Consider the following 57,434-nt stretch of genomic DNA (forward strand, 5'->3'; position numbering starts at 1 on the left):
CGCTTGGTTTTTCAAGCTCAAAAACGCTCTTTCTTGTAAACATAAAGCTAAGGCTGCCACTTGGTAAAATTTCTCCACCATTTTTGCTAAATATCGCTTTAACATTGGCAACCGTTCTTGTTGGATTGTCGGTCGCACACTCAACGATGATTTGCACGCCGTGAGCTGCTTTGCCGTCATAAAAAATAGTCTTAATATCGGCGCTATCTTTGCCATTTGCTCTTTTTATAGCTGCATCGATGTTATCTTTTGGCATATTTTCAGCTTTTGCCGCTGCGATAGCTGCGCGAAGTTTAGGGTTCATATCCGGATCACATCCGCCATCTTTTGCCGCTACTGTTATAGCCTTTGCAAGTTTTGGAAATACCTTGCTCATCTTATCCCATCTAGCTTCTTTTGCCGCTCTTCGGTACTCAAATGCTCGTCCCATAAATATCCTTAAATAAATTTTTTACGGATTATAACTAAAAAAATTTTATACTTTTTTAAAACATTTTTAGTTTGCCAGCCAAAGCGCCTAACTTTGTAAATTTAAAAAAATATTTGGTAAAAATTTAAGCTAAAGGCATATAATCATGCCATGATAAAAAATGCTCAAAAACAAGATGCAAAAATCTGCATAAAACTACTAAATTTAGCGATGGAGGACATCGCCTACAAGCTAAGTGGCTACGATGATCCTATTAAAAGTGATGAAATTTTAGAAATTTTTTTCAAAAGTGAGACAAATAGACTAAGCTATAAAAATGTCTTTGTTTATAAGCATAACGAGGAAATTATAGCTGCTATGTGTGCTTACTTTGGTGGCGACGCGGAGCAGCTTGATAGAGAAATTTCACAGCATTTAATGGCTCTTGGCAAAGATGACAAGGTAGAAAAAGAGTGTTTTGACGATGAGTTTTATATAGATAGTATCGCTGTTGATGAAAATTTTAGAGGCCAAGGGCTTGCAAAAGAGCTCATAAGGCATTCGTTTGTCAAGGCAAAAGAGCTAGGGCATAAAAAGGTTTCATTAATAGTAGATACAAATAAGCCAAAAGTTCGTAAATTTTACGAGAGTTTGGGCTTTAAATTTAATGTCAAGAAAATTGTAAATTTACATGAATACGACCATATGATAAAGGAGATAATATGAAAACATTTGAAGCAAACAATATCCACTGCCAAAACTGCGCAAACACTATAAAAAACGCACTTGAAGATGACTTTGGCAAGATAGAAGTTGATCTTAGCAAAGAGCCAAGACAAGTTAGGGTTGATCTTAAAGATAGTGAAGTTGAAAAATTTAAATCTGAAATGGCTGATCTTGGATTTGACGTTATAAAGGAGCTTTGATATGCCTTTAAAAGTCAAGCTAAATATAGCGGGAATGAGCTGCGTAAATTGCTCAAACGCTATCGAGAAAGTTTCTAAAAAGATAGATGGGGTGCTTGAAGCAAATGTAAATTTTGCAAATGCAAGCGGCGAATTTGTCCTAAAAGACGCTAGCGTGCGTGAAGTTTTAGAGCAAAAGATAAAAAAGCTTGGCTACTTTGTGGCGACAAATATTGATGAATTCGAAGCCAAAAGAGACGAGCATATAACTGCGATCAGAAATAAATTTATATTTGCATTTCTAGCGAGCATGGTCATCATGGCGCTTGAGATGTTTGTAAGGCCTAGCGTGATTGTAAATTTAGCCATTTTAGCGCTTGGCTTTTTGGTGCTAGCTTTTAGTGGCAAAGACTTCTTTGCTCACGCCATAGAGGCTGTTAAAAACAAAAACTACGATATGAACGTGCTTGTAGCTCTTGGAAGCGGCAGTGCATTTTTATACTCGCTTTTTGTTGTGATCTTTTCAGATTTCATCCCAGATGATCTAAAAAATGTCTATGTCTCGGGCGCAGCGATGATAATAGCCTTTGTTTTGATAGGTAAGTATCTTGAAGAGCGCTCAAAGGCAAAGGCAGGCGACTACCTAAAGACGCTACTTAAAATTTCGCCAAAGACCGCCTTTTTGGTCATGCCAGATGGACATAGTAAAGAGGTAAATGTAAATGAGCTAAAAGTAGGCGACATCGTCATCGTAAAAAATGGCTACAACATCCCAAGTGATGGCGTGATAGTTCAAGGTGGCGCTGAGATAGATGCTTCTATGCTTACAGGAGAGAGCTTGCCAGTTTATAAAGAGGTGGGAGATGGCGTATTTGCCGGCACTCTAAACACAAATGGCTACATAAGCGTCAAGGTGACAAAGAGTTCTTTTGAAAGCTTGCTATCTCAAATTTTAAGCTTATTAAGCGACGCTAGCTCTAAAAAGATGCCTATCGGACGGCTGGCTGACAAGATAGCAAACATCTTTGTGCCAAGTGTGGTGGCGATCTCAGTTCTTACATTTTTTATATGGATAATTTTTAGTGGAAATTTCGCCTATGCGATCTCTAGCGCGATCTGCGTGCTTATCATCTCATGCCCATGCGCACTAGGACTTGCCACGCCAATAGCAATCGTAAGCTCGCTTGCACGTGGTGCAAAAGCTGGAATTTTAGTAAAAAATCCAGAAGTTTTAGAGCTAATAAAAGATGCTAAATTCGTAGCATTTGACAAAACAGGCACACTTAGTAAAGGGCAAATCAGCGTCAAAAGCTCAAATTTAAGCGAGCAAGATTTAGCTCTTATCGCTTCTGCTGAAAATTTAAGTGAGCATCTCATCTCAAAAGCTATAGTTAGATATGCAAAGCAAAAATGTATAGATTTACAAAAGCTAAATGGAAAATTTCAAAATGTTGTCGGGCAAGGCATCATCTATGAGGATGAGAATAATCAGATAATAATCGGAAACGAAAAGCTGCTTTTGGCAAATGAAGTAAGTTTAAATCCGGATGAAAGTAACGCTATAAAAGAGGCTACAAACGATGGAAGCGGCGTCATACTTTGTGCTATAAATAAAAAATTTGTTGGTTTTTTAACGCTTAGTGATGAGCTAAAAGATGAGGCAAGCGATATTATAAACGAGCTTACAAGTCTAAATTTACAAAGCGTGATCCTCTCAGGCGATGACGAGAAAGTAGTTGCAAGCATCGCTAAAAAGCTAAATGTGAGTAAATATCATGCAAATATGCTGCCTGAAGATAAATTTAATGAGATAAAAGAGCTTACAAATCATGGTGGCGTTATCTTTGTTGGAGATGGCGTAAACGACTCACCATCACTTAAAGAAGCAAGTGTTGGTATCGCTATGAACTCGGGCTCAGATATAGCAAAAGGTGCTGGAGATATCGTGCTTATTAAAAATGATTTGCGTGGAGTGACTGGACTAGTTAGATTAGCAAATGCTACTATGGCAAACATAAAAGAAAATTTATTTTGGGCGTTTATGTATAACGTGATTTGTATCCCGGTGGCTGCAGGCGTGCTCTACCCTGTCTTTGGGCTACTTTTAAGCCCAGTTTATGGCTCAATGGCGATGTGTCTTAGCTCTGTTACTGTCGTTTTAAACGCACTTAGACTTAGATATCTACGACTTAAGGATTAAAATTTGAAACTTGGAGAACTTTATAGCGTTGTAGCGGCTGCGCTTGCTGCAAATTTTAGTGGCATTTTGGATGTTTCATCTTTTATGCGTATCAAAAAGACAAATGCGTGGATAACGCAGACTAATAGCGAAGCAAATAAAAAAGGCAATGAGCTTTATACCAAATTTATCAAAGATGAAAGTAGTGCTGCTTTATGTGACGATTTTGTCATTTTAAAGTCAAAATTTGAGGCAAGTTACTATTTTTCGTCTGCAAAAGATGATCTAGCTCAATTTTATAAGGCTATAAATTTTCAGCCAAAGATGGGCGAGGTTGATAGCATCTCAAATCAGCTAATTTTAATAGCAAATATTTTAAAAAGCGAAGCATCTAATGAGTCTATGAAACTTCTTGCAGCTTTTAGTGTCTCATTTTTCTTGCCTTATGCTAAACAGCTTTCAAGAGATATCCAAAAAGACGCAACTAGCAATTTTTATAAATCAATGGGATATTTTTTAGAGGATTTTTGCTTAGTTTTAGAAACTATTATTGGTAAGGCTTAGTTTTAAGCCTGTGCCATTTCTATCATTTGAGTTTTAATACTTAAAATGTTATTTTGAATGGCTGACTGCTCTAAATTTAAGTAATGAAGCATTTGCATAGAGTTACGATCTTTTAGGCTTTGGATACTTGAAATTTGATGTGAAATATCTAGCTTTTGCTCTTGTAATTTTTCTAAGTCTTTTTGTAACTGTACAGCACTTGCTTTATTAATAATTATAGGGGAAATTTTAGCATCCTCTCTTTGTTCTACATGTACTTCATTGCTTCTAACAATATCTTTTTTGTCATAGCCAGAAGATACTAGCATACTTGTTTTTGAGCTATTTGAAGAGATAGATGTATAGCCATCATGATAGAAAATATTTGAGTTCATATTCGCATCTATTTGCATATCATCTTTCCTCTTATAGATTATTTTTATTTTAAACTATCTCAATAGAAAATTAAAATAGTTTTTAAAAAGTTATATTTTGAATTATATTTCTATATCCTTAAAGATAAATTATATTTATAACTTTTTTGCAACTTTATAGTTAAAATACCCAGTTAAGTGCTATTTTGTTAAAATCACGCAAAACTAATCAAAGGTAAAGCTATGAAAGAAGAGAAAAACGCACTCAAAAAGATGTGGGAGGGAAGATTTAGCGAAGCTAGTTCGAAGTTGCTTGAGGAATTTAACGCTTCTATAAATTTTGATAAAAATCTTTTTGAAGAGGATATCGCTGGCAGTAAGGCACATGCTAAAATGCTAGGAATTTGCGGAATTTTGAAAAAAGATGAGTCAGAGGCGATCATAAAGGGGCTTGATGAGGTTTTATCTGAGATAAGAGCAGGTAAATTTGAGTTTAAGCTAGAAGATGAAGATATACACATGGCAGTTGAGAAGCGACTTAGCCAGATCATCGGCGCCGAGCTTGGAGGCAGACTGCACACAGCTAGAAGTAGAAATGACCAAGTCGCGCTTGATTTTAAATTTTACGTATTGAAGAAAAATTTAGAAATTTCTTCATGTATAAAAGAGCTCATCGCCACGCTTACAAATTTGGCAAAAAACCACAAAGATACGCTAATGCCAGGCTACACACACCTTCAACACGCTCAGCCAGTAAGCCTTAGCTATCACTTGCTAGCATATGCATTTATGTTTAAAAGAGATTTCGAGCGTTTTATTAGCTCATATGAGCGAAACAACCTAAGCCCACTTGGTTCAGCAGCCCTTGCAGGCACGCCGCACAATATAGATAGAACTATCGTTGCAAGTGAGCTTGGCTTTGCAGGTTGCACGCAAAATGCGATGGATAGTGTGAGTGACCGTGATTTTGCGCTGGAAATTTTATTTAACATTAGCGTTTTTATGACGCACGCTTCTAGGCTTTGTGAGGAGCTCATACTTTGGAGCTCACAAGAATTTGGCTTTGTAAGCATCAGTGACGCTTATAGCACGGGCAGCTCCATAATGCCACAGAAGAAAAATCCAGACGTTGCCGAGCTCATACGCGGCAAAACTGGGCGTGTAAATGGAAATTTAGTAGCACTACTAACTACGATGAAAGGTCTGCCACTTGCTTATAATAAAGATATGCAAGAAGATAAAGAGGGCGTGTTTGACAGCGTCTCAACCGTTTTAAGCTCAGCCACCATCCTAAATGAGATGATAAAAACAGCTAAATTTGACGAAAAAAACATGCTAAAAGCGACAAAAAATGGGCATCTAAGTGCGACTGATTTGGCAGATTATCTAGTGCGTGAAAAAAATATTCCATTTAGAACAGCACATTTTATTACAGGTAAAGCTGTTGCAAAGGCTGAAAGCTTGGGACTTGATTTAAGTGAATTAAACGAAGAGCAGCTAAAAAGTGTGGATGAAAATTTAGATGCAAATGCTATTAAATTTTTAGATCTTCACGCTTCAAAAGAGGCACGTTGTTCGCAGGGCGGCACGGCAAATAAAAGTGTGGAGGAGCAGATAGAAATTTTAGAGGCTTGGCTTAAAAATTAAGGAGTAATGAGATGATTGTTGGAATTTTATTAAAGAACTATAAAATATATGGAGGAGTTAAATATATACCAGTTACTACTAGTCATAATTTTACAGCATATATAGGTGATAATGGTGCAGGAAAAAGTTCAATTTTGGAGGCACTTGATACTTATTTTAATGACAGGGAATGGAATTTAACAAAAGGAGCAAGTACTACCGATGCAAACACACCATATATAGTAGTTATTCATCTATTAAAAAAAGATATAGTTAATAAAATTATTAAAAATTATGATAAAAATGATAATGAGCTAGCAGATAAAGTTAAAAAAATTAGTGAATATTTATGGAATTTTGAGCAGGTTGAGAATGATTTTAGAAGCAATAAAAGTCAAGAGCCTAAAAACTTAGTTAATGATTTAAAAAAAATTGATATTTTATATCGTGAAAGTCATTATTTAATTATTTCTGGTAATGCTCATAAGGATGATTATAGTGCATATTTTGGTTCTTTTGATAGTATTATTTCAAAATTATTTGAAATTAAATTTAATAGCCAAAAGGAAAGCGAAAATAAAGATTTTAGGGAACGCTTTAAGTATTTAAATCATATTGTTTGGGATTGTTATTCATATATTTATATGCCAGTAGAAGCTGGGATAGAGGAGTTTACAAAGCTTGAGACTGATAATATGCAAAAATTAATTGGTATGGATATTAGCACTAAAATAGAAAAAATAATTAAGACACCTTTGCAAAGTATAAATACAGATTTAAATGTATTTGTTAAAGAGTTGGAAAACGATCTTTTAAACCTTTATGCCTATAAGAGTCCTTCAAATAGAATTAATATTACGCCAAAGGAATTAATAGATAAAGTTATTGAGTTGTTTTTTTCAATAAGAGTTTTACATAAAATAGTTGATGGTAATAAAATAAAAGCTGACAGCTTAAGTTCTGGTGAGAAAAGGCAGGCACTTATAGATATAGCTGCGGCATTACTAGATAGTCAAACTATAGAACACAAAGAAATTATACTTGCCATAGATGAACCAGAGGCATCTTTAAATTTATCAAAAAATTTTGCTCAATTTGAAAAGTTAATAGAAATTTCGCAATATAAAGCACAAGTTATTGTGACTACTCATTGGTACGGTTTTCTCCCAGTTGCTATCAACGCAAATGCACACTTTCTGACAAAGAAAAACGCAAAAGATAGCCTTGAATTTAATTTTAACACATTTGATTTATATAATTATAGGGAGAAGTTGAAACAAATTAGAAATATGGACTATACTCAAATACCAAGCGATATTCAGCTTAAAAGTATTTATGATTTGGTTCAATCAATTGTTTCATCGGTAAGGCTTGATAAACCATATAATTGGTTGATTTGTGAGGGTAGCTCTGATAAAATTTATTTTGACTTCTATTTTAAAGATTTGGTGGAAAAGTATAATTTAAGAATATTGCCAGTTGGCGGGGCATCTGAAGTCATAAAAATTTATGATTATCTAAAATTGCCAATGTCAGAAAAAGATAACATAAAGGGTAAAATATATTGTTTAATAGATAGTGACGGTAAGAGAGAGCAACTTATTTGTGATAGTAAATGTAAAGACCATATGGTAGCGAAAAGAATTTTAAATAAACGTAATGATCAAAAAACGTCTTTGGTTGATGTAAGTAGCAATGATTATGAAATGAAAACGGAAATAGAGGACTGTTTGGATGGTGTCGTTTTTATTGAAACATTAAAAACATATACCGAAGACCAAAATATCGTCGCCATACTCGAAGATGAAAAGAATTTTAAAGACAAGTCTCTAAATTCGTATTTTTGTTTTAACTTAAAACCAAGTGATATAGAAGTATTAAAAAAATTCTTTGATCAAGATAGTGGACATAGAAAAATAGAATTTGCTGAAAGATATGTTGAAATAGCTAAAAATAATAATTCAAAATCCAAAAATCCAGATTGGATTGATGAAATTAAAAAGTGGTTTAAAGAGAAAAAAAATATAAAACAAAATTTAAAATTTACAAGCATCTAGTAAAAATTTAAATATAATTACGCAAAATCTACAAATTTTAAAGGATGAAAAATGTTTTTTGATGGCAAGAATAAAGAGCTTTCTAGTAAAAATGAAGCTTTAGAGAGAGAAAATGAAGCTTTAAAGGCTGAAATTTTAACACTTAAAGAGGAGCTAAAAAACGTTAAAACTTGTGAGCCAAAAGAGCAAGCTAAGGATAAGCAAGAGGCTGTAAATTTATTGCTTTCAAGTTATCAAGATGGTATAAATTTCTTGCAATTAACAATGGAAGAAAATCTAAAAATGCTTGAAAGTATAAATGGACTAAATGAAAAAACTTTCAAAGAGACGGGCGAACTCAAGTCCCAAACGGCTGAAATTTTAAACTCGATCGAGCAAGTAAGCCAGATGAGCAATGACCTTTCAAATGACGCTTCTTCGCTTAATGGAAGCGTAAATTCGATTGCTGAGATTATAAATTTAATTAAAGACATCTCAGATCAGACAAATTTGCTAGCTCTAAATGCTGCTATTGAGGCGGCTCGTGCTGGTGAGCATGGACGAGGTTTTGCAGTCGTGGCAGATGAGGTTAGAAAGCTAGCTGAACGTACCCAAAAAGCAACTCTTGAAGTAGAAGTAAATATAAATGGCCTTAAACAAAGTGCAAACACGATGATCGAAATGAGTGAGAATTTCTCAAAAATTTCTGCAAATGCTATGAAAATTTTAGGTGGATTTGAAGGAAATATCTCAAGCGTAAATGCAAATACGCAAAATATACTAAATCAGGCTCTAAATGTTACAAATGAAGTCTATGTAAGCAATGGAAAAATAGATCATATAAATATGAAGCTAAATGGATATAGAGGTGTACTTTTAAATGAATTTAACAAAATTCAAGATGTTCATGAGTGTAGATTTGGCAAATGGTATGAAAAAGATGTGAAAAATACTCTTGTAAAAGATGCCAAAATTCTCTCAAGTATCGCAGCTCATCATGAAAATGTTCATCATGGTCTAGAAAAAGCGATGGTTATTTTTGCTGATAAAGACAAAGGAAATCTACCTGGCGTTGAAATATTAAAAGATGTCGAAAACTCAAGTAAAGTAGGTTTTGAAGAGTTGCTTGAAGCTATTAAGGCTGCAAGAAAATAAAATCTTAGACTCATGCTTTGAGTCTAAGATTTATAAGTTATTAAAATGTGCTTTGTGGATCAGCTACGCCTTCGCTCCAGCCAAGCTTAGCTCCGCCAAGCAGGTGAAAATGTAGATGCATAACTTCTTGACCGCCGTTTTCACCGCAGTTTGTGATGAGGCGGTATCCGCTCTTATCAACGCCCATTAAGGTCGCTACTTCTTGGATAAATTTTGTCATCTCTCCCATTAAGACCGGATCCATCTCTTGGAAATTTTTATAGTGTTTTTTTGGGATGATTAGGATGTGGATCGGTGCTTTTGGATTTATGTCGTTAAAAGCTAGAAATTTCTCGCTTTCAAGCACTTTGTTGCAAGGGATTTCACCAGCTACGATCTTTTCAAATATGGTCATTTTAGCTCCTTTGAAATTTTGCAAAATTATATCAAAGTGTGCTTAAATTTCGTGCTCTTTATCTTGATTTTAACTCTTTTTCTATAAAATCGACTCAAAAATTTATAAAGGTAAAAAATTGCAAGATTTCGTTAATAAAATCAAAAATGAAATTTCAACGCTTGATGATTTGGAAAAAGTCAGGGTAGAAATTTTTGGCAAAAAGGGCATCTTGGCGCAAGGCTTTGCAAAGCTAAAAGAGCTTAGCGAAGATGAGAAAAAGGAATTTGCAGCAAATTTAAACAAGCAAAGAGATGAGCTTGGTGCGCTAATAGAAGCTAAAAAGGCTGAGCTTAGCGAGCAAGAGATAGATAACAAGATGAAAAAAGAAGCTGCTGATATCACGCTATTTAATGAGCCTGTTGCTAGCGGAGCACTTCACCCTGTGATGGCCACGATGGATAAGATAATTGAGTATTTTTTAGCGCTAAATTTCTCACTTGAAACTGGACCACTGATAGAAGATGATTTTCACAACTTTGAAGCGCTAAATTTACCAAAATACCACCCAGCAAGGGATATGCAAGATACATTTTACCTAGATGATTTTAGACTTTTAAGGACGCATACGAGCCCAGTTCAGGTGCGAACTATGCTAAGCCAAAAGCCGCCTATTCGTATGATAGCGCCTGGCACGGTCTTTAGACGTGATATGGACTTAACGCATACACCGATGTTTCACCAGGTCGAGGGCCTTGTGGTGGAGGATGCCGAGAAAGTTAGCTTTGCAAATTTAAAATCAATGTTAGAGGGCTTTTTAAAGCACATGTTTGGCGACGTTGAAGTGCGTTTTCGCCCTAGCTTCTTCCCATTTACGGAGCCTAGCGCAGAGGTTGATATTAGTTGTATATTCTGCCACGGCAAGGGTTGCAGGGTGTGCAAGCAGACTACTTGGCTTGAGGTGCTTGGATGCGGAGTCGTTGACCCAAATGTATTTAAGGCAGTTGGCTATAAAAATGTAAGTGGATACGCTTTTGGTCTTGGCGTTGAGAGATTTGCGATGTTGCTTCATAGAGTGCCTGATCTAAGGTCGCTTTTTGAGGGAGATTTAAGATTGTTGGAGCAGTTTAAATGATAATTTCAAAGCATTGGTTAAACGAGTGGATCGACCTTAGCGACGTTAGTGGCGAGACACTTTCAAAGACATTAAATTCTATCGGGCTAGAGGTTGATAGCTATAAAGAGATAAATTTACCAAAGAGTATTGTGGTTGGCTACATAAAAAGTAGAGAGAAGCACCCAGATGCCGATAAACTAAGCGTTTGTCAAGTGGATGTTGGTGGAGAGACGCTTCAGATCGTGTGTGGAGCTAAAAATGTTGAAGCTGGTCAGTTTGTGCCAGTTGCACTTATTGGCACGACTATGCCAAATGGTCTTGAGATAAAAAAAGCAAAGCTAAGAGGTGTTGAGTCAAGTGGTATGATCTGCTCTTCAAGTGAGCTGGGACTTCCAAAGGTAAACGATGGAATTTTGCCACTTGATGAGAGTATCGGCAAGCTAAAACTTGGTACAAGTCTTAGCGAATTTGAGATATTTAAAGATACGATAATCGAAGTTGATGTCACAGCAAACAGGGGCGATTGTCAAAATTTACATGGGATCGCAAGAGAAATTTGTGCAGCGCTTGATCTAAATATGAAAGATAGCCACGAAGACGATGAAAGCGAAAATTTACTAGGTATTGGCAGAATAGCTTCTGTACGAGCAGAGGATAAAGTAAATGGGTCATTTTTATATAAGGCTTTTGAGCTAAAAGAAGGACTATATGAAAATTTAATAACTCGTATGCGTCTAGCATTAATAGAGTGTCAAAAGACGAATTTAGTTGAGAGACTGCTTGAATACGCGACATTTTGCACGGGCGTTTTATTTAGAGCTTATGATCATGCTAAACTTGCAAGTGAAGGCGAAAAGGCTGTTTTTGATATAAAAAATGGCGAAAATGGCGAATGTGTCGTTTATTGCGGGGATAAAAATTTAGGCATTGCTGGAATTTACCAAAGTGACGTAGCAAGAGTAGATGAGAAGTCAAAAGTGATCCTAGTAGAAGCTAGCTACGTAAAGCCAGATATTGTTTCAAAAGCTATTTTTGAAAATAAAAATTTACCAAAGGGTGATCAAATTTATCGCTCAAGTCGTGGTAGCGAGCCAAATTTAGCTTATGGAGCGGATTATTTATTTAAAAGACTTGCTAATTTTAAAGATGCTCTAAATCTCTTTGCTGGCTCACAGCAGTCGCTTTTAAACACCGAGCCTATAACACTAAGTATCTCTCTTTTTGAGCTTAAAAATATGATTGGTCAAGATATAGCTAGAAATGATGTCGTTAAAATTTTAAAGAAACTTGGCTTTGAGATCGCAGTAAATGTTGAGCAAGAAAGCTTTAACGTAAAAGTGCCGTTATTTCGCCATGATATCGTAAATTCGCATGATATCTGCGAGGAGATCGTAAGGATAATAGGTATAGATAATATCGCCTCAAAACCACTAAATTTCTCTGAGAAAAATAGGCTAAATAAGACATATTTTGACTATAAAAACGCCCTAAATTTAAGGCGTAGAGCAGCCGATAATGGCTTTTTTGAAAGCGTGCACTATGTCTTTGATAGTGAGGACGAGCTTAGTGAGCTAAATTTTAAACCATGCAAAGTTAAGATACTAAATCCTATAAACAACGAGTTAAACACGCTTAGACCGACACTTGTTAATCACCTTCTAAGTTCAAGCGAGAAAAATATTAAAAATTCTAAACGCTCAGTTAGACTTTTTGAGCTTGGAGAAATTTTTGATGAAAATGCAAATCAGGGCCTAAATTTAGGCTTTGTTGTGTCTGGACTTTTAAAAGAGCCGACTCTGATAAACGGTGCAAAGGGCGAGGAGGCAAATTTCTATGCTTTTGCTTTGATGGTGCAAAATGTCATAGGCAAATTTGAACTAAAACCTTGCCAGGGCATCTCATATCTTAGTCCATACGAACAAGCACACATCTATCAAAATGGCGAAAATATTGGCTATATCGGTAGAGTTGACGCAAGAGTTGAGGCAAAGAGAGATCTGCCAAGAACTTACGTCTGCGAGATTGATTTTACTAAGCTTAAATTTGAACCAATTTTGGCAGTGCCTTACTCAAAATTCCAAAGCACTACAAGGGATCTTAGCCTCATCGTGCCTGAAAATTTCGAGGCTGGACGAATTTATGAGTGTATAAGAGGGCTAAATTTAAAAGAGCTAAAAGAGTTCTTGCCGGTTGATATCTATAAAGATGCGAAACTAAATGGCTTGATCAGTCTTAGCCTTAAATTTACATTCCAAGATATGGAAAAAACGCTCGAAGATGACGATATAAACGCGCTTATGGATAAAATTTTAAGCGAGCTAAAAGAGAAACTAAATATTGGAATAAGATGAGAATTTATCCATTAGAAAAAAATCTAAATTTAACTATTGACGACATCGCAGCGGATAAATCCATCTCGCATAGATGCGCGATTTTTTCGCTTTTGAGTGATAAACCATCTCGCATTAGAAACTACCTAAGAGCTGGCGATACGCTAAATACCTTAAAAATAGTCCAGCTTTTAGGCGCAAAAGTTGAGGACAATGGCTCTGAAATAACGATCACACCGCCGCAAAAGATAAAAGAGCCAAATGAAATTTTAGAATGTGGCAACTCAGGCACAGCGATGAGACTTTTTATGGGATTACTAGCCGCACAGGATGGCTTTTTCGTACTAAGTGGCGATAGATATTTAAACTCACGTCCAATGGCTAGAATAGCAAAACCTCTAAGCGATATGGGTGCAAAGATAGATGGTGCAAATAACGCAAACAACGCTCCTCTTTGCATAAGAGGGACAAAATTTGAAAGATTTAGTTTTGAGAGCAAGATCGCCTCAGCTCAGGTAAAAAGTGCGCTTTTGCTGGCAGCTCTTTACTCAAATGGCTGCAAATTTAGTGAGCCAGAGCTAAGCAGAGACCACACTGAGCGTATGCTTGCTGGCATGGGAGCCGATATAAAGCGTGACGACTTAGAGATCACGCTAGAGCCGATGAAAGCCCCACTTGCGCCACTTGATATAGACGTACCAAATGATCCAAGCTCTGCATTTTTCTTTGCGGTCGCAGCACTTATCATTCCGGGTTCACATATTATTTTAAAAAATATCTTGCTAAATAAAACTCGCATCGAAGCTTATAAAATTCTAGAAAAAATGGGAGCTGAGATAAAATTTTACAAAATTTCAAGCAAATATGAAGATATCGGCGATATCGAGGTCAAGTACTCACCAAACTTAAAAGGTGTAGAAGTTAGCGAAAATATCTCGTGGCTCATTGACGAAGCTCCAGCTTTAGCCATCGCATTTGCCTGCGCTAAAGGCCAAAGTAAGCTGATAAATGCCAAAGAGCTTCGTGTAAAAGAGAGCGATAGGATAGCCGTCACGATAAATGCGTTAAAATCATGCGGTGTCGAGGCAAGTGAGCTTGAAGATGGTTTTATCATAAATGGCTCAGAGGCTAAATTTGCCACGATCGATAGTCACGGTGATCACAGGATTGCGATGAGCTTTGCTGTACTTGGACTAAAGTGCGGCATGCAGATAGAAAAGAGCGAATTTATCGCCACTTCGTTTCCAAATTTTGCTGAAATTTTAAAGAAAATGGGAGCTAGAGTTGAAGATTGAGCTTGCTAGTAGTTATGGATTTTGCTTTGGTGTAAAAAGGGCGATAAAGATTGCTGAAAATGCAGGAGATGCTGCGACCATTGGGCCACTCATCCATAATAACGAAGAGATAAACAGGCTTGAGAAAAACTATAATGTAAAAACGCTTGAGGGCATAGACGAGCTAAAAGATGAGAAAAAGGCGATCATCCGCACTCATGGCATTACTAAAAATGACCTTGCAGAGTTAAAAAAGACAGATATAAAAGTGATCGACGCAACTTGCCCATTTGTGACAAAGCCACAGCAAATTTGTGAAAAAATGAGCGAAGAGGGCTATGATGTGGTGATCTATGGTGACGTGCACCACCCTGAAGTAAAGGGCGTGAAGTCATATGCCAAGGGTAGTGTCTATGTCGTGCTTGAAGAGAGCGAGCTAGAGGGTATTAAATTTAAGCAAAAGGTCGCTCTTGTTAGCCAAACGACTAGAAAAGTCGAGAAATTTATGCAGATCGCAAACTACCTTATGCTTCACGTAAAAGAGGTGCGTGTTTTTAACACTATCTGCAACGCAACTTTTGAAAACCAAGAGGCTGCTAAAAATTTAGCAAAAAGGGCTGATGTGATGATAATAATCGGCGGAAAAAATAGCTCAAATACAAAACAACTCTATCTAATATCTAAAAATTTCTGCGAAGATAGCTACCTGATAGAAAGTGAAGAAGAGCTTGAAAAGTCATGGTTTGATGGCAAAAATTTGTGTGGCATAAGTGCGGGTGCTAGCACGCCTGACTGGATCATACAAAAAGTCGTTGACAGAATCAAAAAAGTATAAAATTTATCCTAGCTAAAGCCACAATTAACTATAATAAGCCAATTTGCCTCTACTGGCATAATAAAATTTAAAGGATCAAGATGGCTGTGAACAAAAGTGTTCAATTAGGAAAAGCAAAAGACGAAGATATTGAAGATATCGATTTTGCTGCGATGTTAGAGGAGTCTTTTAAAAAGACTGAAGAAGATAGTGACGCAAAAATCGTCAGTATCAATGGTGATGAGGTTTTAATCGACGTTGGCAAGAAGTCAGAAGGCATTTTAAATGTTTCTGAGATCACTGATGCAAACGGCAACCTGACGCATAAAGTTGGCGATACGATCAAAGTTGTAATAACTGGATCAAGAAATGGAAGACCTATAGTGTCGCACAAAAAAGCACTTAGAAAAGAGAAAGTTAAAGCTTTTATCGAAGCTTACGATCCTGAAAATTCTGGCGAAATCGACGTAAAAGTAGTTGGAAAAAATAAAGGTGGTTTTATAACTCAAGATGTAAATGGCGTGGAATTTTTCTTACCAAAAACTCACAGTGGCTTTAAAAATACTGAAGGCGTAATTGGTAAAACATATAAAGTAAGAGTTATAAAAATTGATAAAGAAGAAAATAGCATAGTTGTCTCTAGAAAGAAAATTTTAGATGACGACCGCAAAAAGCGCAAAGAAGCTCTATCAAGCATAGTAGAAAACGATAGCGTTATAGAGGGCACAGTTAAAAAAATCACAACTTATGGTATGTTTGTTGATGTCGGCGGAGTTGATGGGCTTGTGCATTATAGTGAGATAAGCTATAAGGGCCCAGTAAATCCTAGCTCACTATATAAAGAAGGTGATAAAGTTTTAGTTAAAGTTATCAGTTATGACAACGAAAAACGCCACTTGTCTTTATCTATCAAGGCAGCTACTCCAGATCCTTGGGAAGAGATCATAAATGATGGGCTAGAAGTTGGTGACACTATCAAAGTTACAGTTAGCAATATTGAGCCTTATGGCGCATTTGTTGATCTTGGAAATGATATTGAAGGATTTTTGCATATATCTGAAATTTCATGGGATAAAAATATCAAAAATCCAAAAGATCACATCAATGAAGGTCAAGAGATTGATGTTGAGGTTATCGAGATAGATGCAAAAGGACACCGCCTAAGAGTAAGCCTTAAAAATTTACTTCCAAAGCCATTTGATGAGTTTAAAGCTAAATTTAAAGAGGGTGACGTAGTAAAAGGCGTTGTGACAACTATCACAAATTTTGGTGCATTTGTTAGAGTGGGTTGCGTTGAAGGCTTATTGCACAATGAAGATGCATCTTGGGATAGAAACGATAAATGCAAAGACATGTTTAAAGCTGGCGACGAGCTTGAAGTAAAAATCATCAAAATTGATAGCGCTGAACAAAAAGTTTCACTCAGCCTAAAAGATCTAAAACAAAGTCCAGTTCAAGTATTTGCTGATAAATTTAATGTAGGCGATATCGTAAAAGGAACAATTCGCGACATTAAAGACTTTGGCGTGTTTGTAGAGCTTGGTGATAACGTTGATGCGTTGATCCGCAAAGAAGATTTAGGTAGTGTAGATGTTAGTACACTTAAGATCGGCGATGAGATCGAAGCAGCTATCGCATTTATCGATGAGAAGAAAAATAGAATTCGCCTAAGCATACGCCGTTTAGCAAAACAAAAAGAGCGTGAAGTGTTAAATGAGATCAATGATAACGATGATAAAGTAACACTTGGCGATATTATAAAAGAACAATTACTTTAGTTTAAATGGGCAGACGCGTACTTTTATTAGTAGTTGTCCTGCTATTTGTAATATTGGGTTTGGTTGGAATTTCTCTTGTTAAATTTGCAAGTGTAAATTTCAGTCAAATACCTGAAGAAAATATCACAAATGAGCAAAATTTAACCAAAAATACAACTAGCAATATTAACTGGATGAGTGAGCTAGCAACTATTAGAAAAAGAGATTATGTGCTGCCTGTAAATGAAATTTTTATAGAATACAACCGACCCAAAATAGAAAAACCAAAGATTACTGCATATGAGCTTTTGATAGATAAAAATGATATCTATTCAATGTTTTGTTTGATGCAGACTTTAAGAAAAAGTGAGGTCGATTTTACTGTTGTAAAAGATGGTGCAAAAAGCCAGATATTTTTAAATACTCAAGACTCTAAACTTCTACAAAATATCATTTTAGAACTAAGAGTTTATGATATCCACTCAAGTGTGAGAGAGGTAAAATTATGAAAACTATCATTGTTTGTGATGCGATACATCCAGTAGGTTTTGAACTTTTAAAAAAAGAGCAAGATATAAATGTAATAGACGCAGTTAATACTCCCAAAGATGAACTTTTAAAAATTTTAGGCGAGGCTGATGTTGCTATAACAAGAAGCTCAACTGAAGTAAACGAGGCCTTTTTAAACGCTGGTAAAAAACTAAAAGCTATTGTTAGAGCTGGTGTTGGTGTAGATAATGTCGATATAGAAGGATGCTCAAGGCGTGGCATAATAGCTATGAACGTTCCAACTGCAAACACTATTGCTGCAGTTGAGCTAACAATGGCGCATATGCTAGCTTCAGCTAGATCTCTTGAATACGCTCATAATGATCTAAAGCTAGATAGAATTTGGAAGCGTGAGAAATGGTATGGGGTTGAACTTTTTAAGAAAAAGCTTGGCGTGATCGGCTTTGGAAATATTGGCTCGAGAGTAGCCGTTCGTGCAAAAGCTTTTGGTATGGAGATCATCGCTTATGATCCATATATTGATCCATCTAAAGTTATCGATATGGGCGGTACTTATACTAAAAATTTTGATGATATTTTAGCATGTGATTTTATCACGATACATACGCCAAAAACTAAAGAGACGACCAATATGATAGGCGCTAAAGAGATCGCAAAAATGAAAGATGGCGTAAGACTTATAAACTGCGCTAGAGGTGGTCTTTATAACGAAGAAGCGCTTTATGAAGGACTAAAAAGTGGCAAGATAGCATTTGCCGGTATTGATGTTTTTACAAAAGAGCCAGCAACTGATCATCCACTTCTTGATCTAAACAATGTAAGTGTCACACCGCATCTTGGAGCAAATACACTTGAGTCACAGCGAAATATCGCAGTAGAGGCAGTCGAGCAAGCTATTTTAGCAGCTCGCGGTATAAGCTATCCAAATGCGTTAAATTTACCTATAAAAACAGAAGATCTACCGCCATTTGTTGAGCCTTATATCGATCTTACAAGCAAGATGGCATTTCTTGCTGCACAGATAAATAAAAGCGTTATCAAGGCCATTCGTATCGAGACTCACGGTCAGATTAGCGAATATGCAAATTCAATGCTAACTTTTGCAATCGTAGGTGCTTTAAAAGAGAGTCTTGGTGATGCGATAAATTACGTAAATGCTAAATTTTTATGCGATGAAAAAGGCATAGTGACTGAAACTAGCCTTGGTGGAGATAGTATTTTTAAAAATAAAATCACTGTTCGCTTAACTACTGAAAATGGTATTGTAACCGTAGGTGGAACGGTATTTGGTGAAAATCAGCAACGTATCGTAACGATAAATGGCTTTAAGACCGACTTTAAGCCAAAAGGCAAGATGATCATCTTTAAAAACCATGACGTGCCAGGCGTTATTGCTCAGATTAGTAAAATTTTAGCTGATGAAAAGATTAATATCGCAGACTTCCGCCTTGGTAGAGATGATCACAATATGGCACTTGCTGTTATCTTGGTTGATGAACATATAAAAGCAGAAACGTTAGAGAGGCTAAACGCACTTGAAGCTTGCGTTTGGGCTCAATACGCAGTTATATAAAATTTTGAAAGGATAAAAAATGGCTTCATATTCAATGGGCGATCTAAAAAAGGGACTAAAGATCGAGATCGACGGCGTTCCTTATAAAATCGTAGAATATCAACACGTTAAACCGGGTAAAGGTGCAGCTTTTGTTCGTGCAAAAATCAAATCTTTTATCGACGGAAAAGTGCTTGAAAAGACTTTTCACGCAGGCGATAAATGCGAACAACCACATCTTGAAGAAAAAGAGATGCAGTACCTTTATGACGATGGTGAATATTGTCAGTTTATGGATACGGTTACTTATGAACAAGTTGCTATTAGCGATGAGGATGTGGGTGATGTTAAAAAATGGATGATCGATGGCATGATGGTTGAAATTTTATTTCACAATGGCAATGCAATCGGCGTTGAAGTGCCACAAGTAGTTGAGCTAAAGATAGTTGAGACTCCACCAAATTTCAAGGGTGATACGCAAGGTGGTAAAAAGCCAGCTACTCTTGAGAGTGGTGCGGTAGTTCAGATACCATTTCACGTACTTGAGGGCGAGGTTATCCGTGTAGATACTGTTCGTGGCGAGTATATCGAGCGTGCGAATAAATAAAGCAGCTTAATCTTTCTTACTAAATTTACGTTTAGTAGGCCTAATGCTTAGCTAAAGTCACTATTTAAAAAGTATTGGCTTTAGCAAAAACTTCATTTCATACATTGTAAAATTTCAAGTAGCACTAGTATATAGAATGCATAAAATTTTTATGCTCGATAAAAATCAAATATGGCCAAACATCAGCTAGTAAAATCTTTAAGAATCAAAAAATATATAAAAAAATGAAAATTCTTAGCAAGATAGACTAATGTTTTAATTATAAAATTTTTATATCAAGATAGTAGAATTGCAAGTTAAAAATGGGAAAAAACGAGACGGTTTCCCGTCTCGGTAGCTAGCATTAAGCCGACTTTTCTTTGAGATATTTGTTTATAAGAGTTGTGATCTCTTCACCGTGAGGAAATCTCGCTTCATCATTTCCGATGCGATCTTTCTTAGAAAATATAACATCTCCATCAACCTCGACGATGAAATTTCCACCATCACCTATAACCTTTTCGACTCTTGCATCACTAAAGTTCGCTTTTATTTCATCTTCTACACGAGAAGCTACCGGACGATAGTTTCAAGAGTTGCAGTAAATAATTTTTACTTGCATGCTCTGTCCTTTCTTGTGAAATAAGCCAATATTATATAAAATTTTACTTAACAAATAAAACATATTATTGTAAAGGATAAATTTATGAAAAAAGTTGCTGTGATTTTAGCTGATGGATTTGAGGAGATAGAAGCACTAACTTCTGTTGATGTTTTACGTAGAGCTGGAGCGATAGCTTCTATTGTTGGGCTAAATGACGTAAACATCAAAGGATGTCACAATATAAGTGTAAAGGCTGATGTGACACTTCGCGAGATGAAGGAGCTAGACTACGATGCGATCGTCCTTCCTGGGGGACTTCCAGGAGCTAGCAATCTAGCAAACGATACAAGGCTCAAAGCAATCTTGCAAAATTTTGATAAAAGCAATAAGCTTATTTGTGCCATTTGTGCTGCTCCTATGGTGCTTGAGAGTGCTGGTGTGCTAAAAGATCATTTTGTTTGTTATCCAGGATTTGAAGAAAATGTAAGAAGTGATAAAAGGGGCTATGATAACGGCAAGAGTGTATTGAAAGATCAAAATATTATTACAGCAAAAGGTCCTACATTTTCAATAGAATTTGCACTTTTTATAGTTAAAAATTTACTTGGCGATGAAGCCTATCTTCAAGTAAAGAATGATTTACTTTATAAATAGCTTATAAAGATAAAATAATTTTTTATTTAATTATTTTTTTTAAACTTAAGGTTAGATTTTGTTTAGTGATAGTTATAGAAGCTCTATATATACGAGTTTGTGGCTTTTAAGAATATTTTTTAAAAAAATATAATAAATTTTTGATTTTTTACATCTTTTTGACGAAAATTAGCTATTATCACACTAACCGAATAAATCGGTAATTTTTTTAAGGAACACTCCTGTGAATATTTATGTAGGAAATTTGTCGTATAGAACGACAGAGGCAGAATTAAAGGAAGCCTTTGCACAATTTGGTGAAGTAAGGCGAGCAAAAATAGTAAAAGATAGAGAAACTGATCGCTCAAAAGGCTTTGGCTTTGTTGAAATGGACGATGCAAATGAGGGACAAAAAGCTATAGACGCACTAAATGAAAAAGAACTAGGCGGACGTACTTTAAGGGTAAATGAGGCTAGACCAAGGGATTAATGACTATTTGCCACCAAATGGTGGCATAGCATCCCGCATAGCTCCTACTCCTAGTGGTTTTTTGCATGCTGGCAATGCTTATAACTTCATCCTAACTTATCTTTTGACACGTTCGGTAAATGGCATTTTGCACTTACGTATTGATGACTATGACCTTAGTAGATACCGGTGTGAGTTCGTTCAAAATATCTTTGATGTTTTAGAATTTTTGGGGCTTGAATACGATAAAGGTCCAATTAACGTAAGTGACTTTGAGCGTAATTTTAGCTTCAAAATAAGAGCTAAAAGATACGAAGATGTACTTGAAAAACTAGATGAAATTTATATCTGCGAATGTTCTAGAGCTACAAAGAATGCCTATAAAAACGGCATTTACACTAAAATTTGTAAAAATAAAAATCTAAAATTTATAAAAGACAATACTGCCATTAGACTAAGCGTAGATGAGGGCGACCCTCTTGGTAAGCTTGTGGCAGAGCAAATGGGCGATTTTGTGATTTACAAAAAAGATTTTACTCCTGCTTACAACTTTGCAAGCGTGATAGATGACGAGGATATGGGTATAAATTTGGTTGTTAGAGGCGAGGATCTAAAGGCTTGCACGCTAGCTCAAAGATACCTTGCAAAAAGGCTAAATTTTAACTTTTATAATGCTAATTTTATTCATCATAAGCTACTTTTAAAAGATGGCAAAAAGCTCTCAAAAAGCTCAAAATCGCCACCAATTAATCTAAAAGATAGCCCGCAAATTTATTACAAAATTTTAGCAAATGATCTTGGTTTGGATATAAAATCAACGGACAAAATCCAAAACCTACTTTATGAGTTTAAGCTAAAAAATATAGCCAAAAATTTTTTGCAAAGTAAGAGCTAAATTTATACTATATATGCAGTCTGTCCCCGCCCTGATCTTTTGCTTTGATTAGCCATGTGTTGCTTTGATTATCTAAGCTTTGTTTCGAAAAATGCACTAAAAAGCGAGTTTATGCCCTGCTTTGTAAATTTCTCCATTATCTTTTCGATCTGCGGTTTTTCTTGCCAGACTGGCTCATCTACGAGGCTCATTTTTGCTAGCTTATTTTGAGCGTCTATGTAGCTACCAAGGCTGTCAATTAGCCCCATTTTTAGGGCATTGTGAGCCAAAAAGACCCTTGCGTTTGCCCACTCGTCTTTTTTGTTGATGTCTAAATTTCTAGCCTCTGCCACGTCACTTACAAAGAGCATGTAAGCGTCATTTACGAGCCCTTGCAAGCTCTCACGCTCCTGCTTGCTCCAGCTCCTCATAAAGGTGCCAGCCTCTTTAAACTCGCCAGCCTTCACCACCTGCTCGCTCACGCCTAAGTTTTTGGCTAAATTTTCGATGTTTGCCCCTTGCATGATGACGCCGATCGAGCCTATGAAAGCACCTGGATTTGCTACGATAGTGTCGGCATTTACGCCAGCGTAGTAGCTGCCACTCGCCATGTTGCCAGCTGCGTATGCGAGCACTTTTTTGCTCTCTTTTAGCCTCTTGACCGCCATGGCTAGCTCCACGCTAGGACTTAGTGCACCGCCTGGACTGTCGATGTAAAGCAGCACACCTTTGATGTTGCTATCAAGCCTTGCTTTTTCGAGTGCATCTAAAATTTCACTAGTATCCATTATCGTGTCCGTGATGTCGATGCGGGCTAAATTTGGCTCTTTCATCTTGCTATCTGGCGCGAAAATAAAAAATAAGATGAGCAAAAATATGAGCGCCTTAAAGTAGTTATTTATAAATTTAAAAATTCCCAAAATTCCTCTAAAAATAAGCCTTAAAATTTGCAAATTTTGCCTCCGATATATAGTTTTTTAGCCTCGTTTGTATGAAGTATTAGCTGAAGTATTAGCTCGCTATCATCGCACTTTAGGTCGTTATAGACCGCAAGATCAGCCGCACGTCCTGCTTTTATCTCACCGTTATTTGTCCTAAGTGCTTTTGCGCCCCCGTGCGTTGCAGCGACAAAAAGCCTGGTGGCAAGTTCATTTAGATTAAGGCTAGCGTGGGTAAATAGGGCAGCTCTTAGTTCATGCCAGAAATTTAGGCTGATATTTGAGCTAAGGCCGTCTGTGCCGATATTTAAGCTGACATCATTTTTAAAAATTTCTTTTAAATTTAGCGCCTTTTTGCCAAGTAGCCTATTTGAAACGGCACAGTGTGTCACGCTGTGATGAGGCCTAAATTTAGCAAAATCGCTCACATAAACGCAGTGCGTGAAAAGTGTATTTATCTCACGAAACATCGCAAAATAGCCATTTGTGTCATACATCGGCTTTGGATCAGGGTTAAATCTTAAAAGATGCTTTTTAAAGCCACCACTGCCGTGCTCTAGCCACTGCTTTTCAGCCTTGCTTTCTAAAAAGTGCGTGCTAACAAGAAGATCGTCTTTTTTAGCTATCTCAAGGGCGGCTTTAGCAAGCTTTAGGTGCACAGAGTAGGGCGAGTGCAGCGAGATAGCTGGGGTGAAATTTTGGCTTTTATAGCTCTTTGTTTTTTCAAATTTAGCTAAGAAATTTTGCAAATTTTGCTCACTCATCCGCTCGCTCGAGCCTAAAATTTCACTAAAAAGCACTACTTTTAGCGGACTAGCGGCTAAAATTTCAAGCTCAGAGCCAAAGCTAGAGATCTCGCCAATGGCGCAAACTCCGCTTTTTAGCATCGAATTTATAGCTTTATTCATAGCCTTTTTAACGTCCATTTTGGCTAGCTCGCCGCCTTTATCGACGATAGAGCCAAGCCACTTTATAAAGTCGCCATATTTTAGCGTGCTAACATTTGAGCTAAACTCCAAATGAACGTGCGTATTTACGAACGCTGGGGCGATCACACTCTCACCAAAGTCGTAAATTTTTGCATCTTTAAATTTTTTTTGCGCCTCTTTTTCGCTTGTAATTTCTAAAATTTTATCATTTTCAATAACAACACAAGAATTTCTTAAAATTTTTGGATTTTCTCCGCCAGTGATTATTTTTTTTGCTTTTAAAATTTCCACATTTGAGCCTTAAATTTTTGTTATTGTAGCGAAAATTTAGGAACGAAAATGTATAATTTGGGCTATTTAATCAAAAAGGAGTGACATGGATAAGAAGCTAAAAATAATGGTCATCCAAGGCCCAAATATTAACATGCTTGGCGCTAGAGAGCCAGGAATTTATGGCGTTATGAAGATGGAAGATATCCACTCTCAAATGAAGATCGTTGCCGATCAAAATGACGTTGAGATCGAGTTTTTTCAAAGCAACCTTGAGGGCGAGCTAGTCGATAAGATCCAAGAGTGCTTGGGCGATGCTGACGGCATCATCATAAACCCAGCCGCTTACACTCACACATCTATAGCTATCCGTGACGCGCTAAGTGCGGTTGCGCTGCCAGTTATCGAGGTGCATATCAGCAACGTTTATAGAAGAGAAGAGTTCCGCCACAAAAGCCTTATCGCGCCAGTTGCAGCAGGTCAGATCGTGGGCTTTGGACCAGTCGGCTATCATTTAGCGATGATAGGCATGCTTCAAATTTTTGAACAAATCAAAGCAGTAAGAGCAAATCAAAAAGCACAATGAATTTCATCTTAAAGGACGAAAACGCCGTATTTTACGAGTGCGGATATAGCTGTGACAATGAGTTTTTGCTATGCGTTGATGGCGTGAAATACTTTTTCACGGACGCGAGGTATTATTTCGAGGCAAAAAGCTGCGTAAATGCAGGCGTGGTCGTTCTTTTAGCACAGAGAAATTTAATAAGCGAGGTCAGGGCATTTTTAAGAAAGATAAAGCCAAGTAGCCTCGTTTTTAACCCAGATGAGCTAAGCCTAAGTGAGTTTAATGCGCTTAGCAAGGGTTTTAAGATAAATTTCAAGCCAAAGGCAAATTTCTCCAGGCTAAAGAGAATTTGCAAAAGCGAAGATGAGATAAAAATTTTAAAAAAGGCTAGCGAATTTGGAGCTAAATGCTTTAATGAATTTGCTAAATTTGTGCGTGAAAATGGCGAAGGGATGAGCGAAAAAGAGCTTCATTTTAACGCCTCGCTTATCTTTAGACAAAAAAACGAGTTAGGTCTTAGCTTTGATCCGATCGTAGCGATAAACGAAAATGCCGCAAAAGCACACGCGTTGCCTGGAGATAAAATTTTAAAAAAAGGCGATTTGCTGCTACTTGACGCTGGGGTGAAATTTAAGCGTTACTGCTCTGATCGTACCAGGACTGCTTGCTTTGATGAAAATTTTAACTTCTCAAAGGAGCAAAAATTTAAAAACGCAAAGATGCAAGAAATTTATGAGATCGTAAAAGAGGCTCAGGCTGCTGCGATAAAGGTCGCAAGAGCTGGAGTTAGGGCGTGCGAGATAGACCTTGCAGCAAGAAGCGTGATAGCAAGGGCTGGATATGAAAAGGCTTTTTTTCACTCGACAGGACACGGCGTGGGTGTCGATATACACGAGCTTCCAGTCATCTCAGCAAGGAGCGAAACGCTCATAAAAGAGGGCATGGTCTTTAGCGTGGAGCCTGGAATTTATCTAGAAAATGAATTTGGCGTGCGTATCGAAGACGTAGTGGTCGCAAGAGAAGGTGGGTGCGAAATTTTATGAGGCTAGCTGGAGCAAGAAAGATCGTAAAAAGCCGTTTTTGCCCTAGTTTTTTTCATAAAAGAGATGAGTTTAAGTATGAGGCGCTAGTTGGCATGGGTGGCAACATCGGCGATAGCGCAAAGAGGTTTGATAAATTTATAAGAGCGATTACAAGTGATAGCAGGTTTCATGTAGTTGAAGTCTCGCCGATCCTTATAAATGCGGCGTTTGGCTACGAAGCGCAGGATGACTTTAGTAACGCTGTTATAAATTTACAAACATCTATGAGCCCTAGAGAAACTCTAAAAATTTTGGGGCACTATGAGAGTAAATTTAAGCGCGTGAGGACATTTAAAAATGCACCACGTACGCTTGATTTGGACATTTTGTATTTTAGTAAAAAAGTCTATAAGACGCCGCGCCTTATCGTCCCGCACCCAGGAGCCGATAAGAGGCTTAGCGTGATCGTGCCACTAGGGATTATGAGAGGTTAAAAGGATATAAATGGCTACAAAATTTCATACTTTTACAGGCGAGAGTACCATCGAGGCTTTGAAAAAGGCTCAAGAAGCGTGCGGCGAGAAGGCCATACTCGTCACTACAAAACAAATTCAAGCCAAAACGATAAATAAAAAACCGATTTATGAAATTTTAGTAAGCGTCGAAGAAGACGACGTAAAGCAGCCTCCAAAACCAAATACAAAAGCTATAAACTATGAAAATGCCTACTCTAAATTTAATAAAAACTATGAGCCTGCTAAGCCAAAATTTGAGATAAAAGAGGAGCCTGCTAAATTTGAGGCAAAGACAACCTCGCCTGAGCCTTATGACCCAAATGAGAGCGTGCTTTTAAATATCTCAGACGTCGCAAAAGAGATAAGTGCGATCGCAAATGTCGATATGAACGAGATCAAAGAGCCAAACACAAATGGCATGAATAAAAAAATAGACGACGTAGCCAAACAAGTAAGCGTGCTAAGCGAGAAAATAGGGCTCATAACTGACATGATCTGGGACGAAAAAGCACCAAATCGCAACAATCTCTCGATCCCACCAGAGTTTGCTAGCATCTACAAGCTCGCAAAACAAAGCGGCATGAAAGATGAGCATTTAGAGGCTATCATGCAAACGACGCTTGAAAATTTGCCAGTCTCAATGAAGAGCAATCCAACTGCTGTAAAGAGATATTTCTACTCGCTTTTGCGAAATATGCTACCTTGCAGAAAAGAGCCAAGTGATAAAAAACAACGTATCATGATGCTAGTTGGTCCAACTGGAGTTGGTAAGACTACGACTCTTGCAAAGCTAGCGGCTCGTTTTGCTTACGGCAATGAAAAGCGCTATAAAACAGGTATCATCACGCTTGATACATATCGTATCGGAGCGGTTGAGCAGTTATTTCAATATGCTAAAATGATGAAGTTGCCTATTCTCGATGTTATCGAGATAGATGACTTTCAAAATGCTATAAAGCAGCTTAATTATTGTGATGTGATACTTATTGATACGACTGGAAATTCGCAGTATGACAAAGAAAAGCTTGAAAGGCTTGATAAATTTTTAAAGCATAGCGGCGCAAAGATCGATGTAAATTTGGTCCTTTCGGCTGGCTCAAAGGTTGAAGATCTAATAGAAATTTATAATGGATTTTCATTTTTGGATATTGACACGCTGATAATCACAAAATTTGATGAGACAAAAATTTTTGGCAACGTCTTTTCGCTGATATATGAGACAAATACGCCGGTTAGCTACTTTAGCGTGGGCCAAGAGGTGCCTGATGATCTTGTGGAGGCAAAGAGCGAATTTTTAGTAGAGTGCGTGTTTGACGGCTTTACAAGGCAAAAGGCTAACGATGAATAACCAAGCGCAAAAACTACAAAATTTAGTCCAGTCTCAAAGCAAGAGTAAAAATACGCATTTTATTGCGATAACTAGCGGTAAAGGCGGTGTTGGTAAGAGTACGATAAGTGCAAATTTAGCAAATGTCTTATCAAAAAATGGCTACAAAGTAGGGCTATTTGACGCTGATATCGGCCTTGCAAACCTTGACGTCATCTTAAATGTAAAAATGGGTAAAAATTTACTTCACGTGCTAAAAGGCGAGTGCAGCCTAAAAGATATCTTGATACCTATAAATAAAAATTTGATCCTCATCCCTGGCGAAAGCGGCGATGAAATTTTGAAATTTAACAATCAATTTTTATTTGAGAGGTTTTTAGATGAGGCGAGAGAGCTTGATGAGCTTGATTTTTTGATCATCGATACTGGAGCTGGCATAGGTGGTAGCACGCAGCTATTTTTAGAGGCAGCTGATGAGGTCGTGGTGGTGACTGTGCCTGATCCTGCGGCGATAACTGATGCATACGCTGTCATAAAGATCGTCTCAAGGTTTAAAAATAGCGAGCTTTTGCTTTTAAATATGGTAAAAAATGAAGCAGAAGCGACTAGAATTTATGAAAATATCAAACGCGTTGCTAATGCAAATATCGGGCCTAGCTTAAATTTAGAGCTTATAGGATTTGTGACTTCTGATAAGAATGTTTCAAGAAGTATAAAACAACGAACGCTTTTTACAGACGACGCTGCTTATGCTGAGCCTAGCGCTCAGATAAAACAGATAGCTTCGAATTTACTTTATAGGTTGGAACGAAAAGTGCTTAACGATGAGCAAAGCAGGAGCTTTGGGGGCTTCTTTAAGCGTTTGATAGAACAATTTTGATGGAGATTGAGCTTTGCGTGCAGAAAATTTTATAGCATTTTTTACGGTTTGTGGTTTTTTTGTAGGTATAGTTTTTACCTTGTTAAAGGTGAGTGAGCCTATCGAAATGCTAGTTTATACACTAGTTATTACTTTGTTTTTTTATCTTATAATTCACATTGTTATCATGAACTACATCGATGTGAAAAGGGCTTTAACTAAAATTTTTGACAAACAAAAACACGAAGAGATCGCGGACTATCTCATCTCTGAGCTAAATACTAGAGAAAAGCGTATGGAAAATATAATGGTAAAAATGACTGCTGAAAATTTTGATTCTGGTAAACGAAATGCACGAGTTAAAGCAAAAGCAGCTTAACGCTTATAAAAATACGATAAAAAAGGAACAAGACGAAATCGTCTTAAAATACATGCCAGCACTGCGTGCTATGGCGTTTAGACTTAAAGAGAGGTTGCCATCAAGCATAGATACAAATGACCTGATAAGCATTGGTGTTGAAGAGATGATAAAACTTAGCAGGAAGTATGACAAGGAGCAAAATGACTCTTTTTGGGGTTATGGCAAAAAGAGAATTTATGGCTCCATGCTTGATTATCTAAGGACGCTTGATGTTGTTAGCAGAAGCGATAGAAAGCTAGTAAAGAGCATAAATAGTGAGATAGATAACTATTTTAATGAATTTGAAGAAGAGCCAAGCGATGAGTATTTGGCCGAAAAGCTTAATGAAGATATTGAGAAGATAAGAGAGGCAAGAGGTGTTAGCGGTATCATTACTATCTTACCAATAGACGAGCAAATGGAGCTAATTGGTCAAAATGATGTCGAGAAAAGCATTGAGAGAGAGGATCTCATTTTAAAAATAGAAGAAGCTTTAAAAGATTTTGACGAAAGAGATCAGATGTTGGTTCAGCTTTATTATTATGAAGAGCTAAATTTAAAAGAGATAAGCCAGATCATGAATATTAGCGAGAGTAGAATTTCACAAATTCATAAACGTTTGCTTGATCGTATTAGGCGTAGCTTGGGGGTTTAATGGCTGATATTTTAAGTCAAGAAGAGATAGACGCGCTACTTGAAGTTGTTGATGAAGACGGCGATACGAGTAATATCGAGGTCGAAGAGAGATCGCAAGGCGAACAAAAACAGATTATTATTTATGATTTTAAGCGTCCAAACCGCGTTAGTAAAGAGCAACTCCGTGCGATAAAAGGCATCCATGATAAGCTTGCTAGAAATTTGGCTAGTCAAATTTCTAGTGTGATGAGAAGTATTGTCGAGATCAGACTTCACAGTGTTGATCAGATGACTTATGGCGAATTTTTGATGAGTTTGCCAAGCCCAACGAGCTTTAACGTCTTTTCTATAAAACCGCTTGATGGAAACTGTGTTTTGGAGATAAATCCAAGCATTGCCTTTCCGATGATAGATCGTTTGCTTGGCGGAACTGGTGAAAATTTTGAGGCAAATAGAGAACTAACCGACATTGAAGTAAATTTGCTTGATGCGGTACTTAGAATGATCATGCAGCGTCTTAAAGAGAGCTGGTCGATGATAACTGATATGTACCCAAATGTGGAAGCTAAGGAGAGCAGTCCAAATGTCGTACAGATCGTCTCTCAAAATGAGATCGTCATCATGGTCGTTATGGAGATCATAGTTGGTGGCTCAAGCGGTATGATAAATTTATGCTATCCAGTCATCTATCTTGAACCGATACTCTCACGCCTTGCAAACAGGGACATTATGCTTGGTGAAACGAGTGCAAAAAAAAGTAGAAACAAAGAGCTAAAAACACTTATCGGACGAGCAGAAATTTTATATGAAGCCATACTTGGCAAATCGATCATCAGCGTAAATGAGTTTTTAAATTTAAAAGAAGGCGATATTTTAAGGCTTGATAGAGGAGCTGATGATAAGGCGATCGTTTGTATCGATAAAAAAGAAGTTTTCTTAGCTGAAGTTGGGCTTCATAGATTTAGAAAATCTATAAGGATTGAGCAGTTAATACGCTCTGATAAAGATGAGATCAAAAATATCTTAGAAAAATACGAAGAAGAGCGAAAAGCAAAGCTGATGGCGTATGAAGCTAATGAGCGCAAAATGGAAGAAGAAGAGGACGATGAAAATGATGAATGATTTTTTTAATATATTTTCTAACGAATTAAAAGCTACTATCGAAGGACTTACGGGCAGAGCTCCAGAGGTTGGTGAAAGAAATGAATTTGATGCACCAACGCAAAATGGCATAAAACCGCCTGTAGTGATGGCCAATATCTCTTTAAGTGGCGATATCAATGCTAAAACAGAGATAGTATGCACTCCGGTTTTAATAAGTGCCATTAGCGAATGGATGATGGGCGAAGAGGAAATTTCAAAGAATGAAAATTTAGGCAGTGATGAGCTTGACGCCGCAAAAGAGATATTTTCAAACCTTTTTAGTGCTTTTAGTACATCCTTGGGTGCTCAAAAGGGCATGCCAAAGATAAATTTTGAAGTAATAAATGTAAATTTTTTAGATGAAAATTCTTCGCTTGATTTTAGTGTTTATGAAAAGTTATTTTTATTTAATGTCAAAATCGAAGATCTAAGTGAGCATATCGGTTTTGCTTGCGATCATTCGCTGATGAAATTTTTTGAGCCAACAAAGACCGAAGCACCAGCTGCACCAGCAAGCACTCCTCACGTAGCTAAGGGCGATTTTAGCGCTGAAGAGATGAGAAATATCGGCCTTATAATGGATGTTAGGCTGCCTATTCGTGTTCGTATCGGCTCAAAAAGAATGCTCTTAAAAGATGTGCTTACCATGGATATTGGCTCAGTTATCGAGTTAAATCAATTAGCAAATGATCCGCTTGAAATTTTGATCGGCGATAAGGTAATAGCTCTTGGCGAAGTTGTCATAATCGATGGAAACTTTGGCATCCAGATCACTCAGATAGGCTCAAAACGCGAGAGGCTTCAACAGTTAAAATAATGAATAATGAATTAGTTAGTGATCTTTTAAATTTTCCAAACGTCTTAAAATATAAAAATAAAAATGTTACCTTCTTTGGCTCGGCTAGATTTGATGAAGAAAATTTCTACTGCAAAAAGGCTTATGAACTAGCTTATAAGCTAAACGAGCTGGGATATGCCATCTTAACTGGTGGCGGGGACGGCATAATGAGAGCTGCAAACAAGGGCGCGTTTGATAGTGCAAAATCGCCAAGCATAGCCCTAAATGTGAGGCTTCCGTTTGAACAAAATACAAATCCTTACGTTACGGCAAAATATCTTTTTTCAAATTTAAGCCCAAGAAAATTTGCACTTACCGATCGCTCAGTCGCATTTGTCGTCTTTCCTGGTGGCTTTGGCACTCTTGATGAACTTTTTGAAATTTTAGTACTTGCTCAAGTTGGTAGTAAAAAAGTAAAAATTTTTCTTTTTGGGAGTGAATTTTGGCAAGGGCTTGATGAGTTTATAAAAAATACGCTAGTTAGCCAAAAAACAATAAAAAAAGAAGATATAAATTTATACAAAATCACCGATGATTTAGAGCTTATTGCAAACGAAATTTTGGCTATTTAAAAATAAGATATAAAATATCCCCTTTTAAATTTCAAAGAGGTAAAAAATATGAAAATAATGGTCGCAATGAGCGGTGGTGTAGATAGCACTATGACGGCTAAATTTCTACAAGAAGCTGGTCATGAAGTGCAAGGTTGCTATATGATGCTACATCAAAAGCCAGGATATCACGAAGAAAATATCAGAAAAGTAAAAAAAGTAGGCGAGTATCTTGGCATAAAGGTGCATATTTTGGATCTGCAGGATAAATTTAACGAGTTTGTCTATGATCCTTTTGTGAAGCTCTATAAAGAGGGCAAGACGCCAAATCCTTGTGCTTTGTGCAATAAATTTATAAAACTGGGTGCGTTGCTTGATTTTGCAAAGGCAAATGGCTGTGAGAAGCTTGCTACTGGGCATTATGTGCAAGTTATTGATGGATTTATCACATGTGCAAAAGATCCTAGCAAGGATCAAAGCTACTTTTTAGCTCAAGTGCCAAAAGAGATATTAAAAGATGTTATTTTCCCGCTTGGGGATAAATTTAAAAAAGATATAAAAGAGCTTGCAAGAAGTGTAAAAGTGCTTGAAGAATTTGCTACGCAGGCAGAAAGTAGTGAAATTTGCTTTGTGGAAGATACTTATATCGAAGTTTTAAATAAGCATTACAATACAAATTTGCCAGGAAACGTAGTTGATAAAGACGGCAAAATAATCGGCCGCCACCAAGGCTATATGCACTATACTATCGGTAAGCGCCGTGGTTTTGAGGTTTTTGGCGCCCATGAGCCACATTTTGTTATAAAGATAAATGCCGATAAAAACGAGATCGTTGTAGGAACAAAAGATGATTTGGCTCAAAAAGTAGTCGAGCTTGAAAACGTAAATTTGTTTATAGATAAAGATAAATTTGAGTGCGAAACTAAGATAAGATATAGAAGCCCTAAACTTGATGCTTTTGTTGAGGTTGATAAAGAGAATAAAACAGCAAAACTAACGCTAAATCAAAATGCACTTGGTGTGGCACAAGGCCAGCTTTGTGTTATGTATGATGGCGATAAGGTTATTGCAAGTGGATTTATAAAAGGCTAGTTTTAGCCTTTTATAAAAATTTATTGGACCCTGTACGATTTTTTATAAATTAAGCTAAAATTTATTGACAAAACATATCTTTTCGTCTATAATACGAGCTCTTTTCAAGTGTTCCGGATTAGCTCAGCGGTAGAGTAGGTGACTGTTAATCACTTGGTCGCTGGTTCGAACCCAGCATCCGGAGCCATTCTTCTTCAAAAATCATTTTAAAATCCCGATTTTAACGATATTTCAAAAACTTTAAGTTTTCTTGTTTTTTGTATTTTTCCCCTTTATTTCCCCTCAGTTTTATTTAATATTTTAAAATTTTCTATTTTGCTCTAATGTGTTTTTATGTATATTATTTTTTGTTTTTAAAGAGTTGTAGATAAAAAACATAAAATGTTTTTACTCTAATTCACTACAAATTGCTCTAAAGAGCTATATTTTATAAAGAATTTCTAAAAATACCTCATTCTGTAATGAAAAAATATCCCAATTAGTATAATTAATAGTAAAAGCAAAAAGGATTTTTATGCTTGATAGTAATGAGTTTTTAAATACAGTACTACAAAGTCTAGAAAGACAGTTTCCATCTGTGCAAGCTCTAGATCGGAAGCAAACAGCCAAGGCGATTGGAATCGGACTTTCAACATTAGACTTACGCATTAAAGATGGCAGGAATTTGCCTAGATATATAAAAATAGGTGATGCTAAAAATTCAAGGATAGTTTTTCCTTTGCTTTCAATAGCTGAATTTTTAACAAATCAAAGGCAAAAGGTTCTATGATGAAGCAAAACAAAAAGAACAGACTCACTATAAGACTTGACGATAATGAACTTAATCAAGTGAATCTAAATGCTTCAATATCTGGGCTAAATAAATCGTCATATATAAGATATGTTTTAATAAATGCTAAGCCACCTATTCATAGATTTGATAAGGCAATGATAATTCAAGTGGCAAAAATAGGCAACAATATAAACCAAATTGCAAAGCATGTAAATATAGATAAAGTCATAGATGGTGTTGTTTTAAAACAAATAATTGATGTTAATAAAAAATTAGACGACTTAATGTTGCAAAAACAAAATCCAAGAAGTTAAGTATGTTAGTAAAATTCTTTAAAACTAAAAACGGTGGTAGTGTTGCTGGTATCAACTATCTTTTGAATCATAGAGTAAAAGATGGGACGGCATTCGTTTTGAAAGGTAGCGAAGTGATTACTAGGCAGATAGTATCTAATGTTACTAAAAAACAAAAACTCTGTATTGGTTGCTTAAGTTTTGAAGAAGCCGACATTGATTTGGATGTCAAGCAAAAGGTTATAGATGAATTTGAAACGTTGCTTTTTGGAGAATACAAAGAGAGATTTAATATCCTTTGGGTTAAACATATTGATAAAGGTCGGCTTGAGTTAAATTTTGCCATACCAAAAATTGATTTAGAAAGCGGAATGGCTTTTAATCCATATTATGACAAAAAAGATAGAGCTTTAATAGACACTTGGCAAAACCTTGCAAATTTCAAATTCGGCTTTAGCGATCCAAAAGATCCAGCAAAAGCTCATATGCTTCAAGGATCAAGAAAAGAGGTTGGTGTTATCAAAGACTACATCGAGCTAGAAAAAATACTGACCGATAAATTTATAAATCAAGAATTTACTTGCAGAGACGACATTTTGAATGCTTTAAAAAGTAGCGACATAGATATAACTAGAGTCGGTAAAGACTACATATCGGTTAAATTACCTGGTACTAAAAAAGCTAAAAGATTCAAGGGGGACATATTTAGTGAAGAATTTAGAAATATTAAAAGCATGGAGCAACTCCGAAATAAAACTGAAACAAGAGCAACAGAATTTAGAAATAGAGCAGATGAACAAACGAATGTCGACGCTTCAGGACGAAGTTTTATATTTGCAAGGCAGTTTGAAACAAAAGAATCAAGAGAATTTAGAATTGTTAAATTTAAACAAAGCTTGTCAAAACGAGATCAAGAGCTTGCAAGACTCAAAAGAGAGCTCGACAAACAAATACAAGAGCAAGATAAGTGGCTTGAAGTCCAAGCTAACAGAGTGCCGAAGCGATGCAAAGTTTTTCGAAGCCATGTCTTGGATACTGATTGGTGTGCTAATAATACTAGTATTGATATACATATGGATCCCATATCTACAAAAGATCTGGCTTTAGCAAATAAATTAGCCAATGATGGTATAGATAAAACAAAATACAAATGGCAAGCAATAAATCATAAACACACTATTTTTAACGAAAGGATTTTTGATAATGACTTTACTAGAGCAAACATTGTTGGCACAATTAGAAGAAAAGGAGAAAAGGGAGCAAGATATCATAATGTTATTAGGGCAACTATTGTCGGAATTCAAGACATTAAAAGAGGAATTGATCAGTATAGAGACAGAATCAACAAACAATATAAATTCCTTATGTCAAGAGTTGGAAAATTTACAACTGCAACTAACGAACTTACAAAAAGAATCAAAGAATCAGACATTTTTGCAAGAGCAATATCAAGAACAACTAGAGAATTTGAAGAAGTTGCTAGAAAGTATGTGCTAAGTCGGATACAAAAAGATATTCGAATGGATGCGAATAGGATAAAACAGAGAGATATTTGTGATATAGGGATTGACTTTTGATTAGGAAATAAAATATAAATTTTTTATCTCCTAATCTATCTATGCTAATATAGGTGCAATGATTAGATCAGCTATCTATTTATAAATACCAAATTTTATTTATCTAGTTTTTTCAGCAAATAGTCAAGTGAGCCAGAATCACTATATTCTTTTTCATCGCTCTCATCTTGTGCCCAGTATTCAAAGCATTCAAGCTCTTTTAGTGCTTGCACTAGTTCTTTTTTCTCAAGATACTCATATCTAAGGCTTAGCACGCGTCTTAAAACCTCTCTTATAAATTTCCTGTCGCTGCTAAATTTTAGTGCCGTGCTTTTTAAAACAGCTATGACATTTTTTATAAACGCGTCGCCATATCGAGTATAATATGCCACGCCAAGCGCTTGAAACAGCATGATTTTCGCTTTATCAAAAATTTCATTTTTCATAGAAAATTTCAGCTATTTTTATGCAATTTAGCGTATCTTTTTTCAAAGTAGATCTCGCTATCCAAAAGGCCAAATTCGCTTGATATTTTATGCAAACATATATTTTCTTCTATGCTACAGCCATTATAAGTGTCAAATTTAGCATCAGGTCTTAAAAACCACTCAAATTTTATCTTTGCATTTTTACATATGACGTAAGTTTGCCAGCTTCAAATAACTCTTTTATCTGTCTGATCTTTTTCATCGCCACTCCTTTTTTGGATGAATTTTAAAATAAAAAATGGACAAATTTTATTCCTATTTTGCTGGTATAATCTCACAAAAAAGGACTTTGAAACAAAGACCTTTCTGACTATATTATAGAAATAAAACAAATTTTAAAGGCATAGACAATGGCATTATCTAAATCCCTCTACATCCGCGGTCTTCAGTGTGAAAAGAGCTTGTGGCTAAAAAAGAAAAGGCCTGGGGTTTTGCAAGCTCCAGATAATAGTGCGCAGGCGGTATTTGACACTGGTACATCAGTTGGCGAGCTAACCTGTGAGCTCTTTGGCGGCGGCGAGAGGATAGAGTACACGGGCGACTTTAGTGCGCAAATGGCAAAAACAAAAGAGCTTATAGAACGCGGCACAAAGGTGATCTACGAGGCTACTTTTTGCTTTGATGGCATCCTCGTGATGGTCGACATCCTCCGTATCTGCGAGGATGGCCTCATCATCAACGAAGTAAAGAGCTCAACCTCGGTAAAAGACGTCTATATCGATGATGCAAGCATCCAGTACTACGTCATTAGCTCGCTTGGCTACAAGGTGAGTGCCGTAAATATCATCCACATAGATAGCAGCTACATAAGAGGTGAGAAGCTCGAGCTTGAGAAGTTTTTTCACACCGAAGACGTGACTGAGCAAGTAAAGCAAAAACAAGTAGATATCCCTCAAATTTTAAGTAAATTTGACGAAATTCTTAGCAAAGACGTTGAACCGGAGATCGATATCGGAGCTCAGTGCGCTAACCCATATCCTTGCGACGCTTGGGAGTACTGCTGGCGCGAGCAGCGAGGCATCCCCGAGTATAGTATTTTTGATATTAGCGGCTTAAGAAGTAAAAAGAAATTTGAGCTTTACAAAAGCGGCATAGTTAAATTTGAAGATATAAAAGAGCTGGATAAATTTAACGCCTCCCAGCAGATCCAAATCCGCTCTGAGCTCTCAAAGGAGCAGATCATAGATAAAGAGGCTATCAAAGAATTTCTAGAGACACTTAGCTATCCACTCTATCACCTTGACTTTGAGACCTTTCAGCAGGCGGTACCTGAGTTTATAGGGCTTAGTCCATACGAGCAGATACCTTTTCAGTTCTCTATCCACAAAGAGGATGGCAAAGGAAATTTAGAGCATTTTGAGTTCTTGGCAGAGATCGGAGCCGATCCTAGATATGAACTAGCTTTAAATTTGATCAAATTTATCCCACAAGATGCCTGCGTGCTAGCCTACAACATGAGTTTTGAAAAAAGAGTGATAAGGCAGTTAGCTCTAAATTACCCTCAAATTTCAAATGAGCTTATGGCTATCCACGACAATATAAAAGACCTAATGGCGCCATTTGCGAGCAAGAGCTACTATCATCCAAAAATGCAGGGCAGCTACTCTATAAAGTACGTCCTGCCAGCTCTTGTGCCTGAATTTGAGTCGGCTTACAAGGATCTAAATTTGATCCACAACGGCGGCGAAGCGATGCAGGCATACGAAGCGATGACGCATATGTCGGCAGATGAGCGCAAGGCCTATAAAAAGGCACTTTTGGCATACTGCAAGCTAGATACTCTAGCGATGGTTAAAGTTTTAGAAAAACTGCGCGAATTGGTAAAATAGACAAAAAGTGTCTGATTTGCTAGTTATAATGTTTTAAAAATTTAAAGGAGAAAGTATGGATATAGAAAAATTTGAATCTATGTTAAAGCAAATCAAGATATTAAACGACAAACTTGAAGTCAAAAAGATGCGCGGAAATAATGACTACAACTTATTTTTGGCACTTTTAGATATAAATGATGAGGTTAGGTTACATTCTCGATTTATATATTCGCTTTTAGATACAAGTTCTCCACACTACCAAAAAGAGCTATTTTTAGAGCTTTTTATAAAAGCGTGCGGACTAGAGAATTTTGGGCTAAATCTGCAAACCGCAAAAGTCTATAAAGAGTACGAAAATATAGATATATATATAACCGACGGCACGAAGCATATTATCTTAGAAAATAAAATAAATGCTGGTGATCAAGAGGCTCAGATAAAAAGATATATAGAAACCATCCAAAAAGAAAATAACGGCGAGGCTGATATATACGTGCTATTTTTGTCTAAGAAAGGGCGCGCGCCTAGCGACTATAGTCTGGATGGATTAAAAATCAAAGACAGTAAAATTATAGATGAAAATAGCAACGAAGTGGCTAAATTTAAGGCTGTATCTTATAACAAAGAGATAATGAAATGGCTTGGCTCGTGTCTTGATGAGGCCGGGAATTTGGCAAATTTAGCCGCCGTGATATCGCAATACAAAAACGTCATTGAAAAAATTTATGGAACCTATAAAGGAGTAGAGATGGATACTGAGGAAATAAGTAAGATAATACTAGAGAACTATGATATAGTCGATGAAATAAGAAATAAATACTTTGATATAGCCAATGCAAAGAGACTTAATGAATTTATGTCAAACGTAAAGACTGAGCTTGAAAAAAGATTATCACAAGAATGGTGCGTAGAAATAGAAGAGGCTGATACTAGAAGGTATTTTGAACCTATAAGTTTTTATAAATATAGTTGGGGCAATGACCATATACTAACTTTTACTCTAGAATTTGACAATAGAAACTTTCTAAATCCATATATTGGCCTTGCTTATGATATGGATAAAATAAATAAGGCATACGTTGATAGTATACAAGTTAAAATCTCTAGCGAATGGAATATAGGTGCGAGATTTGCCAGATGGAAATGGCTAAAAAAAGATCAATTTTTAAGAGAAATAGTCGTAAACAAATATAGCGAGTCGGAGCTGGTTAATGAACTAATAAAAATGAAAGACGAGCTAGAGCCATTGGCTGATGAAGTCATTAAGTTAGCTATAGTATAGATCAAACAGTTATTTTTGGATAGATGGGTCGCCTCAATCGCTAATGCTAATTTAAAGAGCTAGTGATTGATGGTGATCTCAAATTAATATATTGATCATAACACTAGGTCAAGCAATCTAAATTTTGAAAATACTATCTCTAAACTACCAAAAGCTGCTATGAGGATATTTTATAGACAAATTTTGTCCATATTTTTATTTATAATAAAAGCATAGGAGCGAAAATGAGCGAGCAAGAACTTTGGCAAGAGTATGATGAGTTTTCTTTTTTGGCGCAAGCAAAATCAAGCTATGATTACGTAAATAATGCAAATTTTACTAAGTATAGCAACACTGAGATGTCAAAAGATTTTTACAAGCAAGCTGTTAAGGCATTAAATAATGCGCATGATGTCATTGCTGAGGCTAAATTTATACTGCAAAATCTAAAAAACGATTTTGGATGTGAGAGCGAATTTATAAAAGAGATATGCTTGCAAATTTTAAATATAGAAATGACGCCGTATGAGCATCAAGAGGTGGCTAAAATGATAGAGAGTTATAGCTCTATCACTTGATAAAATGGCTCTTTTGTGCCGCTACTTGCTGAGTTGTAAATTTTAACTCCGTTTAAAATATCTATGTGTGATTTTGGCTCGTGGATATGCCCACAAAGGATGATCTTTGTCTTTAAAAGATTATTTTTTATAAGCCTTGCAAGCTCTATATCTCCGTGATCCTTGTCATTTTTACTGATGCTCGTATTTGTCTTTGCTGGTGGAACGTGGGTCAGTAAGATATCACACTCCGCAAAGTCAAGCAGATCATCACACAAGTAAGGCACGCAGCCAAATTTAACGTCATTTATAGTTTTTATAGTACCATCAGAGTATATGCCGCTTATAGAATTTAGCCAAGAAGGCGGCGTATCGTGGTTGCCAGAGCAAACAAATACAGGCTTTTTAAAGCTTTTTAGCCACAAAGTAGCTTGCTCTTTTTCCTGTGCGCTCTCTTTGTATAGAAAATCGCCACTAAAACAAAAAATGTCAAATTTGTCTTGAAGGGCCAAAATATAGTCAAAATAGCTAGTATTAAAGTGCAGATCGCTAGAGTGGAAAAGTTTTAGATTATTCATTTATACCGGTTGCCAATACACTAAACCTAACTGTATCCATATCTAGATTGTTATCTGTGCTAGTCATAAATATAAAATCTAGCTCAAACTCAAAAACTTTACTAGTAATTTCTTCAATGCTGGCAAATGATAAGTTCTTATTCATCTCAACATGCATAAATATTGCGTTAGCTTTTGAAATCATGCTTTTTAATCTTTGATTTATTGTGTTGCTAAGTTTAGATATTTTAAAAGTCCCAACAAAGCCATCTATCTTACCATCATAAGACATTATTTTCATTATATCGTGCAAGTCTATAATAGCGTCCATTGTTGCTCCTTTAAAAATTTTAGATATTTTAGCCTAGAATTTGGACGTATCTTGTCTTATTAAATATCTATTTCCTTAAAATAACTTCTTACTTCGTCTCTTATTTGATCAGCTAGCTCTTTTGGCGCAAGGACTTTGATAAATGGCAGGTAGTAGTAGATGAGCGGTTTTATCTCCATGATGTGGGTAAATTCTATCTCGATCTCGACTGAGCCGTCGTTATCTTGACCAGTTATGCGCTGTTTCGCGTGAGGCTTTCGCTCGAAGTATTTTGCCACTTCAGGGGCTAGTAGTAGCCTTGCTATTTTTGGCTTATCAAGGTTTGCCCATGCCGAGTTCATCGCCTTTACACGCTCATCTAGTTCGCTACTTAGATCAAATTTATCCCCGCTTTGCCTTATATCTTTTATGCTTTTTAGATGAAATTTCTTAAAAATATCGTCTTTGTTACTATCAAGTAAAAGCAAATACCAAAATCCCTCAAAAAGTGCTAGTTTTAGCGGCTTTATGCGAAATTCAAAGTCGTTATAAGTGCATATTATCTCGGCTTTTTCTCTTATTGCGTCTTCTAGAGTTTGGAAATTTATGAGATCATCCTCGCTCAGCTTTTCGTTGTTGATATTTGTTAGTATAGGGTGGTTTAGCTGCTGAGAAATTTGCTCTAAAAGCACGTGAGCTTTGCTGTAAAAATTTGATCCCATATTTTTAGCTACGTTATCAAGTATGTTTAGCACCACTCTATCATCGCCGTTTAGTCCATCGCTCGCCTCTTCGTCATTTATGCTCCAGTAGTGCCCTTTTTTTACCGCACCATAGTCTTTTAGCGTGTCGTAAAGATCGCGCTGTATGGTTTTTGTAGTTACATCTAACATATCGGCTAGCTCTTTTATCGAGTGGGGTCTTTCTCTTAGCTTTGAGGCTATTAAATTTAAACGTTCGAATTTGCTGTTTTCTTGTTTATTTATGATGGGTTTCATTTGATCTCCTAGTTCGGAGATTATATCCAAACTAGGACTAAGATATGTCTTTTTTAGCACAATATCTGCCTAAGGCCATCTAATGCGCCACATTTTAAACTTATACCGATATATTGCGATACATAGTTATCTACTGGGTTTATACGTATTAGAGTTGCATTTTTAAAGCGTTTTACTAATGCTTCGCCATGCTTTCTGATAGTAGGCACTGTTAGACCCGCTCCTAACTCTATGATGGCTATCTTTGAGTTTTTATTTTCACTTAGCCATGCATCATATCTTTTACGCTGTGAGTCAGTTCTTTTTATATTAAACTCATGATCGTAAAACATCATTATATTTGGACGGCTTACACAGCCACACTCAGGGCAAACTGGCATCTTTGTAGCGATAAATTTCTCTTCATCTACTTCTACACTATTTTCATCCATATTCCAAATATTTCCATCATTGTTATGGATACACTGAGCGTAATGTATGGAGCCATGTACTTCGTAAATTTTATCTTTGTCAAAGCCGGCTTTTTGAAAGTGACCATCGACATTTGAAGTACAGACAAAATAGTTGTCGTTTTTGCTTTTTACAAGATCTAAAAGTAGCCTAAAACCATCATGTGGCTCTGTCTTTTTGTATAGCTTTAGTCTATGTCCGTAAAATGCCCATGCTAGTTTTGGATCACTAAAAAAACACTGCGGATTGGCCATATCTTCAAAGCCTAGATTTTTATCTTTTAGCAGCGGATATGCTTTCCAAAAACCATGTTCTCCTCTAAAATCAGGTAATCCACTATCTACACCCATGCCAGCACCTGCTGTTATGATGATCGCATCGGCCTCCGCGATGATCTTTTTGATCCTATCTATATTCTCTTGCATTTTGATCCTTTCGTTAGAAATTTTGGTAATTGTAACGAACCGATCAGACATTTTTATGTCCGATCTCTTTTGGCAAAATAGTGAAAATCTTATAAAGGAGAGGAAGATGACTAAAAAATATAAGACCAAAATGGAAGATAGCTTTAAAACGAAAGTTCAGCTATTTTTGTTTGACAAGGCTTTTTCTTGGGATAACTCAGATGAAAAAGGATGCAAGGAGTATTATAGCGAGAGTAATATTGAGACTATAAAAAAGGATTTTAGTGATTTTGAAATCACCAATGAAGTGGCAAATTTATACAGCAGCAGATACTATCAACTAGAGCTAAACAGCGATGAGAACAAAATAAAGCATAAGGGCAAAGAGCTAAACATCATAGTGATAGAGCAAAGACAATATTTTGTTCAAAAATCCAAAGATTTTCTAAAAATTTTAGAAGAATTAGAAAAAGAGTATGAAGAGGGTTTTAGGAAAAAATTTACTGAAGAAGAATTTGATGAGATGCTTGCAAAGACAACTTGCTCATACTGTGGCATAAGCCTAGCTCAGATCGAAGAGCTTGGCAAAAGAGGCAAACTAAATAATAAAAGAAGCGATACTCGCGGATATACGCTAGAGATAGATAGGAAGCTGCCAAATTTGGAGTATAGCAAAGAGAATTGTTGCATGGCTTGCTACTGGTGTAATAATGCAAAAACCGATGAGTTTTCGCCAAGGGAATTTGAGCCTATCGCTGAAGGCATTAGAAAAGTTTGGAGTGAAAGACTTGGAGAGCTTGGCATGAAAGAAATAGACGCTCCAGATCTAGAAATTTGGAAAACTGGCTTTGATAAAAACATGGAGCCAGATATAGAGAAGTAATTAAGGCGGTAACTCTACCACCCAAATTTCTCTGCCGTTATGCAGTGTAGCGCTCCGCCAAGCTCTATGATTTCGCTTAAATTTATCGTCTCTACACTGCAGCCACTATAAATTTTCTTGATCTGCTCTATCGCCGCATTGTCATCATCTATCCCGTATATCGGAACTATCAAAGTATCCTTAATTTTAATAAAATTTAAGTAAGCACCCCAGTCTCTTGTTTTACTAAAAAAGCCATCGCCATATTTCATAAATTTGATCTTTAAGCCGTGCTTTTTAAGAGACCTTATAAGCCTATCGTTAAAACTCTTACTCTCATTTGAAAAGTCATTTACAAGCACACTACTTTCATCTATCCACCTCACCATGCCGTCGCTGTGACCTAGCATATCGTAAGGCTGTCTTGGTATGATAATGAGCTCATTTATCGCACATTTTTGCTTTATAATTTCAGCTATCTCGGTTTTTGTCTTCAGTGGATTTTCTCTAAAAATTTTATCAGTCATGATGGCTTTGCCTCCAAGCCTTACGAAATTTCCACCATCTAGGACTAAATTTATATGCTCTTTTAATGTTTGGATCTTTGTTCTTAGATGGCTATATTTTTCATCTTTTAGGTAGTCTGGATCGTAGTCGTAAGAGATTAGGCGCCCATCATCAAGCAAAATCGGCATAAAGTCTCTCATCCAAATGTCTTTAGTCTCTAAAAACTCGTATTTAACCCCGTGTTTGTCAAATATCTGACACAAGCTTTTGGCTGTTTTGGTGTGGTGCTTTGCCAAAAGCGCGGAAAGTAGGATAGTTGGCTGCATATTTGCTCCTAAATTTGATAGTTTTTGTGAAATTTTACTAATAAATTTCTAGACATTTTTTGTCCATTTGAGTAGCTATAATTTCACAAATCGCAAAAAATGTATCGGCGATAAAAATCAAAAAAGGATAATCAATGATCTATGAGCAACTTAAAATTCTCACACAAAACAGCGACAAAAAGGCGCTCTCAAAAGCACTTGGCTACGTTAGAGAGCAAAATTTCACAAGAGCACTTGCAAATTTAGAGGCGGCAAAGAGCTTAGATGAGTTTATCACAAAGGGGCACTTTGACTGGGCACATAGCTCAGAAACGCTCATCCTAGCCCTTAGCAAGCACTTTGCTCTTAACATAGACGCAGAGCTTGGCGAGGTGCAAAAACTCTACAACGAGCGAGTAAAATTTAGAGGCTCATATATCTACATAGATACGGATTTTAAGCGCAAGAATGAGCCTATATTTGCCCTTGCTATAGCGCAGCACCTAAGGTATGTCAGCTTAACGCCGTTTTTAGATGAGCTTTGTTTTAAAGCATTAGACGAGCAGCTAAAAGTTATCTCAAAGATTACTAAAAACTACTATCAAAAAACGCAAACTCTGCCTATTTTTGGGGCTATAACTGGCTTTAAACTGTACCTTCTAGGTAAAAATTACTCGCTTGATACAAACGGAAATTTTACGGATAAAGAGATCGCCGAACAAGTTGCGACGATTAAATTTTAGATAAAGGAGAGGTTATGAATTTATCAGGACGCTATGAGCGCATTCACAAATGTTGCAGATGTTGCAGGATTTATTATGCGGATTATATTATAGACGAAAATGCAATGCTGGAAAATTTGGCTAAAAACTTAAACCAAGATGAGCTTGACTGGCTTTTGCAAAACCACACAGAGCTTTGCCTGAGGGTAAATCATCATCTTTTTGAGTACGACGATCTGGCTCGTTCAGTATTTTTTAAAAGCAAAAAGAGAGGCCTTGCGGTAAAAATTTACAAGATCGCACAAAGTTTTTGTAAAAGTGGTATGGACTACGCTTTTTTGGCGATAGCTATACATAAAACCTTAAGAGCTAAAAAGTGGTGTAAGGAGCTTTTGGCTATGGCGGAAAATAACATCAAAGACGGGCTTTGCCTTATAAATATGCTAAATTTTATAGAGATCAAAGTCTTGTGCGGGCAAAAAGTCGAAAATTTCTTACAAAACGCACTAACGACGACAAATTTTAAGGCGGATTTTTATCTTGATATGGCGCTAGAACTAAAGCAAATAGGTAGCTTTGATGAGTTTGCCTATAAATTTTATAAAAAGTGTATAGAGAAAGACAAACATGACTTCTATCTAAGTTATGCTCACGTTTTTATAAAAGACAGAGGTGAGCTAAAAGCACTCGGTATAAAACCAAAACAAAAAGAGCCAAAAAAGGTCGTGGCCTCAAAAGAACATAAAAGCAAAGACGAATATCTAAGCGAGCTAAGAGATAAGAGCGACTTTTATAAATTCTACGATGTTTTAGATGATATGGCGGAAGAATTTGGCAAGCAAAGATGGATATTAGAGCTTTATAAAGACGGCGAAATTTATGCCAAAACCGCGGCCGATTATGCTTATGTGGCAAGTAGCATTATGATGGATTTTAAAAATAAAATTTACGCAAGAGAATTTTTAGATAAAGCCGTGAAACTCTTGCCAGATCCTAGAGAGACGTTTTTTGTGCTTGATATCTTAAAAGAACTTGGCGATAAGGAGCTTTTAGCTATAGCTTGTGAAAAGCTACTAAGTATGCCCGATCCTAGCTATATGAGGATCTCTAGCTACTTAAAAAATATCGATCCAAATTTAGCAAAAGAGTGCGCTGTAAAAGCCGTAGAAAATGCTAAAACCAGAACAGAAATTTTACATGCGGCTACCGATGTTTTGTGGATATTTAAAGATAAAAAATGGGCAATCGAAATAGTCAAAAGCGGTATAATTGACGTGGTAAATCAAATTTAAGGAGAAGTGATGGATTTAGATATAGCTTGGGTAAATAATATGGACGAGAAGGATAAGGGTCTTACGATCTTTTTAAAAGAGATCATGCAAGAATTTGCAAAAGAAGAGCTAAGGGCTTTTAAAACATGGAAAAACTTTCATTTTGTTTACAGCGAACGCTCCATAATGTCATCTTTGGTGCCTGTCTTGCATTCTTTGACTGATGGAATTTGGCTTGAGGATCCATTTTCTAAAGTAGATATTAATGCAAAGAACTGCAAAAGACGAATCGATGTCGTTACATCAAGAAATAAACGTATGTTTTTTATTGAGGTTAAGCACTTTTTTGATAGATTAGATAAAAATTACCTATATAGATATGCTCAAGAAAGATTTAATAAGACTGTTGAACAAATTTCAGATATAACTCTTAATAGCATAGGAGATAACTACCTTGATCTTGATAACAATGACTACAAAATAGCATTAATGGTAGTTACAACATTTTTACGAAAAAGGGGCGACTCTTATAATATGGACGCGCTAAGTCCGACCTCACAAGAATATGCGAATATGCTAAACAATGCTTGTTACGATGAAAATTGTAAAATATCTACAAAACCAAGCTATGTCATAACATGGAAACTTGATAAGCCAGAAAAATACGAGATAAATTATAAAAATGGCTCGGAAATTTATCCATTTGTTAGCTTTATAGTTAAGGCTGAGAGACTAAGCTAAAAGTTATGGATAAAAATAATTGTGGGGCAAATATGAAAAAATTTTGGGGTCTTAGGCCATATATGGAAGTTAGTGATTTTATATCGTCAGTAAAGCCAAAGCAACTGCTTTCTAGTGAATTTAATGATATCTTGTCAAAATGTGAGGATGTGAGAGAGTATTTGCATTTGGCAAATCTAGCTTTCGAGCTTGAAGATGGCGAAAATAGGCAAAAAATAATAAAAACAATCCTAAAAAGGGCGCTACAAGTGCCTCAAGAACCTTGGGGATATTTTTATATAGCTAGAAGCGCCTATGAAAATTTAAACGATAAAAAGCTTGCTAAAAAGATCATCGTAAAACAGATAAAAAGATTTAAGATAAATGATTATTTCTTGCTTTGCAAGCAAAATATACTTAGTAAAAAACAGATCAAAACAGCCATAAAAAGTGCTTTAAGCTCAGGCATGAAAAGGCAAAGGTTTGTAAATTTGTTAGATAGATTAAGCGAGGTAGATAAGTATAGTTTGGTATGCAGGAAATTTTACAAAAAAGCTAAAAAACTACCGACAGACAATGACGCATGCGACAAAGAGTGCTTAAAAAAAGAAGAAAGAACACGGCAAGCACTGGATCAAATACGCAATAAAAACACTAAAACCAAATAGCAAATTTAAGATATAAATAGATAAATTTAGACATAACCTGTCTGTTTTTGTCATTATAATATCCTTTAAATTTAAAGGACAAAAATGGGAAAATTTACAAAGGAGCAAAGGCTAAAGCTAAATAGTATAAACGAAAGGCTCTATGACCTTGAGCGCCGTGTCGTGCCACGTGCAAAGCAGATAAATATCTCTGCAAAAGACATAAAAGACGCATGGGATCATGAATGTAGCCTACTGCTCTCTTTTTACTCAAAAGATAAACTTCTTATGCTATATTGGGAGTATATGAAACTCATAGATGACTACGTTTTTACTGAAAATCAAAATGAATTTAGAAACTGGCCAACGCATGAGATGTTTGGTGAGTTCCACTGCTGGTTTTACCACTGCTTATATGACCATACAGATCTTAGCTGGGATGAAATTTTGACTATCGACAGGATGAAAGGCAAGCTTTGCTCATGGTATGACTATACGCCTATAGATCTTTGCCTGGAAAAGCTAGAGTGTAGCAAGAAAGAAGTGTATATCTCTGATGCCAACAAAGATCAGTGGGAGCAGATAGAGAAGATAAATAAAGCGCTAGCTAGCTACCAAGATATCCTAATAAGAGATGTAAAGATACTTGAAAACAGGCTAAAGGCAAGGGTTGAGGGTGGGTTTATCGAGGATTATGCTATGGAATTTCGTTTGGTCTTTTATTTGCGCGAAGACGATCCAGATTATGATGAAAATGACGACAATTTCTTAGCTATCATCAATGAGCCAATCATTCCTGGCGAAATGAGCAAGCAAAAGAGCCGCTGGACGCAAAACCGCAATGAATATTTTGGTAGCTCTGTCTATTTTGATAATAAGGCGTATTTTTGCTATCTATTTTCAGCTTTTATAAATAACACGCATATCTGTAAGATAAAAGATATATTACGCATAGGCTCTATTGATATGGCGCTTTGCTGGGATGAGTACTATGAAATTTAAAGAAAAATAATCTAAAAAACTATAGCGAGTTTAATCAGATCGAAAACAAAGAAAGGCTATTTTTAGCTTTTTGCAAATCATATTGCATTTTTTTCAAACACTTCTTATAAATATCATCACTTAAGCACATAAAAGATAAATAAAGCGCAAGACAAAAAGCGATTATTTTTTATTCAAATTTCTAAATATAGACATTTTTTGTCCATTTTGCTTGTTATAATTTCACATGTCACAAAGATATCTTGACAAAAAATTAAAACAAAGGAGAAAAAATGTCAAAGAAAAAAGTTGTTAAAACTGCTCCTATAATTGAGCAGTTTGTAGATTTGGCTAGCACGCAAAGAGAGCTAGCAGATGAATTAGGAGCTAAGTTTTTAGAATTTTGCAATTCATACCTAAATGAAAAATGTGTTATTACTAGAAGTGAATTTGCTTACCAAAACTCTTTTTTACCGGTAAATCTAAGTATCGAAGCTCACACTAAAAAACCTACTTCATTCATGTCAAGTGTAAGTGCGTACGTTGGTAATGTCTCTTTTGAACTATCATATAATGCTCAGGGTGAAGAGTATGATGATGACCATTTTAAAGATGAGCTAGTTAAGTTCTTAAATAAATAATATTTTATAGTAAAAATAAACCTGCAATATAAGATCGTGCTAATCTAGTGCAAAAGCTTGAGATAGGTGAAATTTTGCTGTGCTAAAAGCAGGGATGAAAATCCCTGCAATAGTCATCTTAGTGACTAGTTTATTCCACTTTTTTGTGTTGGCAGAAGCTACAATAATGGCACAAGATAGATAATTTATTAAATACACTCTTTTATTCTAGAGATAAATTCATTTTCTTTGATTTTGATCTCTTCGATGCTATATTCATTTAAATTTGCAAGTTCTATGCCATCTACTATAAATTTGGTATTTAAATTATCAAACCAAGAGTGGCTATGGCAACCATCCCTACTAAATTTATCCATAGGATACAAAAGGCCGCCAACTACAACGTTTTTGCCTTGGTTTTGGTAGTAGCTCATATAGGTATTTATCTGAAAAAAGTCATTTCTATCAACATCGCCTAGTCCGTATTGATCCTTGCCATGCATATTCATGCGTTTATATTTTGTGTCAAAAACAAGCACCTTATCACTGCTGCTCATAACTATATCTGGGATGATCTTTCTCTCAAAAAATTTATCTTTGTAAAGCTCTATTTTTGGGCTATTTACACTCCAGCCCTTGAACTCTTTTTGTAAAAGCTTACGCATATAAATTTCAAACAGCTCAGCCACATCTACCAAAAAGCCTAAATTTTGCTTACCATTGCTTTTGGTGCCGGCATCTTCATTTTCTATGATTAGACTTGCGTATTCTAAGACTTTTTTGTACGGAGTGTAGATTGGATTATGCAGTGCTTTTGAATTTAAAGCATTGTGAACGACATTAGGCGTTACAAACCTTGGCTCCCTTATCTCGTTTAGATAGCTTAAAGTGTTTATGACTTGCTTTATCAGCTCTTTACTCTCTTTTTGTACTATTTTTAGTGCTTTATGCAAAACCAAAACTATATCGCCTATCTCTTGCCTCTCTCTATTTGTGCTAGATATTTTGCCAGCAAATGGGACGTCTTTTTTTATAAATTTAGCCATATCGACTTTGCCCATAACCTTTGCTTCATGATAGCTTTTGTCTTTATATTCTTTAGGCAGTCCAAGTAAAAATACACGCTCTAGCGCTTGTATAAAGAGATAATAGATGACGATCCTTGACAGATTTTTCTTAGCATCTATGGACTTGCCAAGTGATACGTCATCTACGTAAATATCATTTGCAAAATTTAGCATCCGCTCTAAAAATTTATTTGAAAATCTAGAGTTTATCTCTATATCTATGCCGTTATGGACAAAACTTCCTATAAAATTTCCAGTTTGTACGTAAAGCCCATCATCCTGCATCCTTGTGCTAATGATAAGCTCATCGTATTTGCCCTGAGAGTCTGGCAAAAAAGAGAGAAATTTACCGCCTTTTGCCACATAGTCGCTTAGCGTTAGGCTAAATTCTTTCTCTCTATTCTTTGCTAGTTTTTTATCTTGCTCATAATTACCGAAAAAATTATCACTTATTTTTATTGCCATATGTATCAATCAGTTTTGTTTTCATGTCATTTAAACGAGTTTCTATATCTTTACCGCTATACTGAGTTCTTAGATATTCTTTTAAGAGCGGGCTTATGTGTTCATTCCAGAGCCTGCTTATCTCGCTCTTAGTTAATTTCTTTGGTTTTAGAAAGTATGAATGTCCAAGCTCATAGCTGTCATCTAGCCCTAATCCTTTCTCGCTAGTTATATACTCATTTATATCTTTACAAAGCTTGATATACGTTTCTACATTATCTTCATCCGAATAGCGATCAACTATCACATCATAATTACAACTATACTTTTTCCAAACAAATCTTCTTCTAAGTGCCATATCAAAGCTATCTATACTTTTATCTATGTCATTCATCGTACCGATGAAGTATAAATTTTCAGGCACTCCAAAATAACCTTCGCCTGCTTCATCTACATAAACAGCGTGTTTTTCATTATCCCAAAGCGATGAATTTGCTGTTTTGACTAGCATCCCCTGAAGATTGCCTTTTTTGTCAAAGCTTAGTCTTTTATCGTCCTCTAGACACAAAAGTAGCTCACCAAAAACCCTTGAAAGTTCAGCTCTATTTATCTCATCGGCTACAAAGTAATATTTTTTGAGTTTTTCTTTGCCATCTTTGCTATCTTGTAAATTTTTAAAAGCATCTATGCACATCTGCTTAAATACGCCGTTTTTTAGCTCAAATTTCATTGCTCCATTTTCTATGCCAGTTGGCTTTACACCGTCCATGAAGTCCTCATAGCTATAACTTGGATGAAACTGAACTATTTTATATTCATGATTTTTCTCTATTAGTTTTCTTGCTTCTATGGTTTGTTTCGTTTGATATGTCTTGCCAGTTCCCGGAGCACCGTAAAGGATGATATTTTTAGACTCAAAGTCTATGCCGCCACTCCACATATTTTTTACTATATCATCATAAAAGATGTTTTTTTCTTTCAATTCTATTTTGCCCTTCAAATTATTTTCAAGTCCATCTTTTATCTTTTCTAATTTCTTATCAATATCATCAGCATCATCGCCAGTATCTGTTTTGCAGTATTTACTCTCAAAGGCAGCCACGATAGATTCCTTGTGGGCGTTGCTGATTATCGGCATATAATATCCTGGCTTAAAAAGATGAAGCAGGGCGTTATACATCGAAGCTGTTTTTTCTTTTTCATTTATCTTAATACTATTTCCAAGCTCTTTTTTTAGGATGTATATTTCTTTCTCTGTTCTGTCTATTTCTAAATACTTTTCTAAAAATCTTATTATATAGGCAAGCTCAAATGCTTTATTAATATTATAGTAAGTACCAGCTGTCGCGAATCCAACGAAATTTCCCAAAAACGAATTAGGATCTCCGTGCATCAATTCTTCTTTATTAAAATTCTTTAGAAAAAATGCAACACTACTTTTTCTATCTGCTGTCTTGGGTGGCAATCTCCAAAGCCAAATGATATTAGCCATAAGGTCTATCACGTCATCACTAGCACCTTTTAGCTGCTCTTTTATCTTTTCATCAAAATCTTTGTCGCTAGCATCACCTTTTTCTACAAAATTTTTAATTAGAAATTCCACATTAGTTTTATTAAAAATTTCTTTGTCTGTAAAAATAGATTTTCTATCTTTGAAAAATATTTCATTAAATTTTTTGAACGCATCTTCATAATTTTCAAATGCCATTTTTTCTCCTTAAATTACGTAGTCTAAATAAAATATATAATGTAATTATTACCTATTTTTCTGGACTTTTGATGTCTTATTTTATACTAAAATCAAAAATTTGTTGAGCCATTTTATTTAAATATAGATTAAACAAAACATAATAATCATTTATGGAAAAAGTAAAGTGAGTAATAAATTATTATCAATAAAGTATGTTAGTCTTCCTATAAGTTGCCAGTAAAAAATAGTTTTATGGGTAGATATTTTTATTTTTAGCAAATTTCCTAAATTTTTATCATTATGGACATAAAAATGTCTTTTATGCCGAGTAAAATAGCTTCAAACAAAAAGCAAAAGGAGCTTGTCGTGGAAAAAGAGATTTTTTACGTAGATAGCGAGATATATGAGCTTGCAACACTTTGGACGCTTCGTGCTATTTTTGATCTCGGAGGAGAAAGAGAATTGCTAAGAAGCGGATGTGACGATGTTTTAGAGTTTTTGGGTATCGAGTCAAAAGAGCCCAAAAAAGAAGAGATCCAAAATCTTAAAAACAAACTTGAAATTCTTGAAAAAAGTCAAATTTCATGTGAGATAAAAGATTTTGAACACAACCTAAATTTACTTCAAGCAAATTTAGGTCTAAATAGTGCCGAGAGAGATATTTTGAGATTTGTTGCGATCATGTACAACTACGAAGTGATATCTAATGCTTGCAGTTTACTAGGAGATCTAAACAACATACAAGCCACAAAAGCCATCTCAAAGATACTAAATTTACGTTTCGGCGATGTTCAAAAAGCCTTTAGAAAAGATGGAATCTTTGCCAAGACTTCGATTATAAAGCTAGAAAATAATGTGCATAACCTAAAATTTAAAATCGATGTCATAAACAATAACTTTATGTGTGATTTGTTTGTTAAATGCGAAAGCATGGACGAGATATTTGAAAGCTCGATAAAGCCATGTAGCAAGACAAATTTGACCACAAAAAACTACCCACACATAAAAGAAGATGTGAAAATCTTACTTTCGTTTTTAAAAAGTGTCGTTAGTAAAAAACAAAAAGGAGTAAATGTACTCCTATATGGCTCAGCAGGAACTGGTAAAACTGAGCTTAGCAAAGTGATAGCTAGTGAGCTAAATTTGAAGCTTTATGAAGTAGCTTATGATGACGGAGATGGATATGCAAATGAGCATCAAAGGATAAGATCGTATTGTCTTGCACAAAATGTATTATCAGCTGGATCAAATTTGCTGATGTATGATGAAGCAGAAGATATATTTAACACAAATAATGACGAAAAAAGACAGTATGGTAAAGCCTTTATAAATAGATCTCTTGAGACTAATGAGCTGCCTACCATTTGGATAACTAACAATATCTGCTGTATGGATGAAGCAGTAGTTAGAAGATTTAATTTAGCCATAGAGATAGGCATACCAACTGAAGATGTAAGAGCAAAGATCATAAAAAAATATAGTGAAAATTTGATAGATAATAATCTCGTAAAAAAGCTAGCTAAAAATGACTTTATAGCTCCAGGACTCATCAGTAATGCGAGCGCAGTAGTATCAAATTTAAACATAAAGGACAAAAATAAAGCCTTTGAGAGAGTAATAAACAACACTTTAAAAGCACAAGGTTACGAAGAGATAAGAGATTACAATCCAAGAGATGATCTGCCAAGTAGCTACGATCCAAATTTTGTAAACTCAGACTGCGATCTAAACGAGCTAATGCAAGGCATAAAAATAAGCAAAAATGCTAGAATTTGTCTTTATGGTGTGCCTGGAACTGGCAAAAGTGCTTACGCTAAATTTATCGCTAAAAGTCTTAAAAAGCCAATCATTATTAAAAAAGGAAGCGATCTTTTATCTATGTTTGTAGGATGGACTGAGAAAAATATAGCATTAGCCTTCAAAGAAGCCAAAGAAAAACATGCTGTGCTAGTCTTTGACGAAGTAGATAGCTTTTTGCAAGATAGAAGTATGGCTGCAAGAAGCTGGGAAGTAACCCAAGTGAATGAGATGCTTGTACAAATGGAGAGCTTTGATGGCATCTTTATCGCTACGACGAATTTGATCGATAATCTTGATAAAGCCTGTCTTAGAAGATTTGATCTAAAGCTTGAGTTTGGATATTTATTGCCAGAGCAAGCGCAAAATTTATTTAAAAAAGAGTGTGCGCTGCTAAAGGTCAAATTTGATGAAAACGCAGCCAAAAAAGTTTCAAATTTAGGCTTGCTAACGCCTGGAGACTTTGCCAGTGTGAGAAGACAAGCTAAATTTAGACCTATAAAAAATGGCGACGACTTTTGTCATAGACTTGAGCTTGAAGTTACACTAAAAAATAAAGAAAAGAGTGTGAAAATAGGGTTTTAGGGACTATCCCTAACGAGGTATTTTTGTCTGACTTGTCAGACAAAAAGTATCCTCGCCCAACTATGAAAATTTGGTTTTAATGGCATAATTTATTATTTGAATTAATAGGCAGATCGTGCATATATCTAAGATTAAATTAATAATAACCTCACTATACTTCTCGTGCAGATTGTGCATATAAATAAGATTTAATTAAGGTTATTAAGATGAACCAAGTAACGTTAGAAATAGTCAAAATTTTAAAAAATAGCAAAACTTTGCTTGCAAGAACGCAGATAGAAAATGGTGTAGAACGAGCATCAAAAAGAACCGTCCAAAATGAGCTAAAAAAGCTAAGCGAGCTAAAGCGAATAAGGGTAGTAGGGCAGGCCTCAAGCACGGCTTATGAAATTTCTAACGAGTATTCTCATTTTGAAAATCGCCTTTTTATTTATCAAAATCAAGTTTTAGTAGGCTATTTGGGCTATGACTACGAGAACTACTATTTTGTGTATGATACAGATTTTTTGCTTGGCGATAGGTATGGAGTTAAATTTGAGATGCCGATTGATTTTAAAATTTATACAAGCAAAAGCTGTTTTGTGGACTTTGAGGAGTCTCTTCCAGAGGGAATAGATAGAAAAATTTTAATAGATAAGGCCGGCAACGCTACGGAGTTTTTCTTGCTGCTACATAATGATTATAGCAAGAACGATCTTGTGTTTTCGACTAGTGCTTTAGAATTTAATCGCGAGATAAAACCTCAAAGCTATCTTTCCCAAAAGGCCAAAATTTTAGGAGCTAATACTTTTCCCAATATTTTAAAATACGATGTTGATATAGACGATGTTTCGCTTTTTCCTGGCAAATTTATGAGCGATAGCGAGGAGATAAAGCACGTAAGGACTATGAGTTTGTCTGGATATCAACATAAGCTTCAAGTGATCGTTGAAAATAATGCTATAAAGGTAGCTAGCGATAAAGACAACGCGATGTTTTTTATTAAGCCCTACGATACACTCAAAGCCGATGAAAACAGTGACTACTATTTTCCGCATATTGCTATAAACGAGCATTTACACATGAGCTTTGCAAAAAATGAGCTAGGATTTGACGTACCTATGAGCGGAGTCTTTAAAAGAGATCAGGACAAAGAGTATCACTACTTTATCAAATACTTCGATAGAATTGGAGCTTATAAATTTCAGCGAAAAGAGTTTTCTACGTTTATGGGACTAAATAGCGAGGATAAATATAAAGCCTCGTCTGAAAAACTCTTTGATATGGCAGCCAAGATACTACCAAGTAGCGAAGATAGGCTTAGAATGATAGAGTACTATTTTTACTCGTTTCTTATTAGACATGAGGATATGCATACTAAAAACATATCGGTTATCTATGATAATGGTAAAATTTTACTGGCTCCTCTTTATGATATTGCCTGCACTGGTTTTTACGAAGGTATCAAAAACTACGAATCGCATTTGAGTATAAACGGCAAGCAGACCAATATCAGATATAGCGACTTTATAGAAATAGTAAAAAGAGCTAAAGTTGATAGAGTTATGTTCAACGAGTCGGTAAAAAGTATAGTAGAAGTCTATATAAAAAAGATGCCAAAGTATATAAAAAAGCTAGAAAAGCTTGATGGGCTAGACTTTTACAAAAAAGATAGAGCCAATGCCGAAGACAAAAGAGTCAAAATAAAATCCAAAACTACGCTTGCGGAAGTAATGATGGAGCATTTTGAGCAAAGGTGCGAGACCCTAAAAAGAAATGGATGGTTTGAAAAGTTGGGGATAAAGACATAAGGCTTGATATAAAGATTGTTAAACAAAAAGTATGTATTAACTCTTATTTGTAAAGTTTTTTAACCATCTCCTTCCCGCTATCAGGCATTAGCTTTGCATATCTTAGGGTGTGATTGATATCCGAGTGATTCATTAGCTTTTTTTATCGTTAGTATCGGAGTGCCGGCTATGGCTAGATGAGAGGCGAAAGTATGCCTTAGCGTGTGTATTACGACTCTATTTGCGCTATCCTCTGGTGCAAGCCCATCATTAAAGAGTTTGTTTAATAGATGTTGCAAAACGTTTTGGAGGGTAGCGTAGGGTTTATCGACAAGAGCGTCATTTGGCGAAATTTTCGTGTAAATTTTATTTATCAACACTAGTACTTCATCGCTTAAAAATCCCGTATATCTTTTATTTTCTGGATTTTTGCTTTTAAAATCAGTTAAATTTACGCTCATATTTGAAAGCGAGACATCCTTTTTTTTGATATTAAGAATGCTGTCTAGTCTAGCACCGGTGCATAAAGCAAGCTCTACGAATAACTCTAGCGCAAAATCTCCTTTGTCGGCTAACTCTTTGCGCAAAAGCTCGATTTCTACTAGTTCTAAAAATCTCTCTCGTTTATTATCTGGTTTTTTGATCTCTATATCAAATGGGCTAAGATGAGATATAAGTTTTTGTCTTATAGCGTAGTTAAAAATCGTTCTTATTATGCCCATGATAGCGTTTGTACGCGACTGTGATAGCTTGCGGCCGGTTCTACTAGACACTGTTTCCTTTAT

59 protein-coding genes, 1 tRNA gene and 1 pseudogene (2 of these 61 only partly in view) are annotated in these 57,434 nt (G+C 36.0%); 46 read left to right on the forward strand and 15 right to left on the reverse strand.

Going from position 1 to position 57,434, the window contains the following annotated elements; translation table 11 throughout:
* On the reverse strand, positions 1–430 hold the 5' portion of the coding sequence (locus F3H00_RS06505; protein WP_021090734.1) for a YebC/PmpR family DNA-binding transcriptional regulator. 278 nt of this gene lie to the left of the window's left edge; 430 of the gene's 708 nt are visible here — the first part of the coding sequence; it begins with the start codon at positions 428–430; the stop codon falls past the left edge of the window.
* A 150-nt stretch (positions 431–580) separates the two neighbouring features.
* Between F3H00_RS06505 and F3H00_RS06510 the strand changes: the two genes are divergently transcribed.
* From F3H00_RS06510 to F3H00_RS06525, 4 genes are read left to right on the forward strand one after another with little or no spacing between them, the layout of a single operon-like run.
* On the forward strand, positions 581–1,135 hold the full coding sequence (locus F3H00_RS06510; protein WP_148799269.1) for a GNAT family N-acetyltransferase: 555 nt from the start codon (positions 581–583) through the stop codon (positions 1,133–1,135).
* A complete protein-coding gene (locus F3H00_RS06515; protein WP_087579699.1) occupies positions 1,132–1,335 on the forward strand; it encodes a heavy-metal-associated domain-containing protein in 204 nt (67 codons plus the stop codon). Before F3H00_RS06510 ends, F3H00_RS06515 begins: the two co-directional genes overlap by 4 nt.
* 1 nt (position 1,336) lies before the next feature.
* Positions 1,337–3,514, forward strand: coding sequence for a heavy metal translocating P-type ATPase (locus F3H00_RS06520; protein WP_148799271.1), 2,178 nt, complete (start codon positions 1,337–1,339; stop codon positions 3,512–3,514).
* A gap of 3 nt (positions 3,515–3,517) precedes the next feature.
* Positions 3,518–4,057, forward strand: a complete 540-nt coding sequence (locus tag F3H00_RS06525; protein WP_103624982.1) for an oxidoreductase — start codon at positions 3,518–3,520, stop codon at positions 4,055–4,057.
* Between the two features lie 2 nt (positions 4,058–4,059).
* On the opposite strand, the gene F3H00_RS06530 is transcribed toward F3H00_RS06525, so the two are convergent.
* Positions 4,060–4,449 (reverse strand): hypothetical protein, encoded by a 390-nt coding sequence (locus F3H00_RS06530; RefSeq protein ID WP_149703773.1) that lies wholly within the window; start codon positions 4,447–4,449, stop codon positions 4,060–4,062.
* Positions 4,450–4,653: 204 nt separating this feature from the next.
* Between F3H00_RS06530 and argH the strand changes: the two genes are divergently transcribed.
* From argH to F3H00_RS10785, 4 genes and pseudogenes are all read left to right on the forward strand, one after another.
* Positions 4,654–6,057: an argininosuccinate lyase gene (gene argH / locus F3H00_RS06535; protein WP_149703774.1), complete on the forward strand. Its 1,404-nt coding sequence runs from the start codon at positions 4,654–4,656 to the stop codon at positions 6,055–6,057.
* An 11-nt stretch (positions 6,058–6,068) separates the two neighbouring features.
* The gene (locus F3H00_RS06540; RefSeq protein ID WP_149703775.1) at positions 6,069–8,093 is read left to right on the forward strand and encodes an AAA family ATPase; all 2,025 of its coding nucleotides are present in this window, start codon (positions 6,069–6,071) and stop codon (positions 8,091–8,093) included.
* Positions 8,094–8,555: 462 nt separating this feature from the next.
* Positions 8,556–8,834: pseudogene (locus F3H00_RS10780) on the forward strand (methyl-accepting chemotaxis protein); the annotation flags it as partial.
* Between the two features lie 84 nt (positions 8,835–8,918).
* Positions 8,919–9,227 carry a CZB domain-containing protein gene (locus F3H00_RS10785; RefSeq protein ID WP_410369058.1) on the forward strand — a complete coding sequence of 103 codons (309 nt, stop codon included), beginning with the start codon at positions 8,919–8,921 and terminating at the stop codon, positions 9,225–9,227.
* A 40-nt stretch (positions 9,228–9,267) separates the two neighbouring features.
* On the opposite strand, the gene F3H00_RS06550 is transcribed toward F3H00_RS10785, so the two are convergent.
* Positions 9,268–9,621 carry a histidine triad nucleotide-binding protein gene (locus F3H00_RS06550; RefSeq protein ID WP_021091047.1) on the reverse strand — a complete coding sequence of 118 codons (354 nt, stop codon included), beginning with the start codon at positions 9,619–9,621 and terminating at the stop codon, positions 9,268–9,270.
* A 118-nt stretch (positions 9,622–9,739) separates the two neighbouring features.
* Here F3H00_RS06550 and pheS point away from each other — a divergent pair, with 118 nt between their 5' ends.
* The 8 genes from pheS to efp all read left to right on the forward strand — a co-directional run bounded on the left by pheS (position 9,740) and on the right by efp (position 19,561).
* A complete protein-coding gene (pheS, locus tag F3H00_RS06555; RefSeq protein ID WP_148799279.1) occupies positions 9,740–10,735 on the forward strand; it encodes a phenylalanine--tRNA ligase subunit alpha in 996 nt (331 codons plus the stop codon).
* Complete coding sequence (pheT, locus tag F3H00_RS06560) at positions 10,732–13,068, forward strand: phenylalanine--tRNA ligase subunit beta (RefSeq protein ID WP_148799281.1); 2,337 nt, start codon at positions 10,732–10,734, stop codon at positions 13,066–13,068. Before pheS ends, pheT begins: the two co-directional genes overlap by 4 nt.
* A complete protein-coding gene (gene aroA / locus F3H00_RS06565) occupies positions 13,065–14,342 on the forward strand; it encodes a 3-phosphoshikimate 1-carboxyvinyltransferase (RefSeq protein ID WP_148799283.1) in 1,278 nt (425 codons plus the stop codon). The genes pheT and aroA overlap by 4 nt, the downstream gene beginning before the upstream one ends.
* On the forward strand, positions 14,332–15,156 hold the full coding sequence (locus tag F3H00_RS06570; RefSeq protein WP_148799285.1) for a 4-hydroxy-3-methylbut-2-enyl diphosphate reductase: 825 nt from the start codon (positions 14,332–14,334) through the stop codon (positions 15,154–15,156). The genes aroA and F3H00_RS06570 overlap by 11 nt, the downstream gene beginning before the upstream one ends.
* An 80-nt stretch (positions 15,157–15,236) precedes the next feature.
* The gene (locus F3H00_RS06575; RefSeq protein WP_148799287.1) at positions 15,237–16,913 is read left to right on the forward strand and encodes a 30S ribosomal protein S1; all 1,677 of its coding nucleotides are present in this window, start codon (positions 15,237–15,239) and stop codon (positions 16,911–16,913) included.
* A 59-nt stretch (positions 16,914–16,972) separates the two neighbouring features.
* Positions 16,973–17,401, forward strand: a complete 429-nt coding sequence (locus F3H00_RS06580; RefSeq protein ID WP_021090693.1) for a hypothetical protein — start codon at positions 16,973–16,975, stop codon at positions 17,399–17,401.
* Entirely contained in the window at positions 17,395–18,975 is a 1,581-nt protein-coding gene (gene serA, locus F3H00_RS06585) for a phosphoglycerate dehydrogenase (protein WP_223155256.1), read from the forward strand. The genes F3H00_RS06580 and serA overlap by 7 nt, the downstream gene beginning before the upstream one ends.
* 19 nt (positions 18,976–18,994) lie before the next feature.
* Positions 18,995–19,561 (forward strand): elongation factor P, encoded by a 567-nt coding sequence (efp, locus tag F3H00_RS06590; RefSeq protein ID WP_021090997.1) that lies wholly within the window; start codon positions 18,995–18,997, stop codon positions 19,559–19,561.
* A gap of 343 nt (positions 19,562–19,904) precedes the next feature.
* Here the strand turns inward: efp and F3H00_RS06595 are convergent, their stop codons facing one another.
* Positions 19,905–20,162 (reverse strand): SelT/SelW/SelH family (seleno)protein, encoded by a 258-nt coding sequence (locus F3H00_RS06595; protein ID WP_255349566.1) that lies wholly within the window; start codon positions 20,160–20,162, stop codon positions 19,905–19,907.
* Positions 20,163–20,246: 84 nt separating this feature from the next.
* Between F3H00_RS06595 and F3H00_RS06600 the strand changes: the two genes are divergently transcribed.
* From F3H00_RS06600 to F3H00_RS06610, 3 genes are all read left to right on the forward strand, one after another.
* Entirely contained in the window at positions 20,247–20,798 is a 552-nt protein-coding gene (locus tag F3H00_RS06600) for a DJ-1 family glyoxalase III (protein WP_148799289.1), read from the forward strand.
* Between the two features lie 223 nt (positions 20,799–21,021).
* Positions 21,022–21,267 carry an RNA-binding regulator gene (gene rbp, locus F3H00_RS06605; protein WP_009294719.1) on the forward strand — a complete coding sequence of 82 codons (246 nt, stop codon included), beginning with the start codon at positions 21,022–21,024 and terminating at the stop codon, positions 21,265–21,267.
* Complete coding sequence (locus F3H00_RS06610) at positions 21,245–22,141, forward strand: glutamate--tRNA ligase family protein (protein ID WP_148799291.1); 897 nt, start codon at positions 21,245–21,247, stop codon at positions 22,139–22,141. The genes rbp and F3H00_RS06610 overlap by 23 nt, the downstream gene beginning before the upstream one ends.
* Positions 22,142–22,209: 68 nt before the next feature.
* On the opposite strand, the gene sppA is transcribed toward F3H00_RS06610, so the two are convergent.
* Both sppA and mqnF read right to left on the reverse strand, forming a co-directional pair.
* Positions 22,210–23,073 (reverse strand): signal peptide peptidase SppA, encoded by an 864-nt coding sequence (gene sppA, locus F3H00_RS06615; protein WP_148799294.1) that lies wholly within the window; start codon positions 23,071–23,073, stop codon positions 22,210–22,212.
* A complete protein-coding gene (mqnF, locus tag F3H00_RS06620) occupies positions 23,061–24,278 on the reverse strand; it encodes an aminofutalosine deaminase family hydrolase (RefSeq protein ID WP_148799296.1) in 1,218 nt (405 codons plus the stop codon). The genes sppA and mqnF overlap by 13 nt, the downstream gene beginning before the upstream one ends.
* Positions 24,279–24,363: 85 nt before the next feature.
* Between mqnF and aroQ the strand changes: the two genes are divergently transcribed.
* The 15 genes from aroQ (at position 24,364) to F3H00_RS06695 (ending at position 35,847) form a co-directional block, all read left to right on the forward strand.
* Entirely contained in the window at positions 24,364–24,843 is a 480-nt protein-coding gene (gene aroQ / locus F3H00_RS06625; RefSeq protein ID WP_004317604.1) for a type II 3-dehydroquinate dehydratase, read from the forward strand.
* Positions 24,840–25,865: a M24 family metallopeptidase gene (locus F3H00_RS06630; protein ID WP_148799298.1), complete on the forward strand. Its 1,026-nt coding sequence runs from the start codon at positions 24,840–24,842 to the stop codon at positions 25,863–25,865. The genes aroQ and F3H00_RS06630 overlap by 4 nt, the downstream gene beginning before the upstream one ends.
* Positions 25,862–26,338, forward strand: a complete 477-nt coding sequence (gene folK, locus F3H00_RS06635; RefSeq protein ID WP_148799300.1) for a 2-amino-4-hydroxy-6-hydroxymethyldihydropteridine diphosphokinase — start codon at positions 25,862–25,864, stop codon at positions 26,336–26,338. Before F3H00_RS06630 ends, folK begins: the two co-directional genes overlap by 4 nt.
* Before the next feature lie 10 nt (positions 26,339–26,348).
* Positions 26,349–27,707: a flagellar biosynthesis GTPase FlhF gene (gene flhF / locus F3H00_RS06640; RefSeq protein ID WP_148799302.1), complete on the forward strand. Its 1,359-nt coding sequence runs from the start codon at positions 26,349–26,351 to the stop codon at positions 27,705–27,707.
* On the forward strand, positions 27,700–28,566 hold the full coding sequence (locus tag F3H00_RS06645) for a P-loop NTPase (protein ID WP_148799304.1): 867 nt from the start codon (positions 27,700–27,702) through the stop codon (positions 28,564–28,566). The genes flhF and F3H00_RS06645 overlap by 8 nt, the downstream gene beginning before the upstream one ends.
* Before the next feature lie 13 nt (positions 28,567–28,579).
* Positions 28,580–28,924 (forward strand): hypothetical protein, encoded by a 345-nt coding sequence (locus F3H00_RS06650; RefSeq protein ID WP_021090750.1) that lies wholly within the window; start codon positions 28,580–28,582, stop codon positions 28,922–28,924.
* Complete coding sequence (locus tag F3H00_RS06655) at positions 28,896–29,600, forward strand: RNA polymerase sigma factor FliA (RefSeq protein WP_021090868.1); 705 nt, start codon at positions 28,896–28,898, stop codon at positions 29,598–29,600. The genes F3H00_RS06650 and F3H00_RS06655 overlap by 29 nt, the downstream gene beginning before the upstream one ends.
* Positions 29,600–30,703, forward strand: a complete 1,104-nt coding sequence (gene fliM, locus F3H00_RS06660; protein WP_148799306.1) for a flagellar motor switch protein FliM — start codon at positions 29,600–29,602, stop codon at positions 30,701–30,703. Before F3H00_RS06655 ends, fliM begins: the two co-directional genes overlap by 1 nt.
* Positions 30,693–31,541, forward strand: a complete 849-nt coding sequence (gene fliY, locus F3H00_RS06665; protein ID WP_072594737.1) for a flagellar motor switch protein FliY — start codon at positions 30,693–30,695, stop codon at positions 31,539–31,541. The genes fliM and fliY overlap by 11 nt, the downstream gene beginning before the upstream one ends.
* Entirely contained in the window at positions 31,541–32,134 is a 594-nt protein-coding gene (locus tag F3H00_RS06670; RefSeq protein WP_103648879.1) for an LOG family protein, read from the forward strand. The genes fliY and F3H00_RS06670 overlap by 1 nt, the downstream gene beginning before the upstream one ends.
* Positions 32,135–32,182: 48 nt before the next feature.
* Positions 32,183–33,205, forward strand: coding sequence for a tRNA 2-thiouridine(34) synthase MnmA (mnmA, locus tag F3H00_RS06675; protein WP_087576724.1), 1,023 nt, complete (start codon positions 32,183–32,185; stop codon positions 33,203–33,205).
* 112 nt (positions 33,206–33,317) lie between these two features.
* Positions 33,318–33,392 (forward strand) — tRNA-Asn (locus F3H00_RS06680).
* A 327-nt stretch (positions 33,393–33,719) separates the two neighbouring features.
* Entirely contained in the window at positions 33,720–33,974 is a 255-nt protein-coding gene (locus tag F3H00_RS06685; RefSeq protein ID WP_035145040.1) for a helix-turn-helix transcriptional regulator, read from the forward strand.
* The gene (locus tag F3H00_RS06690) at positions 33,974–34,291 is read left to right on the forward strand and encodes a plasmid mobilization protein (protein WP_148799308.1); all 318 of its coding nucleotides are present in this window, start codon (positions 33,974–33,976) and stop codon (positions 34,289–34,291) included. Before F3H00_RS06685 ends, F3H00_RS06690 begins: the two co-directional genes overlap by 1 nt.
* 2 nt (positions 34,292–34,293) lie before the next feature.
* Positions 34,294–35,847 carry a relaxase family protein gene (locus F3H00_RS06695; RefSeq protein WP_148799310.1) on the forward strand — a complete coding sequence of 518 codons (1,554 nt, stop codon included), beginning with the start codon at positions 34,294–34,296 and terminating at the stop codon, positions 35,845–35,847.
* Positions 35,848–35,942: 95 nt separating this feature from the next.
* Here F3H00_RS06695 and F3H00_RS06700 read toward each other — a convergent pair whose 3' ends face one another.
* Positions 35,943–36,239, reverse strand: a complete 297-nt coding sequence (locus F3H00_RS06700) for a hypothetical protein (RefSeq protein ID WP_148799312.1) — start codon at positions 36,237–36,239, stop codon at positions 35,943–35,945.
* Between the two features lie 425 nt (positions 36,240–36,664).
* Between F3H00_RS06700 and F3H00_RS06705 the strand changes: the two genes are divergently transcribed.
* The 3 genes from F3H00_RS06705 (at position 36,665) to F3H00_RS06715 (ending at position 39,964) form a co-directional block, all read left to right on the forward strand.
* The gene (locus F3H00_RS06705) at positions 36,665–38,143 is read left to right on the forward strand and encodes a DUF2779 domain-containing protein (RefSeq protein ID WP_148799314.1); all 1,479 of its coding nucleotides are present in this window, start codon (positions 36,665–36,667) and stop codon (positions 38,141–38,143) included.
* A 55-nt stretch (positions 38,144–38,198) separates the two neighbouring features.
* Positions 38,199–39,407 carry a PDDEXK-like family protein gene (locus F3H00_RS06710; RefSeq protein WP_148799316.1) on the forward strand — a complete coding sequence of 403 codons (1,209 nt, stop codon included), beginning with the start codon at positions 38,199–38,201 and terminating at the stop codon, positions 39,405–39,407.
* Between the two features lie 224 nt (positions 39,408–39,631).
* The gene (locus tag F3H00_RS06715) at positions 39,632–39,964 is read left to right on the forward strand and encodes a hypothetical protein (protein WP_148799318.1); all 333 of its coding nucleotides are present in this window, start codon (positions 39,632–39,634) and stop codon (positions 39,962–39,964) included.
* On the opposite strand, the gene F3H00_RS06720 is transcribed toward F3H00_RS06715, so the two are convergent.
* From F3H00_RS06720 to F3H00_RS06735, 4 genes are read right to left on the reverse strand one after another with little or no spacing between them, the layout of a single operon-like run.
* On the reverse strand, positions 39,946–40,521 hold the full coding sequence (locus F3H00_RS06720; RefSeq protein ID WP_148799320.1) for a metallophosphoesterase family protein: 576 nt from the start codon (positions 40,519–40,521) through the stop codon (positions 39,946–39,948). The genes F3H00_RS06715 and F3H00_RS06720 overlap by 19 nt on opposite strands.
* Positions 40,514–40,831: a hypothetical protein gene (locus F3H00_RS06725; RefSeq protein WP_148799322.1), complete on the reverse strand. Its 318-nt coding sequence runs from the start codon at positions 40,829–40,831 to the stop codon at positions 40,514–40,516. The genes F3H00_RS06720 and F3H00_RS06725 overlap by 8 nt, the downstream gene beginning before the upstream one ends.
* Positions 40,832–40,890: 59 nt before the next feature.
* A complete protein-coding gene (locus tag F3H00_RS06730; protein ID WP_148799324.1) occupies positions 40,891–41,808 on the reverse strand; it encodes a helix-turn-helix transcriptional regulator in 918 nt (305 codons plus the stop codon).
* A 53-nt stretch (positions 41,809–41,861) separates the two neighbouring features.
* Positions 41,862–42,683 carry an SIR2 family NAD-dependent protein deacylase gene (locus F3H00_RS06735; protein ID WP_148799326.1) on the reverse strand — a complete coding sequence of 274 codons (822 nt, stop codon included), beginning with the start codon at positions 42,681–42,683 and terminating at the stop codon, positions 41,862–41,864.
* A 106-nt stretch (positions 42,684–42,789) separates the two neighbouring features.
* Here F3H00_RS06735 and F3H00_RS06740 point away from each other — a divergent pair, with 106 nt between their 5' ends.
* Positions 42,790–43,545, forward strand: coding sequence for a hypothetical protein (locus F3H00_RS06740; RefSeq protein ID WP_148799328.1), 756 nt, complete (start codon positions 42,790–42,792; stop codon positions 43,543–43,545).
* A 14-nt stretch (positions 43,546–43,559) separates the two neighbouring features.
* Here the strand turns inward: F3H00_RS06740 and F3H00_RS06745 are convergent, their stop codons facing one another.
* Positions 43,560–44,357 carry an agmatine deiminase family protein gene (locus F3H00_RS06745; protein WP_148799330.1) on the reverse strand — a complete coding sequence of 266 codons (798 nt, stop codon included), beginning with the start codon at positions 44,355–44,357 and terminating at the stop codon, positions 43,560–43,562.
* A 134-nt stretch (positions 44,358–44,491) separates the two neighbouring features.
* Between F3H00_RS06745 and F3H00_RS06750 the strand changes: the two genes are divergently transcribed.
* From F3H00_RS06750 to F3H00_RS06775, 6 genes are all read left to right on the forward strand, one after another.
* The gene (locus tag F3H00_RS06750) at positions 44,492–45,079 is read left to right on the forward strand and encodes a hypothetical protein (protein ID WP_148799332.1); all 588 of its coding nucleotides are present in this window, start codon (positions 44,492–44,494) and stop codon (positions 45,077–45,079) included.
* 14 nt (positions 45,080–45,093) lie between these two features.
* Positions 45,094–46,350, forward strand: coding sequence for a hypothetical protein (locus F3H00_RS06755; protein ID WP_148799334.1), 1,257 nt, complete (start codon positions 45,094–45,096; stop codon positions 46,348–46,350).
* A 9-nt stretch (positions 46,351–46,359) separates the two neighbouring features.
* Positions 46,360–47,070 (forward strand): hypothetical protein, encoded by a 711-nt coding sequence (locus tag F3H00_RS06760; protein WP_148799336.1) that lies wholly within the window; start codon positions 46,360–46,362, stop codon positions 47,068–47,070.
* 32 nt (positions 47,071–47,102) lie between these two features.
* Positions 47,103–47,717, forward strand: coding sequence for a hypothetical protein (locus F3H00_RS06765; RefSeq protein WP_148799338.1), 615 nt, complete (start codon positions 47,103–47,105; stop codon positions 47,715–47,717).
* An 84-nt stretch (positions 47,718–47,801) separates the two neighbouring features.
* Entirely contained in the window at positions 47,802–48,698 is an 897-nt protein-coding gene (locus F3H00_RS06770; protein WP_148799340.1) for a hypothetical protein, read from the forward strand.
* Between the two features lie 272 nt (positions 48,699–48,970).
* The gene (locus tag F3H00_RS06775) at positions 48,971–49,318 is read left to right on the forward strand and encodes a hypothetical protein (RefSeq protein WP_107713915.1); all 348 of its coding nucleotides are present in this window, start codon (positions 48,971–48,973) and stop codon (positions 49,316–49,318) included.
* A gap of 188 nt (positions 49,319–49,506) precedes the next feature.
* Here F3H00_RS06775 and F3H00_RS06780 read toward each other — a convergent pair whose 3' ends face one another.
* Both F3H00_RS06780 and F3H00_RS06785 read right to left on the reverse strand, forming a co-directional pair.
* On the reverse strand, positions 49,507–50,829 hold the full coding sequence (locus tag F3H00_RS06780) for an McrC family protein (RefSeq protein WP_148799342.1): 1,323 nt from the start codon (positions 50,827–50,829) through the stop codon (positions 49,507–49,509).
* Positions 50,810–52,516 (reverse strand): McrB family protein, encoded by a 1,707-nt coding sequence (locus F3H00_RS06785; protein WP_148799344.1) that lies wholly within the window; start codon positions 52,514–52,516, stop codon positions 50,810–50,812. Before F3H00_RS06785 ends, F3H00_RS06780 begins: the two co-directional genes overlap by 20 nt.
* A 294-nt stretch (positions 52,517–52,810) precedes the next feature.
* On the opposite strand from F3H00_RS06785, the gene F3H00_RS06790 reads away from it, so the two are divergent.
* On the forward strand, positions 52,811–54,880 hold the full coding sequence (locus F3H00_RS06790; RefSeq protein WP_187424086.1) for an ATP-binding protein: 2,070 nt from the start codon (positions 52,811–52,813) through the stop codon (positions 54,878–54,880).
* Positions 54,881–55,086: 206 nt separating this feature from the next.
* Positions 55,087–56,670 (forward strand): type II toxin-antitoxin system HipA family toxin, encoded by a 1,584-nt coding sequence (locus F3H00_RS06795; protein WP_148799346.1) that lies wholly within the window; start codon positions 55,087–55,089, stop codon positions 56,668–56,670.
* An 80-nt stretch (positions 56,671–56,750) separates the two neighbouring features.
* Here the strand turns inward: F3H00_RS06795 and F3H00_RS06800 are convergent, their stop codons facing one another.
* Positions 56,751–57,434, reverse strand: the 3' portion of a protein-coding gene (locus F3H00_RS06800) for a tyrosine-type recombinase/integrase (RefSeq protein ID WP_187424087.1). It continues 423 nt past the right edge of the window; only the last 684 of its 1,107 coding nucleotides appear in the window; its start codon lies beyond the right edge, outside the window; the stop codon is at positions 56,751–56,753.

This window comes from Campylobacter concisus (assembly GCF_902460845.1).
GTDB classification, from domain to species: domain Bacteria; phylum Campylobacterota; class Campylobacteria; order Campylobacterales; family Campylobacteraceae; genus Campylobacter_A; species Campylobacter_A concisus_X.

Excerpts from the sequence above, each read along its gene's own strand:
- F3H00_RS06750 (WP_148799332.1), top strand. The coding sequence starts at position 44,492 with ATGATCTATGAGCAACTTAAAATTCTCACACAAAACAGCGACAAAAAG.
- F3H00_RS06630 (WP_148799298.1), top strand. The coding sequence starts at position 24,840 with ATGAATTTCATCTTAAAGGACGAAAACGCCGTATTTTACGAGTGCGGA.
- F3H00_RS06785 (WP_148799344.1), bottom strand. The coding sequence starts at position 52,516 with ATGGCATTTGAAAATTATGAAGATGCGTTCAAAAAATTTAATGAAATA.
- F3H00_RS06735 (WP_148799326.1), bottom strand. The coding sequence starts at position 42,683 with ATGCAAGAGAATATAGATAGGATCAAAAAGATCATCGCGGAGGCCGAT.
- F3H00_RS06540 (WP_149703775.1), top strand. The coding sequence starts at position 6,069 with ATGATTGTTGGAATTTTATTAAAGAACTATAAAATATATGGAGGAGTT.
- F3H00_RS06645 (WP_148799304.1), top strand. The coding sequence starts at position 27,700 with ATGAATAACCAAGCGCAAAAACTACAAAATTTAGTCCAGTCTCAAAGC.
- F3H00_RS06705 (WP_148799314.1), top strand. The coding sequence starts at position 36,665 with ATGGCATTATCTAAATCCCTCTACATCCGCGGTCTTCAGTGTGAAAAG.
- efp (WP_021090997.1), top strand. The coding sequence starts at position 18,995 with ATGGCTTCATATTCAATGGGCGATCTAAAAAAGGGACTAAAGATCGAG.
- F3H00_RS06775 (WP_107713915.1), top strand. The coding sequence starts at position 48,971 with ATGTCAAAGAAAAAAGTTGTTAAAACTGCTCCTATAATTGAGCAGTTT.
- F3H00_RS06515 (WP_087579699.1), top strand. The coding sequence starts at position 1,132 with ATGAAAACATTTGAAGCAAACAATATCCACTGCCAAAACTGCGCAAAC.
- F3H00_RS06725 (WP_148799322.1), bottom strand. The coding sequence starts at position 40,831 with ATGGACGCTATTATAGACTTGCACGATATAATGAAAATAATGTCTTAT.
- F3H00_RS06770 (WP_148799340.1), top strand. The coding sequence starts at position 47,802 with ATGGGAAAATTTACAAAGGAGCAAAGGCTAAAGCTAAATAGTATAAAC.
- flhF (WP_148799302.1), top strand. The coding sequence starts at position 26,349 with ATGGCTACAAAATTTCATACTTTTACAGGCGAGAGTACCATCGAGGCT.
- F3H00_RS06670 (WP_103648879.1), top strand. The coding sequence starts at position 31,541 with ATGAATAATGAATTAGTTAGTGATCTTTTAAATTTTCCAAACGTCTTA.
- aroQ (WP_004317604.1), top strand. The coding sequence starts at position 24,364 with ATGGATAAGAAGCTAAAAATAATGGTCATCCAAGGCCCAAATATTAAC.
- F3H00_RS06745 (WP_148799330.1), bottom strand. The coding sequence starts at position 44,357 with ATGCAGCCAACTATCCTACTTTCCGCGCTTTTGGCAAAGCACCACACC.
- F3H00_RS06695 (WP_148799310.1), top strand. The coding sequence starts at position 34,294 with ATGTTAGTAAAATTCTTTAAAACTAAAAACGGTGGTAGTGTTGCTGGT.
- F3H00_RS06780 (WP_148799342.1), bottom strand. The coding sequence starts at position 50,829 with ATGGCAATAAAAATAAGTGATAATTTTTTCGGTAATTATGAGCAAGAT.
- F3H00_RS06700 (WP_148799312.1), bottom strand. The coding sequence starts at position 36,239 with ATGCTGTTTCAAGCGCTTGGCGTGGCATATTATACTCGATATGGCGAC.
- F3H00_RS06600 (WP_148799289.1), top strand. The coding sequence starts at position 20,247 with ATGAAAAAAGTTGCTGTGATTTTAGCTGATGGATTTGAGGAGATAGAA.
- pheT (WP_148799281.1), top strand. The coding sequence starts at position 10,732 with ATGATAATTTCAAAGCATTGGTTAAACGAGTGGATCGACCTTAGCGAC.
- F3H00_RS06760 (WP_148799336.1), top strand. The coding sequence starts at position 46,360 with ATGGATTTAGATATAGCTTGGGTAAATAATATGGACGAGAAGGATAAG.
- F3H00_RS06690 (WP_148799308.1), top strand. The coding sequence starts at position 33,974 with ATGAAGCAAAACAAAAAGAACAGACTCACTATAAGACTTGACGATAAT.
- mnmA (WP_087576724.1), top strand. The coding sequence starts at position 32,183 with ATGAAAATAATGGTCGCAATGAGCGGTGGTGTAGATAGCACTATGACG.
- F3H00_RS06510 (WP_148799269.1), top strand. The coding sequence starts at position 581 with ATGATAAAAAATGCTCAAAAACAAGATGCAAAAATCTGCATAAAACTA.
- F3H00_RS06765 (WP_148799338.1), top strand. The coding sequence starts at position 47,103 with ATGAAAAAATTTTGGGGTCTTAGGCCATATATGGAAGTTAGTGATTTT.
- F3H00_RS06710 (WP_148799316.1), top strand. The coding sequence starts at position 38,199 with ATGGATATAGAAAAATTTGAATCTATGTTAAAGCAAATCAAGATATTA.
- F3H00_RS06715 (WP_148799318.1), top strand. The coding sequence starts at position 39,632 with ATGAGCGAGCAAGAACTTTGGCAAGAGTATGATGAGTTTTCTTTTTTG.
- F3H00_RS06520 (WP_148799271.1), top strand. The coding sequence starts at position 1,337 with ATGCCTTTAAAAGTCAAGCTAAATATAGCGGGAATGAGCTGCGTAAAT.
- F3H00_RS06790 (WP_187424086.1), top strand. The coding sequence starts at position 52,811 with ATGTCTTTTATGCCGAGTAAAATAGCTTCAAACAAAAAGCAAAAGGAG.
- F3H00_RS06550 (WP_021091047.1), bottom strand. The coding sequence starts at position 9,621 with ATGACCATATTTGAAAAGATCGTAGCTGGTGAAATCCCTTGCAACAAA.
- argH (WP_149703774.1), top strand. The coding sequence starts at position 4,654 with ATGAAAGAAGAGAAAAACGCACTCAAAAAGATGTGGGAGGGAAGATTT.
- F3H00_RS06720 (WP_148799320.1), bottom strand. The coding sequence starts at position 40,521 with ATGAATAATCTAAAACTTTTCCACTCTAGCGATCTGCACTTTAATACT.
- F3H00_RS06730 (WP_148799324.1), bottom strand. The coding sequence starts at position 41,808 with ATGAAACCCATCATAAATAAACAAGAAAACAGCAAATTCGAACGTTTA.
- F3H00_RS06795 (WP_148799346.1), top strand. The coding sequence starts at position 55,087 with ATGAACCAAGTAACGTTAGAAATAGTCAAAATTTTAAAAAATAGCAAA.
- F3H00_RS06740 (WP_148799328.1), top strand. The coding sequence starts at position 42,790 with ATGACTAAAAAATATAAGACCAAAATGGAAGATAGCTTTAAAACGAAA.
- F3H00_RS06685 (WP_035145040.1), top strand. The coding sequence starts at position 33,720 with ATGCTTGATAGTAATGAGTTTTTAAATACAGTACTACAAAGTCTAGAA.
- F3H00_RS06655 (WP_021090868.1), top strand. The coding sequence starts at position 28,896 with ATGCACGAGTTAAAGCAAAAGCAGCTTAACGCTTATAAAAATACGATA.
- F3H00_RS06530 (WP_149703773.1), bottom strand. The coding sequence starts at position 4,449 with ATGCAAATAGATGCGAATATGAACTCAAATATTTTCTATCATGATGGC.
- F3H00_RS06610 (WP_148799291.1), top strand. The coding sequence starts at position 21,245 with ATGAGGCTAGACCAAGGGATTAATGACTATTTGCCACCAAATGGTGGC.
- F3H00_RS10785 (WP_410369058.1), top strand. The coding sequence starts at position 8,919 with ATGAAGCTAAATGGATATAGAGGTGTACTTTTAAATGAATTTAACAAA.
- F3H00_RS06575 (WP_148799287.1), top strand. The coding sequence starts at position 15,237 with ATGGCTGTGAACAAAAGTGTTCAATTAGGAAAAGCAAAAGACGAAGAT.
- aroA (WP_148799283.1), top strand. The coding sequence starts at position 13,065 with ATGAGAATTTATCCATTAGAAAAAAATCTAAATTTAACTATTGACGAC.
- fliM (WP_148799306.1), top strand. The coding sequence starts at position 29,600 with ATGGCTGATATTTTAAGTCAAGAAGAGATAGACGCGCTACTTGAAGTT.
- fliY (WP_072594737.1), top strand. The coding sequence starts at position 30,693 with ATGATGAATGATTTTTTTAATATATTTTCTAACGAATTAAAAGCTACT.
- F3H00_RS06755 (WP_148799334.1), top strand. The coding sequence starts at position 45,094 with ATGAATTTATCAGGACGCTATGAGCGCATTCACAAATGTTGCAGATGT.
- folK (WP_148799300.1), top strand. The coding sequence starts at position 25,862 with ATGAGGCTAGCTGGAGCAAGAAAGATCGTAAAAAGCCGTTTTTGCCCT.